Source organism: Noviherbaspirillum sp., from assembly GCF_036563305.1.
In the GTDB taxonomy this organism is placed as follows: Bacteria; Pseudomonadota; Gammaproteobacteria; order Burkholderiales; family Burkholderiaceae_D; genus Noviherbaspirillum.
Genome location: NZ_DATCMQ010000008.1, coordinates 279786 through 330410, shown reverse-complemented (window position 1 = coordinate 330410; position 50625 = coordinate 279786). Strand labels below are relative to the sequence as shown.

At 62.0% G+C, this 50625-nt stretch carries 48 protein-coding genes, 2 tRNA genes and 1 pseudogene; 6 read left to right on the top strand and 45 right to left on the bottom strand.

Annotated features, from left to right (window positions below; all coding sequences use genetic code 11):
- The 15 genes and pseudogenes from VIM12_RS07230 to VIM12_RS07160 form a co-directional block, all read right to left on the bottom strand.
- A pseudogene (locus VIM12_RS07230) lies at positions 1-159 on the bottom strand (branched-chain amino acid ABC transporter permease); the annotation flags it as partial.
- A 103-nt stretch (positions 160-262) separates the two neighbouring features.
- Complete coding sequence (locus tag VIM12_RS07225) at positions 263-1474, bottom strand: ABC transporter substrate-binding protein (RefSeq protein ID WP_331940935.1); 1212 nt, start codon at positions 1472-1474, stop codon at positions 263-265.
- A 44-nt stretch (positions 1475-1518) separates the two neighbouring features.
- Positions 1519-2229: an ABC transporter ATP-binding protein gene (locus VIM12_RS07220; protein WP_331940934.1), complete on the bottom strand. Its 711-nt coding sequence runs from the start codon at positions 2227-2229 to the stop codon at positions 1519-1521.
- Positions 2229-3002 (bottom strand): ABC transporter ATP-binding protein, encoded by a 774-nt coding sequence (locus tag VIM12_RS07215; protein WP_331940933.1) that lies wholly within the window; start codon positions 3000-3002, stop codon positions 2229-2231. Before VIM12_RS07215 ends, VIM12_RS07220 begins: the two co-directional genes overlap by 1 nt.
- Positions 3003-3070: 68 nt before the next feature.
- Positions 3071-3808: a 3-oxoacyl-ACP reductase FabG gene (gene fabG, locus VIM12_RS07210; RefSeq protein ID WP_331940932.1), complete on the bottom strand. Its 738-nt coding sequence runs from the start codon at positions 3806-3808 to the stop codon at positions 3071-3073.
- A 266-nt stretch (positions 3809-4074) separates the two neighbouring features.
- The gene (locus tag VIM12_RS07205; protein WP_331940931.1) at positions 4075-5514 is read right to left on the bottom strand and encodes a sigma-54 interaction domain-containing protein; all 1440 of its coding nucleotides are present in this window, start codon (positions 5512-5514) and stop codon (positions 4075-4077) included.
- A gap of 127 nt (positions 5515-5641) precedes the next feature.
- On the bottom strand, positions 5642-6034 hold the full coding sequence (locus VIM12_RS07200; RefSeq protein WP_331940930.1) for a MerR family transcriptional regulator: 393 nt from the start codon (positions 6032-6034) through the stop codon (positions 5642-5644).
- Between the two features lie 14 nt (positions 6035-6048).
- Entirely contained in the window at positions 6049-6462 is a 414-nt protein-coding gene (locus VIM12_RS07195; RefSeq protein WP_331940929.1) for an integration host factor subunit alpha, read from the bottom strand.
- A 36-nt stretch (positions 6463-6498) separates the two neighbouring features.
- Entirely contained in the window at positions 6499-8925 is a 2427-nt protein-coding gene (pheT, locus tag VIM12_RS07190) for a phenylalanine--tRNA ligase subunit beta (protein ID WP_331940928.1), read from the bottom strand.
- Positions 8926-9033: 108 nt separating this feature from the next.
- Positions 9034-10050: a phenylalanine--tRNA ligase subunit alpha gene (gene pheS, locus VIM12_RS07185; RefSeq protein ID WP_331940927.1), complete on the bottom strand. Its 1017-nt coding sequence runs from the start codon at positions 10048-10050 to the stop codon at positions 9034-9036.
- Between the two features lie 146 nt (positions 10051-10196).
- Positions 10197-10556, bottom strand: a complete 360-nt coding sequence (rplT, locus tag VIM12_RS07180; protein ID WP_331940926.1) for a 50S ribosomal protein L20 — start codon at positions 10554-10556, stop codon at positions 10197-10199.
- A gap of 16 nt (positions 10557-10572) precedes the next feature.
- Positions 10573-10770, bottom strand: a complete 198-nt coding sequence (gene rpmI, locus VIM12_RS07175; protein ID WP_220808947.1) for a 50S ribosomal protein L35 — start codon at positions 10768-10770, stop codon at positions 10573-10575.
- Between the two features lie 163 nt (positions 10771-10933).
- Positions 10934-11455, bottom strand: coding sequence for a translation initiation factor IF-3 (infC, locus tag VIM12_RS07170; RefSeq protein ID WP_331940944.1), 522 nt, complete (start codon positions 11453-11455; stop codon positions 10934-10936).
- A 60-nt stretch (positions 11456-11515) separates the two neighbouring features.
- Positions 11516-13423 carry a threonine--tRNA ligase gene (gene thrS, locus VIM12_RS07165; RefSeq protein ID WP_331940925.1) on the bottom strand — a complete coding sequence of 636 codons (1908 nt, stop codon included), beginning with the start codon at positions 13421-13423 and terminating at the stop codon, positions 11516-11518.
- A gap of 212 nt (positions 13424-13635) precedes the next feature.
- A tRNA-Val gene (locus tag VIM12_RS07160) sits at positions 13636-13712 on the bottom strand.
- Between the two features lie 189 nt (positions 13713-13901).
- On the opposite strand from VIM12_RS07160, the gene VIM12_RS07155 reads away from it, so the two are divergent.
- Positions 13902-14828, top strand: a complete 927-nt coding sequence (locus tag VIM12_RS07155; protein WP_331940924.1) for a cation diffusion facilitator family transporter — start codon at positions 13902-13904, stop codon at positions 14826-14828.
- An 8-nt stretch (positions 14829-14836) separates the two neighbouring features.
- Here the strand turns inward: VIM12_RS07155 and VIM12_RS07150 are convergent, their stop codons facing one another.
- From VIM12_RS07150 to VIM12_RS07140, 3 genes are read right to left on the bottom strand one after another with little or no spacing between them, the layout of a single operon-like run.
- Positions 14837-17101: a bifunctional (p)ppGpp synthetase/guanosine-3',5'-bis(diphosphate) 3'-pyrophosphohydrolase gene (locus VIM12_RS07150; RefSeq protein ID WP_331940923.1), complete on the bottom strand. Its 2265-nt coding sequence runs from the start codon at positions 17099-17101 to the stop codon at positions 14837-14839.
- Between the two features lie 7 nt (positions 17102-17108).
- On the bottom strand, positions 17109-17459 hold the full coding sequence (locus tag VIM12_RS07145; protein WP_331940922.1) for a RidA family protein: 351 nt from the start codon (positions 17457-17459) through the stop codon (positions 17109-17111).
- A 22-nt stretch (positions 17460-17481) separates the two neighbouring features.
- Entirely contained in the window at positions 17482-18348 is an 867-nt protein-coding gene (locus tag VIM12_RS07140) for an alpha/beta hydrolase (RefSeq protein ID WP_331940921.1), read from the bottom strand.
- Positions 18349-18463: 115 nt separating this feature from the next.
- On the opposite strand from VIM12_RS07140, the gene VIM12_RS07135 reads away from it, so the two are divergent.
- Positions 18464-19258, top strand: a complete 795-nt coding sequence (locus VIM12_RS07135; RefSeq protein ID WP_331940920.1) for a 3-hydroxybutyrate dehydrogenase — start codon at positions 18464-18466, stop codon at positions 19256-19258.
- 88 nt (positions 19259-19346) lie between these two features.
- On the opposite strand, the gene VIM12_RS07130 is transcribed toward VIM12_RS07135, so the two are convergent.
- Together VIM12_RS07130 and VIM12_RS07125 are read right to left on the bottom strand one after the other, a co-directional pair.
- On the bottom strand, positions 19347-20003 hold the full coding sequence (locus VIM12_RS07130) for a 3-oxoacid CoA-transferase subunit B (protein WP_331940919.1): 657 nt from the start codon (positions 20001-20003) through the stop codon (positions 19347-19349).
- 14 nt (positions 20004-20017) lie between these two features.
- On the bottom strand, positions 20018-20716 hold the full coding sequence (locus VIM12_RS07125) for a CoA transferase subunit A (protein WP_331940918.1): 699 nt from the start codon (positions 20714-20716) through the stop codon (positions 20018-20020).
- 162 nt (positions 20717-20878) lie between these two features.
- On the opposite strand from VIM12_RS07125, the gene VIM12_RS07120 reads away from it, so the two are divergent.
- Positions 20879-21436 carry a LuxR C-terminal-related transcriptional regulator gene (locus VIM12_RS07120; RefSeq protein WP_331940917.1) on the top strand — a complete coding sequence of 186 codons (558 nt, stop codon included), beginning with the start codon at positions 20879-20881 and terminating at the stop codon, positions 21434-21436.
- Position 21437: 1 nt separating this feature from the next.
- Here VIM12_RS07120 and VIM12_RS07115 read toward each other — a convergent pair whose 3' ends face one another.
- Entirely contained in the window at positions 21438-21854 is a 417-nt protein-coding gene (locus VIM12_RS07115) for an acyl-CoA thioesterase (protein ID WP_331940916.1), read from the bottom strand.
- A gap of 4 nt (positions 21855-21858) precedes the next feature.
- A complete protein-coding gene (locus VIM12_RS07110; protein WP_331940915.1) occupies positions 21859-22635 on the bottom strand; it encodes an SDR family oxidoreductase in 777 nt (258 codons plus the stop codon).
- Positions 22636-22789: 154 nt separating this feature from the next.
- On the opposite strand from VIM12_RS07110, the gene VIM12_RS07105 reads away from it, so the two are divergent.
- Entirely contained in the window at positions 22790-24466 is a 1677-nt protein-coding gene (locus VIM12_RS07105) for an electron transfer flavoprotein-ubiquinone oxidoreductase (protein ID WP_331940914.1), read from the top strand.
- A 347-nt stretch (positions 24467-24813) separates the two neighbouring features.
- Here the strand turns inward: VIM12_RS07105 and VIM12_RS07100 are convergent, their stop codons facing one another.
- The 20 genes from VIM12_RS07100 to VIM12_RS07005 all read right to left on the bottom strand — a co-directional run bounded on the left by VIM12_RS07100 (position 24814) and on the right by VIM12_RS07005 (position 42851).
- Entirely contained in the window at positions 24814-25368 is a 555-nt protein-coding gene (locus tag VIM12_RS07100) for an NUDIX hydrolase (RefSeq protein WP_331940913.1), read from the bottom strand.
- A gap of 67 nt (positions 25369-25435) precedes the next feature.
- On the bottom strand, positions 25436-25741 hold the full coding sequence (locus VIM12_RS07095) for a DUF2818 family protein (protein ID WP_331940912.1): 306 nt from the start codon (positions 25739-25741) through the stop codon (positions 25436-25438).
- A gap of 8 nt (positions 25742-25749) precedes the next feature.
- Positions 25750-27231 (bottom strand): NADH-quinone oxidoreductase subunit NuoN, encoded by a 1482-nt coding sequence (gene nuoN, locus VIM12_RS07090; protein ID WP_331940911.1) that lies wholly within the window; start codon positions 27229-27231, stop codon positions 25750-25752.
- Positions 27232-27274: 43 nt separating this feature from the next.
- Complete coding sequence (locus tag VIM12_RS07085; protein WP_331940910.1) at positions 27275-28765, bottom strand: NADH-quinone oxidoreductase subunit M; 1491 nt, start codon at positions 28763-28765, stop codon at positions 27275-27277.
- Between the two features lie 26 nt (positions 28766-28791).
- A complete protein-coding gene (gene nuoL / locus VIM12_RS07080; protein WP_331940909.1) occupies positions 28792-30852 on the bottom strand; it encodes an NADH-quinone oxidoreductase subunit L in 2061 nt (686 codons plus the stop codon).
- 27 nt (positions 30853-30879) lie between these two features.
- Entirely contained in the window at positions 30880-31188 is a 309-nt protein-coding gene (gene nuoK, locus VIM12_RS07075) for an NADH-quinone oxidoreductase subunit NuoK (RefSeq protein WP_331940908.1), read from the bottom strand.
- A gap of 12 nt (positions 31189-31200) precedes the next feature.
- On the bottom strand, positions 31201-31845 hold the full coding sequence (locus VIM12_RS07070) for an NADH-quinone oxidoreductase subunit J (protein ID WP_331940907.1): 645 nt from the start codon (positions 31843-31845) through the stop codon (positions 31201-31203).
- A 43-nt stretch (positions 31846-31888) separates the two neighbouring features.
- Positions 31889-32377, bottom strand: coding sequence for an NADH-quinone oxidoreductase subunit NuoI (nuoI, locus tag VIM12_RS07065; protein ID WP_331940906.1), 489 nt, complete (start codon positions 32375-32377; stop codon positions 31889-31891).
- Positions 32378-32383: 6 nt separating this feature from the next.
- Complete coding sequence (gene nuoH, locus VIM12_RS07060) at positions 32384-33448, bottom strand: NADH-quinone oxidoreductase subunit NuoH (RefSeq protein ID WP_331940905.1); 1065 nt, start codon at positions 33446-33448, stop codon at positions 32384-32386.
- Positions 33448-35781: an NADH-quinone oxidoreductase subunit NuoG gene (gene nuoG, locus VIM12_RS07055; RefSeq protein ID WP_331940904.1), complete on the bottom strand. Its 2334-nt coding sequence runs from the start codon at positions 35779-35781 to the stop codon at positions 33448-33450. The genes nuoH and nuoG overlap by 1 nt, the downstream gene beginning before the upstream one ends.
- A 42-nt stretch (positions 35782-35823) precedes the next feature.
- Entirely contained in the window at positions 35824-37119 is a 1296-nt protein-coding gene (gene nuoF, locus VIM12_RS07050) for an NADH-quinone oxidoreductase subunit NuoF (RefSeq protein WP_331940903.1), read from the bottom strand.
- Positions 37116-37595, bottom strand: a complete 480-nt coding sequence (nuoE, locus tag VIM12_RS07045; RefSeq protein ID WP_331940943.1) for an NADH-quinone oxidoreductase subunit NuoE — start codon at positions 37593-37595, stop codon at positions 37116-37118. Before nuoE ends, nuoF begins: the two co-directional genes overlap by 4 nt.
- A 36-nt stretch (positions 37596-37631) precedes the next feature.
- Positions 37632-38885 (bottom strand): NADH-quinone oxidoreductase subunit D, encoded by a 1254-nt coding sequence (locus VIM12_RS07040; protein WP_331940902.1) that lies wholly within the window; start codon positions 38883-38885, stop codon positions 37632-37634.
- The gene (locus VIM12_RS07035; protein ID WP_331940901.1) at positions 38885-39481 is read right to left on the bottom strand and encodes an NADH-quinone oxidoreductase subunit C; all 597 of its coding nucleotides are present in this window, start codon (positions 39479-39481) and stop codon (positions 38885-38887) included. Before VIM12_RS07035 ends, VIM12_RS07040 begins: the two co-directional genes overlap by 1 nt.
- Positions 39482-39495: 14 nt before the next feature.
- Positions 39496-39972 (bottom strand): NuoB/complex I 20 kDa subunit family protein, encoded by a 477-nt coding sequence (locus VIM12_RS07030; RefSeq protein ID WP_151634107.1) that lies wholly within the window; start codon positions 39970-39972, stop codon positions 39496-39498.
- A 3-nt stretch (positions 39973-39975) separates the two neighbouring features.
- Entirely contained in the window at positions 39976-40335 is a 360-nt protein-coding gene (locus VIM12_RS07025; RefSeq protein ID WP_331940900.1) for an NADH-quinone oxidoreductase subunit A, read from the bottom strand.
- A gap of 96 nt (positions 40336-40431) precedes the next feature.
- Positions 40432-40516 (bottom strand) — tRNA-Leu (locus VIM12_RS07020).
- A 72-nt stretch (positions 40517-40588) separates the two neighbouring features.
- On the bottom strand, positions 40589-40975 hold the full coding sequence (secG, locus tag VIM12_RS07015) for a preprotein translocase subunit SecG (protein ID WP_331940899.1): 387 nt from the start codon (positions 40973-40975) through the stop codon (positions 40589-40591).
- Positions 40976-41009: 34 nt separating this feature from the next.
- Positions 41010-41756, bottom strand: a complete 747-nt coding sequence (tpiA, locus tag VIM12_RS07010) for a triose-phosphate isomerase (RefSeq protein WP_331940942.1) — start codon at positions 41754-41756, stop codon at positions 41010-41012.
- A gap of 111 nt (positions 41757-41867) precedes the next feature.
- Positions 41868-42851, bottom strand: a complete 984-nt coding sequence (locus VIM12_RS07005; protein ID WP_331940941.1) for an NAD(P)H-quinone oxidoreductase — start codon at positions 42849-42851, stop codon at positions 41868-41870.
- 543 nt (positions 42852-43394) lie between these two features.
- Between VIM12_RS07005 and VIM12_RS07000 the strand changes: the two genes are divergently transcribed.
- Entirely contained in the window at positions 43395-45392 is a 1998-nt protein-coding gene (locus VIM12_RS07000; RefSeq protein ID WP_331940898.1) for a sensor domain-containing protein, read from the top strand.
- A 67-nt stretch (positions 45393-45459) separates the two neighbouring features.
- Here the strand turns inward: VIM12_RS07000 and pnp are convergent, their stop codons facing one another.
- Both pnp and rpsO read right to left on the bottom strand, forming a co-directional pair.
- Positions 45460-47586 (bottom strand): polyribonucleotide nucleotidyltransferase, encoded by a 2127-nt coding sequence (pnp, locus tag VIM12_RS06995; RefSeq protein ID WP_331940897.1) that lies wholly within the window; start codon positions 47584-47586, stop codon positions 45460-45462.
- Between the two features lie 197 nt (positions 47587-47783).
- Positions 47784-48053, bottom strand: a complete 270-nt coding sequence (gene rpsO / locus VIM12_RS06990; protein ID WP_331940896.1) for a 30S ribosomal protein S15 — start codon at positions 48051-48053, stop codon at positions 47784-47786.
- Positions 48054-48240: 187 nt separating this feature from the next.
- Between rpsO and VIM12_RS06985 the strand changes: the two genes are divergently transcribed.
- A complete protein-coding gene (locus tag VIM12_RS06985; RefSeq protein ID WP_331940895.1) occupies positions 48241-48747 on the top strand; it encodes a hypothetical protein in 507 nt (168 codons plus the stop codon).
- Positions 48748-48785: 38 nt separating this feature from the next.
- On the opposite strand, the gene VIM12_RS06980 is transcribed toward VIM12_RS06985, so the two are convergent.
- Positions 48786-50324: a 2-isopropylmalate synthase gene (locus VIM12_RS06980; RefSeq protein ID WP_331940894.1), complete on the bottom strand. Its 1539-nt coding sequence runs from the start codon at positions 50322-50324 to the stop codon at positions 48786-48788.
- Between the last annotated feature and the right edge of the window lie 301 nt (positions 50325-50625).

The following is a 50625-nucleotide window of genomic DNA, read 5'->3' as shown; positions in this document are numbered from 1 at the left end:
GCCCATCATGTACAGCGCGCCGTGCGCAAAGTTGATCACATTGAGCAGGCCGAAGATGACCGCCAGGCCGAGCGACAGCATCGCGTAGAACGAGCCGTTGACCAGGCCCAGCAGCAGCTGGCTCAGCAACGCTTGCAGGGGAATGCCAAAGATTTCCATAACGACTTTGCTTAAGGACGCCGCGATGCGCGCGGCATGGGTTTCGACGGAGCGCGGCGCGGCAGAGACTGGGCTGCCGCGCCGCGCTCCCGCTCAACTCAGCTTACTTCCAGAGCGAGCACTTCGACTCGGCCTTGGTGGCGTAGGCCTGGTCGCCCGGAATCGTCTGCACCACCTTGTAGTAGTCCCACGGGTACTTCGATTCGCCCGGCTTCTTCACTTCCATCAGGTACATGTCGTGCACCATGCGGCCATCCGGACGAATCACGCCGTTCTTGGCGAAGACGTCGTTGATCTTGGTCTTCTTCAGCTGCGCCATCACCTTGTCGGCGTCGTCGGAGTTGATTGCCTTGACCGCGTTCAGGTACTGCGTCGTGACCGAGTAGTCGGCGGCGTGCAGCATGGTCGGCATGCGCTTGATCTTCTCGAAGAACTTCTTCGACCAGGCGCGGGTTTCCGGATTCTGGTCCCAATACCAGCCGTCGGTCAGGAACATGCCCTGGGTCAGGTTCAGGCCGAGCGAATGGATGTCGGTAATGAACATCAGCAGGCCTGCCAGCTTCATCGACTTCTGGACGCCGAACTCGTTGGCCGCCTTGATTGCGTTGATGGTGTCGCCGCCGGCGTTGGCCAGGCCGAGGATCTGCGCCTTGGACGACTGCGCCTGCAGCAGGAAGGACGAGAAGTCCGACGCGGACAGCGGATGCTTCACTGCGCCCTTCACCGTGCCGCCGCTGGCCTTGACCACGTCTGCCGTGTCTTTTTCGAGCGAGGCGCCGAACGCATAGTCCGCGGTCAGAAAGTACCAGTCCTTGCCGCCCTGCTTGACGATCGCGCCGCCGGTGCCGCGTGCAAGAGCGATGGTGTCATAGGCATAGTGGACGGTGTAAGGGGTGCAGTCCTCGTTGGTGAGGCGGGCAGTGCCGGCGCCGACCGAGAAGAACACCTTCTTCTTCTCCGCGGCGACCTTGGCCATTGCCAGGTTGGCGCCGGAGTTGGTGCCGCCGATCAGCATGTCGACGCCTGCCTGGTCGATCCACTCGCGTGCCTTGGATGCGGCGATGTCAGCCTTGTTCTGGTGGTCGGCCACCATGAATTCCACCTTCTTGCCGTTGATGGCGCCGCCGAGGTCGGCAATCGCCATCTTGACGGCTTCGGCGCCGGCGGGACCGTCGACGTCGGCATACACGCCGGACATGTCGGTGATCAGGCCGATCTTGATCACATCTCCCGAGTATTGCGCGTGGGCGCTGCCTGCGATTCCCGCGAAGGCTGCGCTGACGGCGAGAGCGGTGACTTTTGCCTTGAGTTTCATATCTTCTCCTCTTTTGGTAGGTGTGGTGCTGCGCTTGTTTCGACTCAGACGCCGAGCAGTTCGTTAAGAACAGGCATCTTCGACTCCAACTCGGATGCGGCAAAGGACTCGACGATCTGTCCATGCTCCATCACGTAAAACCGGTCCGCCAGCGGCGCGGCGAAGCGGAAATTCTGTTCCACCATCACGATGGTGTAGCCCTTGGCCTTGAGGGCCGTGATCATGCGCGCCAGCGCCTGCACGATCACCGGCGCCAGGCCCTCGGAGATCTCGTCCAGCAGCAGCAGCCGCGCCCCGGTGCGCAGGATGCGCGCGACCGCCAGCATCTGCTGTTCGCCGCCGGAAAGGCGGGTGCCCTGGCTGGAGCGGCGTTCCTTCAGGTTGGGGAACATGTCGTAGATTTCCTCGATGGACATGCCCTTGTCATTCTTCGATACCAGCGGCGGCAGCATCAGGTTCTCTTCGGCCGACAGCGACGAAAAGATGCCGCGCTCCTCCGGGCAGTAGCCGATGCCGAGGTGCGCAACCTTGTGCGTCGACATGCCGATCGATTCCACGCCGTTCACCTTGATCGAGCCCTTGCGCGCTCCGGTCAATCCCATGATCGCGCGCAGCGTGGTGGTACGCCCCGCACCGTTGCGACCCAGGAGGGTCACCACTTCGCCCGGCTTCACCATCAGGTTCACGTCATGCAGGATGTGGGACTCGCCGTACCACGCCTTCAGGTTGCGGATTTCCAGTGCCGGTGTTGCCATCAATGCGCTCCTTCCAGTGCGCCCGAGGTGGTGCCCATGTAGGCTTCCATCACCTGGGGATTGTTCGATACTTCCTCGTAGCTTCCCTCGGCGAGCAGCGCGCCGCGCTGAAGCACCGAGATCTTGTCGCAGATGCCGGACACCACGCTCATGTTGTGCTCCACCATCAGGATCGTGCGGCCGGCCGACACCTTCTTGATCAGCTCGGTGACGCGGTGCACATCCTCGTGGCCCATGCCCTGCGTCGGCTCGTCGAGCAGCATCAGCTCCGGCTCCATCGCCAGGGTCGTCGCGATCTCGAGCGCGCGCTTGCGGCCGTACGGCAGGTCGACCGTGACCGTGTTCGCGAATCCTTCCAGGTCGACCTCTGCCAGCAGCTGCATGGCGCGATCGTTCAGGCGATTCAGCGTCTTCTCGCTCTTCCAGAAATGGAAGGACGTGCCGAGCGAACGCTGCAGGCCGATGCGGACGTTCTCCATGACGGTCAGGTGGGGGAAGACCGCCGAGATCTGGAAGGAGCGGATCACGCCGCGGTGGGCGATCTGCTCCGGCGCGAGCGAGGTGATGTCCTCGCCGTTGTAGAAAATGGCGCCCGAGGTCGGCGTCAGGAATTTCGTCAGCAGGTTGAAGAAGGTCGTCTTGCCCGCGCCGTTGGGGCCGATGAGCGCATGGATCGAACCGCGCTTGACCTTGAAATTGACGTCGTTTACTGCGATGAAACCCTTGAATCCCTTGGTCAGGTTTCGCGTTTCAAGTATGACTTCGCTTGCCATCCGTATTTCTCCACTCTTGCTGCTGCATTGTTTGCCGCATACCTGCGGAAATGATGTCGCCTGCTGTGCTACAGCGTCATGCCGCCGCACACTTCGATCACTGCACCGTTGATATAGCTGGCCTCGTCGGATGCCAGGAAGGCGAAGGTGCTGGCGATCTCCTCGGGTTTCCCCAGGCGACCGAGGGGAACACGGTCGACGAGGTTGCGGACCACCTTCTCGGGCATGTCCTTGAGGATGGCCGTCTCGATGAAGCCCGGGCAGACGGCGTTGACGCGGATGCCGTGGCGGCCGAGCTCGCGCGCCCAGGTCTTGGCCATGCCGATCACGCCGAATTTGCTGGCGGCATAGTTGGTCTGTCCGAAGTTGCCGTGGATGCCGACGATGGATGAGGCATTGAGGACCACCCCGGCCTTCCGCTCGATCATCGCGTCGACGACCGCCTTGGTGCAGTTGTAGGTACCCTTGAGATTGACGTCGATGACCCGGTCGAACTGTTCGTCCGTCATCTTGTGCAGTTGTGCGTCGGCGACGATGCCGGCGTTGTTCACCAGGATGTCGATGCGGCCGTAGGTGGTGAGCGCGCCGCCCACCATGGCCTCGATGCTTTCCGGCTTGGTGACGTCGACCTTGAAGCCGATCGCGCTGCCGCCCTGGAGGCGCACCTCGGCGACTGTTTCGGCCACCGCGTCATCGAGGTCGCAGACGACCAGCCTGGCCCCTTCGCGGGCGAATTTGATGGCGGTCGCCTTGCCGATGCCCCGGCTGGCGCCCGTCACCAGGGCTACCTTGTTCGTGAGTCGCACTGTGTCTCCTGTCAGCGGCGATCAATGGCCACCCGGGTCTGCGCCCGGTAGTGACCACAGTCATGCGGCCCATATGGCAATCGCCGTGCCAGCACACCTAAGTGCTTGAATTAACTGGAGAAGTTTGGATAGGAGTGAAAGCGGGATTCGAATGCGTGTGCTGCAATGACGGAAAAGTGTATCGAATTAATACATTTATTTCTTATATCTTGTTATCTCTTTGATTTATAACGAGAACAACAAGTGTATTAATTCCATACACACGTTCAGTTTTCAGACACAAGCCGGAACTCGGCGAGCTTCTGATACAAGGTGGCGCGTGAAATACCAAGCATGCGCGCGGTCAAGGCCTTGTTACCCCCGGTACTCGCCAGGGCGGAACGGATCATCTTCTGCTCCAGCTCCGCCACCGCCTCGCCCAGCGGACGAATCTGGTCGATGGCCGGTGCAATCGGCGCGGCAGGCTCGACACCTCCGGCGTCGGGCGGCAGGATGGTTGCAAAGTCTTCCGCGGTCAGGGCGATGCTGTCCGTCAGCATCCCGGCCTGCTCAAGCGCATTGCGCAGCTCGCGCACGTTTCCGGGCCAGCGATGCGCGGCGAGGCATGCCCTCGCGGACGGCGTCAGCTCGCGTTGCGGCATGCCGGTGCGCGCTGCGATCTGTTCCAGCAGGTGCTCGCAGAGCGCATCCAGGTCGCCGACGCGCTCACGCAACGGAGGCAGCACGATAGGCAGGACATTCAGCCGGTAGTAGAGGTCGGATCGGAACCGCCCCTCGGCCACCAGTTGCTTCAGATCGTGACTGGTCGCGGCGATCACCCTGACATCAACCTTGATGATGGTATTGGAGCCGAGGGGCTCGATCTCCTGTTCCTGCAGCACGCGCAGGAGCTTCGCCTGTACCTGCAGCGGCATGTCGCCGACTTCGTCGAGGAACAGGGTGCCGCCGTCCGCGATCTTGAATTTCCCGTCGCGCCCCTTGCGGTCCGCACCGGTGTAGGCGCCGGCGGCGACGCCGAAGAACTCGGCCTCCAGCAGGGTCTCCGGAACGGCGGCGATATTGATGCCGACGAAGGGCTTTCCTGCCCTGCCCGACGCAGCGTGGATGCCGTGCGCCAGCAGCTCCTTGCCGGTCCCGGTCTCCCCGAGCAGCAGCACCGTCGTGTCGAGCTGCGCCGCCCGTCGCGCGCGATGCTTGAGCTCGAGCGACACCGGGCTGACGCCCACGAAACTCGATATGGAATACTTGGTGTGGCGAAGCTGGGCAAGCTCCTTCTGCGTATTCGCGAGTGCCCAGTTCAGCTCGGCGAATTTCGACACCAGCGGTTTGAGCCGCTGCAGCCTGTCGTAGAGCGCGAAGCCGAGGGCGCCGATGACCTTGCCGGCGTCGTCCTTGAGCGGAATCCGCATCACCACCAGCGGCTGGTCGCGGATCATCATGATGTCCAGCAGGATCGGCTTGCCGTTCTGGATGACTTCGCGCATCCGGCTGTTGGGGATGACTTCCTCCACGGCCTTGCCCAGCGCCTCCTCAGGACTCTTGAGGCCGAGGAAGGCGGCGTACTTGTCATTGATCCAGGCGATCCGGCCGTGGTCATCGACCGCCAGCGTCCCTTCGCAGGAATCGTCGAACAGGTCGAGCAGCGACTGCATGCCGACGCGCAGGATACTGTCCACGTCCCACGACGCGGCGATCGGCGTTTTCATCTTATCTCCATCAACTGTCCGGATACTGGACAGGATTATAGATGGACATGCATGGGCGCTGCCAAGCGTCCCCCAGGAAAAGAAAATGCCGCGCAAGGCGGCATTCATCGGTTCATCGTTGCGCCGGTCAGGGCTTCAGCAGGTGCAGGATCTCGGTGAGTTCATGACGCAGGAACGCGGTGTCGACGTCCAGCGGCGGCAGGCCGGCAGCGCCGTCCGCTTCCGCCGCGGCCTGGGAAGCCGCACGGCTCTCCAGCTTGTTGCGGGCACCGCTGATGGTGAATCCCTGCTCGTACAGCAATTCACGAATGCGACGAATAAGCAGCACTTCATGGTGCTGGTAGTAGCGCCGGTTGCCGCGGCGCTTGACCGGCTTGAGCTGTGTGAATTCCTGCTCCCAGTAGCGCAGCACATGCGGCTTGACGCCGCACAGGTCGCTTACCTCGCCGATAGTGAAGTAGCGCTTGGCCGGTATCGGCGGCAATACGACTGCCTCGGGCTTGGTCGCGCGGTCGGTCATGGTTCAGGGTTCGGTCAGGCGACGCGCGCGAGCGGCTTGTTGCTCGCGACCTCGACCATGCTTTTCAGCTTCTGGCTCGCGTGGAAGGTGACGACCCGGCGGGCGGTAATCGGGATCTCTTCGCCGGTCTTGGGATTGCGGCCAGGACGCTGCGGCTTGTCGCGCAACTGGAAATTGCCGAAGCCGGACAGCTTCACCGACTCGCCCCGCTCCAGGGCATTGCGAATCTCGTCGAAGAAGGTTTCGACCATGTCCTTCGCCTCGCGCTTGTTCAGGCCGACCTGCTCGAAGAGCAGTTCGGCCAGTTCCGCCTTGGTGAGGGTCGGCAGGTCGCGTTCAGCCTGTGTACGCGCCTGCGCTTCTTGCATTGCGCGGGTGAGGTCGGCGGCCAAAACGGATTGAAATTCGGCGGAGTTCACGTCATTCATAGTAGTTGTATCCTGCCCTGCCCCGCTTTCAACCCATTACGCACGCAGCTTGGCGCCATGCTTTTCTTCTGCGGCGGCGATGAAAGCAGCCATCGCCGCATCGACTTTCTCGTCCTGCAGAGTAGTCTGAGTATCTTGCAAGGTGAATCGGAAAGCAAGACTTTTTTCGTCGGCATCCAAGCCTTTGCCGCGATATTCATCAAATAAAACAACGGCTTGCATGATAGCACAAGCGGGATTGGACTGACGCGCCGCGAGAAATGCGTCGACCAGTTCCTGCACCGGAACGGCCTGCCTGACGACCAGCGCAACGTCGCGTGTCACCGCCGGAAACCTGGAGATTTCCTGGTAAGCCGGCAGGCGCCGGGTTTGCAGTGCATCGGCGGCGACTTCGAATACCACGGGGGCGAGCGGCAGGTCGTACTTCTGCTGCAGGCGGGGATGCAATTCGCCGATCACGCCGATCTCCTGGCCGTCCAGCGAGACGCTGGCGGACCGGCCGGGATGCAGCGCCGGGTGCTTCGTCCTGGCGAAGCGCAGCTGCGCCGGCGCGAACAAGGATTCCAGGTCGGCCTTGAGATCGAAGAAGTCGACGTTGCGGCTGGGCTGGCCCCATTGTTCCTCCGCCGCTGTGCCATAGGCAATCGCGGCTACCCGTTTTGGCTGATGGTAGCCGGCGACGGTAAGCTCGCCGTCGGCCACGGTCCCGTCGCGCAGGTATACCGCTGCGGTTTCGAAGAGGCGCACCCGGTTCAGCTTGCGGTTCAGGTTGTACCGGACGTTGGCGACCAGGCTGCCGAGCAGCGTGGTGCGCATGACGCTCATCTGGCTCGCAATGGGATTGAGAAGCCGGATCGGATCGGTGTTGGCGGCAAAATCCGCCTCCCAGCCCTCTTCCACGAAGCTGAAGTTGACCACTTCCTGGTAGTCGGCGTGCGCAAGCTGTCGACGGATATCGTGCAGCGAGCGGCGCTGCTCCGGCGCGATGCGCATCATGTTCGGCGCCAGCGGCGGCAGCGCCGGAATGTTCTCGAAGCCGTAGACGCGTGCCACTTCCTCGATCAGATCTTCCTCGATCTCGATGTCGAAGCGATAGGACGGCGGCGTCACCGTAAAGACCCCGTCTTCGCGCACGAAGTCGAGGCCGAGGCGGGTAAAGATTCCGGCAATCTGGTCGTCGCTGACCGGCACGCCGATCACCTTGACCGCGCGCGCGCTGCGCATGCGCACCGGCTTGCGCTGCGGCAGGTTGACGACATGGTCGTCGACCGCGCCCACCAGCGTATCCCTGGTCCCGCAGATCTCGACGAGTAGCGCGGTAATGCGCTCGATGTGCTCGACGGTGGTGGCGTAATCGACGCCCCGCTCGAACCGGTGCGCGGCGTCGGTCGAGAAGTTATAACGGCGGGCGCGCCCCTGTATCGCCTGCGGCCACCAGAACGCGGCTTCCAGGTAGATGTGCTGCGTGTCGAGCGAAACCGCGGTCGCGTCGCCGCCCATGATGCCGGCCAGCGACTCGATTTCCTTGTCGTCGGCAATGACGCCGACCCAGCCGTCAACCGTGATCGTGTTCCCGTTCAGCAGCTTGAGGGACTCTCCGGGCTTGCCCCAGCGGACATCCAGCCCGCCGTGGATCCTGTCGAGGTCAAACACGTGCGACGGCCGCCCCAGCTCCAGCATGACGTAGTTCGAGATGTCGACCAGTGCTGAAATCGGCCGTTGTCCGCTGCGTTCCAGGCGGCGCTTCATCCAGTCGGGGGTCTGCGCGCGGGCGTTCAGGTTGCGGATGACGCGGCCGGAGAAACGGCCGCACAGGTCGGGCGCCGAAATCCTCACCGGCAGCTTCTCGTCGGTATTGACCGGAACCGGCTTGAACGACGGCGCCCTGAGCGGCGTATCCGTCAATGCCGACACTTCGCGCGCGACGCCCAGCACCGAGAGGCAATCCGCCTTGTTGGGCGTCAGCTTGATGGTGAACTTGAGGTCATTCAGCTGATAGAAGTCGCGGAAGTTCTGGCCGACGGGCGCGTCGTCCGCCAGCTCCAGCAAGCCGCCATGGTCGTCGGAAAGCTTCAGCTCGCGTGCCGAACAGAGCATGCCCTGCGATTCCACGCCGCGCAGCTGGCCAACCTTGATCTCGAAAGGCTTGCCATCCTCGCCGGGCGGCAGCTTGGCGCCGGCCAGCGCGCAGGGCACCTTCATGCCCGCGCGGACATTGGGCGCGCCGCAAACGATGTTGAGCAGGGTGCCCGTGCCGGCATCGACCTGGCACACGTTCAGGCGATCCGCATTGGGATGCCTGGCCACCTCGACGACCTTCGCCACCACCACGTTCGAGAACGGCGGCGCGACCGGTTCGACCTCTTCCACTTCCAGCCCCGACATGGTGAGCAGATGGGAGAGTTCGTCCGACGTCATCTTCGGATCGACCAGGGTGCGCAGCCAGCTTTCGGAGAATTGCATAGTTAAGCCTCTGATACTCTGCATGCGTGCCGCCGGCCAGTGCCCGGGGCTGCGACGCATGCGTTGATGTTCGGTTTCATGATGCCGGCCGCCAGGCCGGGAGTGCAATCAGTTGAACTGCTTCAGGAAGCGCAGGTCGCCTTCGTAGAACAGACGCAGGTCGTTGATGCCGTAGCGCAGCATGGTAAGACGTTCGATGCCGGAGCCGAATGCGAACCCGATGTACTGCTCCGGATCGAGGCCCATGTTGCGCACCACTGTCGGATGCACCTGTCCGGCGCCGGACACCTCCAGCCAGCGTCCCTTCAGCGGGCCGCTGCCGAAGGCGATGTCGATTTCCGCCGATGGTTCGGTAAACGGGAAGTAGGAGGGACGGAAGCGCACCTGCAGGTCGTCGGTCTCGAAGAACGCCCTGACGAAGTTGAGATAGACACCCTTCAGGTCGGCAAAGCTGATGTCGTCGGCAATCCACAGGCCTTCGACCTGGTGGAACATCGGCGAATGGGTCGCGTCGCTGTCGACGCGGTAGGTGCGTCCGGGCGCGATCACCTTGATCGGCGGCTTGTTCATGCGGGCATAGCGCACCTGCATCGGGCTGGTATGCGTACGCAGCAGCAGCGGCTTGCCCTGGGTGTCCTTGCCGTCGACGTAGAACGTATCCTGCATCGAGCGCGCAGGATGGTTTTCAGGGCTGTTGAGCGCGGTGAAGTTGGTCCAGTCGGTTTCGATCTCGGGGCCGTCAGCCACGTCGAAACCGATCGACCTGAAGATCTCCTCGATCCGCTCCCAGGTACGCATCACTGGATGGATGCCACCGGTGGAACGGCCGCGACCGGGAAGCGTGACGTCGATGGCCTCCGCATTCAGCCGTGCCTGCATTTGCGCATTGGCAAGCGCATCGCGTCGCGCCGTGAGGGCTGCCTCGATCTTTTCCTTGGCGGCGTTGATTACTGCGCCCTGCGTCTTGCGCTCGTCGGGCGCCAGTTTGCCCAGGCCCTTCATCTGCTCTGTGATCTGGCCCGTCTTGCCGAGATACCTGGCCTTTGCATTCTCGAGCGCGGCGGCGTCCTCGGCAGCTTCGAAATCGGCATGCGCCTGGACGACAAGTTGTTCTAGGGAGTTCATGCGGCGTTCCAGCCCTGGTAGATATCGGACGACGGCAATCGCCGGGTCCGAAAGCGGCGATTCAAAATAAAACGGGGCTCAGGTGTCGACCCTTGCCCCGCTTCCATTGCCGCGCCGTCCGGGGACGGCGCATGCGATCACAACGCTCAGGCAGCGATGTTGGCCTTCACCTGATTGACAATCGCGGCAAACGCCGGCTTGTCCATCACCGCCATATCGGCCAGCACCTTGCGGTCGAGACCGATATTGGCCTTCTTCAGGCCGTTCATGAATACGCTGTAGGTGACGCCGTGCTCGCGGGTGGCCGCGTTGATACGGGTGATCCACAGGGCGCGGAACACGCGCTTCTTGTTGCGACGATCGCGGTAGGCATACTGGCCTGCGCGCATGACCGCCTGCTTGGCGATGCGGTAGACATTGCCGCGGCGGCCGCGGTAGCCTTTGGCTTGATCAAGGACTTTCTTGTGACGGGCCCGTGCGGTAACCCCACGTTTTACTCGAGGCATATTAGCTCCTGTGAGGTTAAGCGAACGGCATCATTGCCTTGATGGAGTTCATGTTTGTCTCATGAACATCCACCGCGCCGCGAAGCTGGCGCTTGTTCTTGGTGGTTTTCTTGGTCAGGATGTGACGCTTGAAGGCTTGACCGCGCTTGACGGTGCCGCCCGGACGTACGCGGAAGCGCTTCTTGGCGCTGCTCTTCGTCTTCATTTTAGGCATGACAACTCTGTCCTCTCGGACAGCTCCATTTTTAACATGATTGCAGGTGGCAACACTTCGTTGCTCTTGGATGCCTGCTCTCACTTGTCGTGCAGCGGAGCGAATCCGCCGCGATTCCGCCACCGTCCGCAAGTACCGGCCGGCGGCATGAATTCTTGTCGTGTTACTTCTTCTTCTTCGGCGCCAGCACCATCACCATCTGGCGGCCTTCCATCTTCGGAAACTGCTCTACCTGACCGACCGGCTCGAGATCGCCGCGCAACCGCTCGAGCATGCGCATGCCGATATCCTGGTGTGCCATCTCGCGTCCACGGAACCGCAGCGTGATCTTGGTCTTGTCGCCCTCTTCGAGGAACTTGGTCAGATTGCGAAGCTTGATGTTGTAGTCACCCTCGTCGGTACCCGGCCGGAACTTGACCTCCTTGACCTGGATGACCTTCTGCTTCAGCTTGGCTTCGTGGGCCTTCTTCTGTTCCTGATACTTGAACTTGCCATAGTCCATCAGGCGACAAACCGGTGGCTGCGCAGTCGGCGCGATCTCCACCAGGTCCACGTCGGCCTCCTGCGCAAGGCGGAAGGCTTCGGCCAGGCTAACGATGCCGATCGGCTCGTTGTTGACCCCAGATAAACGCACTTCCGGCGCGGTGACCTCACCGTTTATGCGATGCGACTTGTCAGTAGCTATTGCCGTGTCCTTTTAAAGTCAAATAATTAAGCCGTGCTCTCGCGCTTCGGGCTCCTGCCCTTAGGCTTTGGTGTCCACCTCGTTCCTGAGGCGCTCCACCAGTGCATCGACCGGCATGACACCCAGATCGACGTTGCCCCGCGCACGCACGGCCACTGTGTTTGCATCCCGCTCCTTGTCGCCGATGACGACGATATAGGGGAGCTTTTGAACCGAATGCTCGCGTATTTTATAGGTTATTTTCTCGTTACGCAAATCGACGTGGACCCTAAACCCTTGTTTTTTCAGGTTTTGTGCCACCGTTTGCGCATAATCAGCCTGCGCATCCGAGATGTTCAGGATCGCAATCTGTACAGGTGCGAGCCATAGCGGCAAGGCGCCCGCGTGATTTTCGATCAGGATGCCGACAAAGCGTTCAAGCGAACCGACAATCGCCCGGTGCAACATGACCGGGACCTTGCGGGTGTTGTCATCCGCAACATATTCGGCACCGAGGCGCCCCGGCATGGAGAAGTCGACCTGCATTGTGCCGACCTGCCATGGACGGCCGAGCGAATCCTTCAGGTGGTATTCGATCTTCGGCCCGTAAAACGCACCCTCGCCCGGCAGTTCCTCCCAGTTCACGCCACACGCCCGCAGCGCCGCGCGCAAGGTCTCTTCGGCACGATCCCAGGTCTCGTCGGAACCGATCCGGCTGTCCGGCCTGAGCGCAATCTTGATGGCAATATCGGAAAAACCGAAATCCTTGTACACCTGCATGGCCTGCTGATGGAAGGCGGTACACTCCGCCTGGATCTGTTCTTCCGTGCAGAAAATGTGTCCATCGTCCTGGGTGAAGCCGCGCACGCGCATCAGGCCATGCAGTGCGCCCGACGGCTCATTGCGATGGCACTGCCCGAACTCGCCGAAACGCAGGGGCAAATCGCGGTAGCTGCGCAGCCCGGCGTTATAGATCTGCACATGGCCCGGACAATTCATCGGCTTGAGTGCGTAGTTCCGGTTCTCGGACTCCGTGACGAACATGTTGTCGCGGTAGTTGTCCCAGTGGCCGGTTTTTTCCCACAGCGTGCGGTCGAGGATCTGCGGCGCCTTGACTTCCTGATAACCGTTCTCCTGGTACACCCGGCGCATGTATTGCTCGACCTGCTGCCAGACCGTCCAGCCCTTCGGATGCCAGAAGATCAGGCCGGGTGCTTCGTCCTGGAAGTGGAACAGGTCGAGCGCCTTGCCGAGCTTGCGGTGATCGCGTTTCTCGGCCTCCTCCAGCATGTGCAGGTAAGCATCCTGGTCTTCCTTCCTTGCCCAGGCGGTGCCGTACACCCGCTGCAGCATCTCGTTCTTCGAGTCGCCGCGCCAGTATGCTCCCGCCAGCTTCATCAGCTTGAAGACCTTGAGCTTGCCGGTGGACGGCACGTGAGGTCCGCGGCAAAGGTCGGTGAACTTGCCCTCGCTGTAGAGCGAGACGTCCTCGCCCGCCGGAATGGAGGCGATGATTTCCGCCTTATAGTGTTCGCCGATCGACTTGAAGTAGGCCACGGCCTCGTCGCGCGGCAGCACTTGGCGCGCCACCGGCTCATCCTTCTTGGCCAGTTCGGCCATCTTCTTCTCTATCGCCTGCAGATCCTCCGGCGTGAACGGCCGCTTGTAGGAGAAATCGTAGTAGAAGCCGTTATCGATCACCGGACCGATGGTTACCTGGGCATCCGGGAACAGCTCCTTGACGGCGTAGGCCAGCAGGTGGGCGGTCGAATGGCGGATTACGTCGAGCCCGTCAGGGTCCTTGTCGGTGACGATGGCCAGGTCCGCGTCGCGGTCGATCAGATGGGACGTATCGACCAGCTTGCCGTCGACACGACCGGCAAGCGCTGCCTTGGCAAGGCCACTGCCGATGCTCGCGGCAACTTGCGCAACGGTGACGGGCGCGTCGAACTGGCGTTGCGATCCATCGGGAAGTCTGACTGAAACCATTGTGTTCTCCATGTCAGGATGACGGTGGGAGCGGCGCCAGGAAGGCGCCAAAAATGAGGACGAAAAAAAACGCGGACTAGCCGCGTTTTTTTCAAATTTGAAAGACGAAAAAAGAACCCGACTAGCGTCGCACCATAAGCTGATCGCTTGTAGTTCGCGGTGTCATAACCGGGACTGCCTTTCTCGCTCTTACAAAATGTACTGCAATTCGTTGGTAGGCTCGATTGGACTCGAACCAACGACCCCTACCATGTCAAGGTAGTGCTCTAACCAGCTGAGCTACGAGCCTAAAGAAGCAAGATTATAGCGGCAATTTTTCGAGTTTGCTAGTGCTTTTCTTCAGGAGCAATCAAAACAGGCGGAAGCGCCGCTGCCGCATGCATCTTCCACGGGCATCCTATCCTGTACACTCGGTTCCTCCGCATGCCATGCCCTCCGGCACACCGGACACGGGCGACCATCAGGACGAGTTTCCGACATGCCTCATGACCACCACTCCATTGGCTCCCTGCATGCGCATCGGCACGGCGACGCCACGCATCGGCACGTGATCGAAGGGCGCAACCCCAGGGTGCTGCTGTTCTCCGTGCTGCTCACGCTCGCATTTGCGGCGGTGGAAGCGATCGCCGGATACTGGTCGAACTCGCTCGCGCTGATCTCCGATGCCGGTCACATGCTCACCGACAGTACCGCGCTTGGATTGGCATTGCTTGCCCAGCACATCGCCCGGCGCCCGCCTTCTCCGCGCCATTCCTTCGGATTCGGCCGGGCGGAAGCCCTCGCTGCATTCATCAATGCGCTGGCGATGCTCGCACTGGTCGCGTGGATCGCGTACGAGGCCCTGCACCGGTTCAGCGCGCCGCAGGTTGTTGCGGGAGAAGCGGTCTTCATCGTGGCGCTGATCGGCATGACGGTCAACCTGCTGGTGGCGTGGCTGCTGTCCCACGACAAAGGCAACGTCAACACGCGCGCGGCCCTCGTGCATGTGCTCGGCGACCTGCTGGGATCGATTGCGGCACTATGCGCCGGCGCTATCATCTACTTCACCGGCTGGTATCCGGTCGACCCCCTGCTTTCGATCGGCGTTTCGCTGCTTATCCTGCGCTCGACCCTGGCCGTGCTGAAGGATGCGTATCACTTCCTGATGGAAGGCGTTCCGCGGAACGTCGACTACCTGCAGGTCGGCGCCGACCTCGCGGCAATCGACGGCGTCAACTCGGTACACGACCTGCATGTCTGGGAAATGACGCCGGGGCAGCCGGCCCTGATCGGGCACGTGGAAATCCGCAGCCTGGAGGAATGGCCGTGGGTGTTGGCCAGGATAAAGGCGATGCTGCTGGAAAAGCACCGGATAGACCACATTACGCTGCAGCCGGAACTGCCGAGCATGGCGCAGGAACCCTGACCGTCCCGTTACTGCCTCAGGACCTCGAGCACGCCGGCAACGTCGCGGATGATCATCAGTGCCTTCTGCAGCTGCGCGGTGGACGCCACCTCGGCGGTGAATGACATCCGCGCATGGCCCTTCGCACTCTGCGTGCTGACGCCGACGACGTTGATCTTCTCGCGCGAGAAAATCTCGGTGATATCCCGCAGCAACCCCTGGCGATCGCTGGCGAAGATGAAGATGTCGACCGGATAGACGGTTTCCTTGCCGTGCTCGCCCCAGTCGGTCTCGATCACGCGCTCCATCGCATTCATCCGCATCTGCGCGAGATTCTTGCAGTTCGCCCGGTGAATCGACACGCCCTTCCCGCGCGTGACGAAACCGACGATCGCATCCGGCGGGGCCGGCTTGCAGCAGCGCGCAAGTTGCGTCATCAGTCCATCGGTGCCGACCACCAGAACCCCGGATCGGGCGCCCTGCGCCACGCTCGAGGCACGGCTCTTGTTCGGGATGACGGCATCCGGTGCATGCGCGTGGCGTCCCCCTTGCTTGTGCGCGTCGTCGGCATGGAGCGCAAGTTCGATATTGCGCAGCTTGAACTCGTCCTTGCCGACGGCGAGAAACAAGTCGTCGACCTTGGGAAAGCCGAGCTTGTGCGCGAGCTCCTCTAGGTTGATCGCGGTCTTGCCCTCGCGCTGGAGGGTTTTCTCTACCAGCGCCCTTCCCTGTGAAAGGGTCTCCTGCTGCTCGATACCGTTGAACCACGCCCGCACCTTGGCCCGGGTGCGCGGGCTCGCCACATACCCTGCCCCCAGCCAGTCGCGAGACGGTCCGGCCGATGCCGCCGCGCTGCCCCGTGCGGTGATGATTTCGACCGTCTGCCCATTCTTGAGCGGCGAATTCAGCGGCACCATGGCGCCGTCGACGCGCGCGCCGCGACAACGGTGGCCGATGTTGGTGTGCAGGTGGTAGGCAAAGTCGATCGGCGTGGCGCCGGCCGGCAGCTCGATCACACGCGCCTGCGGCGTCAGCACGTAGATACGGTCATCGAGCGAGGCGGACTTGAGCTTCTCCACCCATTCGCGCTGAACATCGCCGTGTTCCACCACTGCGTCGGCGACTTCGCTCTTCCAAGCCAGCAGCTGGCGCAGCCAGGCAATCTTCTCGTCGTACTTCTGCGCCGAGAAACTGGAACCGCCGGCTTCCTTGTAACGCCAGTGGGCGGCCACGCCGTACTCGGCAAAGCGATGCATTTCCTGCGTGCGGATCTGGATCTCGATTGCCCGGCCGTCCTCGGCAACCACCACCGTGTGCAGCGACTGATAGCCGTTCGGCTTGGGGCGGGAGATGTAATCGTCAAATTCCTCGGGGATCGGCGTCCAGATGTCGTGGACAAGGCCAAGCACCACGTAGCAGGTCTTGACGTCGTCGACGATGACACGGAATGCCCGGACATCGTAGAGCTCGGAAAAATCGAGCGCCTTGCCGCGCATCTTGTTCCAGATGCTGAAGATATGCTTGGGCCGGCCGCTGACGTCGGCCTTGATGCCAGCGTTTGCCATGACCGATTTCAGGCGGGCAATCGCGGCATCGACGAAGCCTTCGCGTTCGATGCGCTTTTCTTCCAGCATCCGGGCAATGCGCTTGTACACCTCGGGCTCGAGAAAACGGAACGCCAGGTCTTCCAGCTCCCATTTCAGCTGCCATACGCCGAGCCGGTTCGCCAGCGGCGCGTACAGGTCCAGCGTTTCGCGGGCGTACTCGCGCGTCTTCTGGTTCTCCAGCTTGAGCTCCGCGAAGTGACGCAAGGTGGTGACGCGCGACGCAAGACGCACCAGCACCACCCGCATGTCGGTCGCCATCGCGAGCAGCATCTTGCGCAAGGTTTCGAGCTGTTCGGTCGCCTGCTGGGATGCATTCTTGCCGCGCGGCGCATCGTGCTGGCCGAAGGTCTGCTCATGCAGCCGCATCAACTGGCGGATGTTGCCGACCAGCTCGGCGATGTCCGGGCCGAACCTGGCCTCGATGGTCTCTCCTGCCTCCGCATCGAATACCGGCACCTCGAACAGCAGCCCGGCGATACGGGTATCGGTGTCGGTGTTCAGGGCGGCAAGCGTCGCCGCCACGCCCTGGGCAAACGCGAAAGCGTCCTGACCCGTGACCACATCTCTACCATGGTAGATCGGCTCGATAAAGGCGAGCGCGTCCAGAAGCCGGGCGGCGTCCTCGGCGGAGAGGCCGGCGCTCAGCCCTTCCTGTGCTTCGAGCCGGGTGGCGGCATTGGAAACCATCGTGGACCTATTTCTGGGCGGCCGTCACGACCATCTCCACCAGCCACTCGGGCTTCGCGAGCTTCGCCTGCACCGTGGCGCGCGGCGGCGCGTGGCCGTCGGCGACCCAGGCGTTCCAGACAGCATTCATGCCGGCGAAATCCTTGATGTCCGCGATGAAGATCTGGCACATGAGTATGCGCGTCTTGTCGCTGCCCGCCTCCGCCAACAGGCGGTCGATGTGGCCGAGCACTTCCCGTGTCTGACCTTCGATATTCTGTGTCAGGTCTTCGGCGACCTGTCCCGCGAGATAAACCACGCCGTTGTGGACGGCTGCCTCGGAGAGGGTCTTCCCGACATGCAAACGCTTGATATCCATTCTGTCCAATCGATCCTAGTAGTTACCCAAGCAGGAAATCCGTGACGACTGCGACCTGATCGTCGTGCATCAGCGTCGGCGCATGGCCGATGCCGGCAAACTCGACCAACCGGGCCTTCGGGCCGCGCAATGTCATTGCGTGAGCGGTCTCCGGCGCCAGAAGGTCGGAATCCGCGCCGCGCAGCAGGAGCGTCGGACACCGGATGGCGTCGTAGGCGCGCCAGAGCATGGTCTCGGCCTGTCGCGCCCCCTCCTCCGTCAAGGTGCGGAATGCGTCGGCGATCCGAAGGTCGTAATGCTTCATCCATCTGCCGTCCTTGCCCTGCCGCAGCGCGTCCGCCGCAAGCTTGCGCCACTCGCCGTCGCCATGCGGCCCGAAGGAAGTGGAAATCTCGCGGATATAGCGGACGCCGTCGTCAAGACTGTCAAAACGGATGTCTTCGCCGATGTATGTGCCGATGCGCGCCAGCGCCTGCGGGTTCAGTGCCGGACCGACGTCGTTCAGCACCAGCCTGGCGACGGGGCTGTCCGGCAGCGATGCCAGCACCATGCCGATCAAGCCGCCCATCGAAGTGCCTACCCAATGAACATGCTCGGCGTCGGCGCGCGCCAGCAGCGTGACCATGTCGCCCACGTACTGCGGAAGATGGTAAAGCTGGGGCATCGCAAGCTGGTCCGATCGCCCCCGGCCGGCGACGTCCGGGCAGATCACGCGGTAGGCGTCCGACAGCGCGGCGGCGAGACGGTCGAAATCGTCGCTGACGCGCGTAACGCCGTGCACGCAGACCAGCAGGTTGCGGTTGCGCGGGTCTCCCCATTCCTTGTATGCCATCTTGTGCAGGCCCGCGGGCGACATGCATTGGACGGACTTGATCTGGGCCTCAATCATTTTTGCCGGAAATCGCTCTATCGCCTTCTATTCTCACATTTTAGGAGCGGTTACGCTTAAAATTCTATCCAAATAAATCACGCAATAAATTCAATTCCATTTCGGAGAGGACACCATGCAAGGCACACTGCTTCAAGGGAAAACCGCACTCGTCACCGGATCCACATCCGGCATCGGGCTGGGCATTGCCCGGAGCCTGGCGGCCCAGGGGGCGAATATCGTTTTCAACGGTTTTGGCGACCAGGCGGAAATCGAAGCAGTGCAGGCCAGGGTGAAAGCAGATTTTGGCGTGGACGCCGCCTATCATGGCGCGGACATGTCGAAGCCCGCCGAGATCGAGGCGATGATGCAGTACGCGGCCGGGCGGTTCGGCGCCGTGGACATCCTCGTCAACAATGCAGGCATCCAGTACGTCGCCAGTGTCGAGGAGTTTCCCGTCGAAAAATGGGATGCGATCATCGCGATCAATCTCAGCTCGGCCTTCCACACGACGCGGCTTGCCCTGCCGGCGATGAAGGCCCGCAACTGGGGCAGGATCATCAATGTCGCCTCGGTGCACGGGCTGGTCGGCTCGGCCCAAAAATCCGCCTACGTCGCGGCCAAGCATGGCATCGTCGGCTTCACCAAGGTGACCGCCCTCGAGAATGCGCATAGCGGCGTGACCTGCAATGCGATCTGCCCGGGTTGGGTCCTGACGCCGCTGGTGCAGAAACAGGTTGATGCGCGTGCCAGCCAGCAGGGACTGTCGAATGAGGAAGCAAAGCGCAGCCTGCTCTCGGAGAAGCAGCCATCCGGTGAATTCGTGACGCCGGAACAGCTCGGCGAACTCGCCGTTTTCCTGTGCAGCGAGGCCGGCAGCCAGGTGCGCGGCGTGGCATGGAACATGGACGGCGGCTGGGCAGCGCAATAGGTGCGGCCAGCCAGGGGCAGGAAGCTGCCCCCGAAACGCAAAACGGCGCCCGGGAAAACCGGGCGCCGTTTTTTCATGGGCCTTGCATTCAGGCCGGTACGCCGCTCACATCCAGTTGAGCGCCTGTCTTCTCGAGAATCTCTTCCCGGGTGACGCCAGGAGCGAGTTCAACCAGCTTGAGGCCGGAGGGCGTCACATCGATGACACCCAGGTCGGAAATGATGCGGTTGACGACGCCGACGCCGGTCAACGGCAGGTCGCATTTCTTCAGGATCTTGTGCGACGTCGTGCCGTCCTTGGCCTTGGCCACGTGCTCCATCAGGACGACGACCCGGCCGACGCCGGCCACGAGATCCATGGCGCCGCCCATGCCCTTGACCATCTTCCCCGGGATCATCCAGTTCGCCAGGTCGCCCTTCTCGCTGACCTGCATCGCGCCGAGAATGGCGATATTGATCTTGCCACCCCGGATCATTGCAAACGAATCCGCCGAACTGAAGAAGGAAGAACCGCGCAGCGCGGTGACGGTCTGCTTGCCGGCGTTGATCAGGTCGGCGTCGACCGCATCCTCGGTCGGGAAGGGACCGATGCCGAGCAGGCCGTTCTCCGATTGCAGCCACACCTCGATATCCTCCGGCACGTAATTGGCAACCAGCGTCGGCAGGCCGATGCCGAGGTTCACATAGAAGCCGTCCTGCAGTTCCTTCGCTGCGCGGGCAGCCATTTCATCACGAGTCCATGCCATGTTCGTTCTCCCCCTTACTTTGCACGCGTGGTGCGTTGTTCGATGCGCTTCTCCGGCGTCGCATTGACGACGATGCGATGCACGAAGATGCCCGGGGTATGAACCTGGTCCGGGTCGATCTCGCCGGTCTCCACCAGCTTCTCGACCTCGACCACGGTAATCTTGCCGGCCATGGCCACGTTCGGATTGAAGTTGCGCGCAGTCTTGCGGAATACCAGATTGCCGACCTTGTCGGCCATGTAGGCCTTGACCAGGGAGACGTCCGCCACCAGGGAGCGCTCCATCACGTAGCGCTCGCCGTCGAACTCGCGTACCTCCTTGCCCTCGGCAACGATGGTGCCGACACCGGTCTTGGTGAAGAATGCCGGGATCCCGGCGCCGCCGGCGCGCAGCTTTTCCGCCAGCGTGCCCTGGGGCGTGAACTCCAGCTCCAGTTCGCCGGCCAGGTACTGCCGTTCGAATTCCTTGTTCTCACCCACGTAGGAGGAAATCATCTTGCGGATCTGCCGGGTGGCGAGCAACTGGCCGAGCCCGAATCCGTCCACCCCGGCGTTGTTGGAGATCGCCGTGAGGTCCTTGACCCCGGAATCGCGCAGCGCCGCGATCAGCGCCTCGGGAATGCCGCACAGGCCGAATCCGCCGACGGCGATCGTCTGTCCGTCCTTGACGATGCCGGCCAGGGCGCTGGCGGCGTCCGGATAAACTTTGTTCATACCGCTCCTCTTCTTGAGTTGATGTCCATTCCTCGGCACTTGCTCTGTTTGGAAAATGCACGGGAATGCTCTTTTGACGTGCCTGCCAGCATAAGATGGTGGACTACACAGGCGCAATACCGTAAAAATACGAACTTTCGGGACAAAGGCGCCGCGGAAATTATGAGCGCACTGACAATAAACTACGAGACCATCTTCCAGAACGCGCCAGTCGGCATGTGCGTGTCCCAGCATCGCGTCATCCATGCGTGCAACGCCGCGCTGGGGACCATGTTCGGTTACCGGCCACAGGACCTCGTGGGCCAGTCGCTCAGCGTGCTCTATCCGAGTGTCGACGAATTCGAGCGCACCGGCGCCCGGATCGTCCCGATCATGAGCGCCAAGGGCCACTACTCGGATGAACGCATCATGAAACGCATGAACCAGGACTTATTCTGGTGCCATGTCAGTGGCCGTTCCTTGATCCATGATGACCCTCATGCTGCGGGTATCTGGACCTTCGAGGACCTGAGCGCCAAGCGACCGGTCACCGCCGAGCTGACGCCCCGCGAGCGCGAGATTGCCGCCCTGCTGGTGGAAGGCAAGACGAGCAAGCTGATTGCGCGCCAGGTCGGCCTCAGCCCGCGGACGGTGGAGATGCACCGGGCCAAGCTGATGCGCAAGTTCTCGGCGGCGACCTCCAGCGAGCTCGTCCACCGGCTGGTCGGCGTGGCGAACTGACTCAGGCCCCCGCCGGAGGAAGCAGCGCGCGCACATGATCGGGCAGCGGTGCCGACTTTTCCTTCGGAAAATCGACCCACACCACCTTTGCCCCACCCTCTGCAGCAAGCACCCCGGGTGTGTCGACCCGCCGGATCTCCTGCCAGGTTTCGAAGCTGGACCTTCCGGCTTCGCCCGCATAGGTCCGGACCTCGATCTCGCCGGGATATTTCAGCTGGCGTATGAATGTGCAGCGCGCGTTGATGATGACCGGGCCCTCGCCCAGCGGATCGGGCTCAATGCCGGCCGCGGTGAACCACTCGATGCGCGCCTGCTCGAGATACCGAAAATAGACGGTGTTGTTGACGTGGCCCATGGCGTCCATGTCGCCCCAGCGGATCATCATCCGCGTCGCGTGTACCAGTTTCCGTTCGGCCATGGCGTCAGTAGGCGGCCATGCCGTCGTCGGCGGTGATGATCGCGCCGTTCATGAAGCGCGACTCGTCCGCCGCCAACAGCAGCAGCAGGCCGTCCAGGTCTTCCGGCTGGCCGAGGCGCTTGCGCGGCAACATCGAGATCAGTTGCTGGCCTTGCTCGGTCTGGAAATGCGCTTCATTGATCTCGGTCGTGATGTAGCCCGGGCAGATCGCGTTGACGTTGATGCCGTAGCGCCCCCATTCCACTGCCATCGATTTCGTCATATGGACGACGGCCGCCTTGCTCATGCAGTAGATGCCGATCTGCGGCAGTACCCGCAGGCCTGCGACCGAGGCGATGTTGATGATGCGATGCTGCTTCCTGGGGTCCCCCTTGGAGCGGGCGATCATCCGCTTGGCCGTCTCCTGGGCGACGAAAAAGGCGCCGCGCTGGTTGGTGTCCATCACGTAGGCATAGTCCTCCGGCGTGACGTCGACCAGGCGCTGGGTGGTCGAGACTCCGGAATTGTTCACCAGGATGTCGATCGGGCCGGCTTCCGTCTCGGCATGGGCGATGGCCGCCTTGATGCTGGCGTAGTCGGTGACGTCGAGCGCGACCACGTGGGCCGCTCCGCCACCCGCCTCGATCTCCGCCCGCAGCTCCTTCAGGCGCTCCACTCGCCGGGATGCCAGCACCACCTGGGCGCCGGCCTGGGACAGGATGCGTGCAAAGCGGGCGCCGAGTCCGCTGGAAGCGCCGGTGACCAGCGCGATCTTGCCTTCGAGATTCAGTTCGATTCCCACCACTCCTCCTTCTCGTTATCTGTCAAAAGTGCCTTTGGCCCGCCCGGAAAGGTATGATTGCACCATTTAGAGCAAGGCATCTACTAGCATTCTCGCCTAAAATCCACGACAATTAGCACGTTCGTTCGAAAATTTTTCTAACCTTGGTGAGAGCATGACGCAGACCCAGAATCTCGTAGAGCAATACGGCCCGCGCGAAGCAATGGAATACGACGTGGTGATTGTCGGGGGCGGTCCCGGCGGCCTGTCGGCGGCGATCCGTCTGAAGCAGCTGGCTGCCGAGCAGGGCCGTGAAGTCTCGGTCTGCGTACTCGAGAAAGGCAGCGAGGTCGGCGCGCATATCCTGTCCGGCGCTGTCATGGATCCCATCGCCATCAACGAGCTGTTCCCGAACTGGAAAGAGCTCGGCGCGCCGCTTAATACCGAGGTCACCGAAGACCGTTTCCTGTTCCTTTCCGAGACCAAGGCCTACAAGACGCCCGGATGGATGCTGCCCGCCTGCTTCCAGAACCACGGCAACTATGTGATCTCGCTCGCTAACGTGGTACGCTGGCTCGGGCAGCAGGCCGAGAACCTCGGCGTGGAGATTTTCCCCGGCTTCCCCGCCGCGGAGGTGCTGTACAACGAAGACGGCAGTGTGAAGGGCGTCGCCACCGGAAACATGGGTGTGGATCGCCACGGAAATCCGACCGATGCCTTTCAGCTCGGGATGGAACTGCATGCGAAGTACACGCTGTTCGCCGAAGGTTCGCGTGGCCATCTCGGCCGCCACCTGATGGAAAAATTCGACCTCAACAACGGCAAGGATCCGCAGACCTACGCGATCGGCATCAAGGAGCTGTGGGAGATCGATCCGAAGATGCACCAGCCGGGCCTGGTCATCCATACGGCGGGCTGGCCGCTCGATGCCGATACCTACGGCGGTTCCTTCCTCTATCACCTCGAGAATAACCAGGTTGCGGTGGGCTACGTGGTTGGCCTGTCATACCAGAATCCGTACCTGTCGCCCTACGAGGAATTCCAGCGCTACAAGACGCATCCGGAAATCCGCAAGTTCTTCGAGGGCGGCAAGCGCATCTCCTACGGCGCGCGGGCGATTACCGCCGGCGGCCTGCAGTCGCTGCCGAAGCTCACTTTTCCGGGCGGTGTTCTGCTCGGCTGCGACGCCGGCTTTCTGAACGCGTCCCGCATCAAGGGCAGCCACGCTGCAATGAAGACCGGCATGCTGGCGGCCGAAGCGGCCTTTGCCGCCCTGGGCGAGAGCCGACAGCACGACGAGCTGATCGCGTATCCGGAGGCATTCAAGAAGTCCTGGCTGCACGAGGAGCTTTACAAGGCGCGCAACTTCAAGCCGTTCATGGCCAGGGGGCTGTACAGCGGCACGCTGATGGTCGGCATCGACCAGGTCGTTTTCGGCGGCAAGGCGCCGTGGACCCTGAAGCACAAGCACGCGGACCATGAATGCCTGCGCCCGGCGTCCGAATTCAAGCCCATCGTCTATCCGAAGCCGGACGGCAAGCTGACCTTCGACCGGCTGTCGTCGGTGTTCATCTCGAACACCAATCACGCCGAGGAACAGCCCGCCCACCTGACGCTGAAGGATCCGTCGGTGCCGGTCAACATCAACCTGCACAAGTATGCGGGTCCGGAACAGCGCTACTGCCCCGCCGGCGTGTATGAATACGTGAAGAACGATGCCGGCGACGACCGCCTGCAGATCAATGCGCAGAACTGCGTGCATTGCAAGACCTGCGATATCAAGGACCCGACCCAGAACATCGTATGGGTGACGCCGGAAGGCGGCGGCGGTCCGAACTATCCGAACATGTAAGAAGCCTGCCATGGCGCGAACGCCCCCGACCGGGGGCGTTTTTCATTGGATGGCAGGTCCCCGTGTCCTCCGTGATCGCTGCATGGCTGGCGGGACCGCGCTCGCCATGCCACGGCGGCCGGACATGCCGGCACCGGGTAGCGCGCCGCTCGGCATACGCGGCGGCGGCAATAGCGTGGATGCGGCTGACGACAGTGCAGGTCGTTGCAGCGATCGCCGGACCGGCGGCACCGCGCGAACCACCGCTACAGCGCGCCTGTCCGTAGTGGCCGACCGGTCGATCTGTCGATGGCCGATCGCGCAGATATCGGTTCAGGGGGCGGCGCGCGGCGGCCGGTGGACCCGGCTTAAAGCTTCCATTCCCCGGCCAGCATCTTCTCGAGCCAGAAGGTGCCAATCACCGTCTTGACGTCGGTGATCTTCCCTTCCCGTATCCATTGCAGCATCTCAGGCACGGTCGCGGTAAAGGTCTCGAGGAACTCGCCTTCGTCGAGCTTGCATTCGCCGGCGGTCAGGCCGCGCGCCACGTACAGGTCGAGGTGCTCGTCGGAATAGGCGATCGCATTGTGGATGGTGCAGGCGAAGCGCCATTCCTGTGCGGTGTAGCCCGTCTCCTCCTGCAATTCCCGCTTCGCGCAGTCGAGCGGATCTTCGTCAGGATCGATCTTCCCGGCGGGGAATTCGATGAACACTGCCTGAAGCGGATACCGGAACTGCCGTTCCAGGAGAATCCTGCCGTCCTCGAACACCGGCAGGATCGCCACGGCGCCGGGGTGCTTGATGTATTCGCGCTTGGACCGCGTGCCGTCGGGCAGGCGCACGCCATCGCGCTGGACCTTCAGGAAATGGCCGTCGTAGGCGACCTCGCTGTCGAGTTGGGTTTCTTTCAGGTGCAAATCCACGTCAAGACTCCTGGCAGGAAAATTCGACGTATTGTAAGCCGCGGCGGACCGCCTGCCTTACAGCACGTCAAGCGTGCTTTTTGCGCAGGTAGCGATAGACGAAGCCGGGATAGGCGGCAACGATGAAGAGGCAGATGGTGATTGCGTAGAATTCCCAGCGCTGCGGGAAGACGTTGCCGATGCGCCCCTCAAGCAGCCACGCCACGCCGAGCACCAGCGCGTAAAGCAGCCCGAGCTCGAGCAGGCGCAGCCAGATTCCCTTGCTGTCGCCCGCGAGCGGCACGACCAGGAACAAGCGCTCGTTCATGAAGGGCATGTTGGCGGCGAGCGCCGCCAACATGATGACAAACCAGCTGGATAGAGAGACGTCCACCGGCCCGTTCAGGCTGCCAGGGTACGCACGATGGCGCTCGCGCACAGGGCCATCAGGGGACCAGGCAGCAGGCCGAGCACGAGCACGGCGATGCCGTTCGCGCCGAGTGTCAGGCGCATGTCGCCGGTCGCCACGATCCTGGTCTCGTCGACCGGATCATCGAAGTACATGACCTTCACCACGCGCAGGTAGTAGAACGCGCCGATCAGCGAAAGCAGCACGGATACCACTGCCAGCCAGACCTGACCAGTGCTCAGCAGCGCCTGCAGGACGGCCAGCTTCGCATAGAAGCCTACCGTCGGCGGAATGCCGGTCAGCGAGAACATCAGGATCAGCATCACGAACGCGAACCAGGGGCTGCGCTGGTTCAGGCCCTTCAGGTCGTCAATGTTCTCGGCCTCGAATCCGGCGCGCGACAGCAGCATCATCACGCCGAAGGTGCCGAGCGTGGTCAGGACGTAGGCAACGGCGTAGAACATCGCCGAGCTGTAGCCGTTGGCCGCCATCGATGTATTGCCTTCGGAGACGCTGGACAGCATGCCGAGCAACATGAAGCCCATCTGCGCGATGGTCGAGTAGGCCAGCATGCGCTTGAGGTTGGTCTGGACGATTGCCGTGATGTTACCGACCGCCATCGACAGGACGGCCAGCATCAGGATCATCTGCTGCCAGTCGACCGCGAGCGGGAACAGGCCTTCCACCAGCAGGCGGATGGTGATCGCGAACGAAGCCAGCTTCGGTGTGGCGGCGATCAGCAGCGTGACCGCGGTCGGAGCACCCGTATAGACATCGGGAACCCACATATGGAACGGTGCGGCGCTAAGCTTGAATGCGAGTCCGGCGACCAGGAATACCAGGCCGAACACCAGCACCGTGCGATTGGCAGTGCCCTTGGCCACTTCGACCGCGACTTCGTTGAGATCGAGCGTACCGGTAGCGCCGTAGAGCATGGAGATACCGTAGAGCAGGAAGCCCGACGCGAGGGCGCCCAGGACAAAGTATTTCATCGCCGCTTCGGTGGATACGGTATTACCGCGACGCAGTGCAACCAGCGCGTACAGGGCGAGCGTCATCAGTTCGAGGCCGAGGTAGATCACCAGGAAATTGTTCCCGGAGATCATGACCATCGAACCGAGCAGGGAGAACAGCGCGAGCACGTAGAATTCCCCGCCGATGGTATTGCCAAGCATGCCGCGGTCGGTCGCATACTGCCGCGAATAGATCATGGTGATCCCGACCGACAGGTAGCAAAAGACCTTCAACAGGCTGGACATCGGGTCCGACACGAACATGTTGTTGAACACGTAGGTGGTCGGCTCGTTGAACTGCGCTGCGCTCATGACACCACACACCAGCAGTGTTGCCAGCGACAGCAAATAGGTGATGTGCCGCTTTGCGTCCGTCAGGTGCATGTCGATCAGCAGGATCGCCGAGGTGGCGATCAGCAGGAAGATTTCCGGATACACCGGCGCCAGGTTCAGGTTGTCCATGTCGTTGTCGCTATTACGCGTTCTTCAGTATGTCGTTCGCCGCTCACGGCAGTTTCGAGACGGCGACGTGCTTGAGCAGGTCGTCGACCGAGACCTGGATCAGGTCGGTTACCGGCGCGGGGTACAGTCCCATGGCCAGCACCGCGATCGCGAGGATGCCGAGCATCAGGAATTCGCGGCCGTTCAGGTCCTGGAGTTCCGCGACGTGCTTGTTGCCGATCTCGCCGAACACCACACGCTTCACCAGCCACAGGGAATAGGCTGCACCGAAGATCAGCGCAGTTGCGGCCAGCATGCCGATCCAGAAGTTGTATTGCACGGAGCCGAGGATCACCATGAACTCGCCGATGAATCCCGAGGTTGCGGGCAGGCCGGCATTGGCAAGCGAGAACAGCACAAAGAATGCGGCAAAACGCGGCATGCGGTTGATCACACCGCCGTAATCGGCGATCTGACGCGAATGCATGCGGTCGTAGAGCACGCCGATGCAAAGGAACATCGCGCCGGAGACGAAACCGTGCGAAATCATCTGGACGATGCCGCCCTGCACCCCCATCGCATTGAACACGAAGAAGCCGAGGGTGACGAAACCCATGTGGGCGATCGACGAATACGCGACCAGTTTCTTCATGTCGGCCTGCACCAGGGCGACCAGACCGATATAGATCACGGCGATCAGCGACAGCGTGATGATGAAACCTGCCATTGCATGACTGGCATCGGGCGCGATCGGCAGGGAGAAGCGCAGGAAACCGTAGGCGCCGAGTTTCAGCATGATGGCCGCCAGCACCACCGACCCGCCGGTCGGCGCCTCGACGTGCGCATCCGGCAGCCAGGTGTGCACCGGCCACATCGGCACCTTGACGGCAAATGCCATGAAGAAGGCGAGGAAGATCAGGATCTGCGCATTCATCGGCAGCGGCAGCTTGTGCCAGGCGAGAATGTCGAAGCTGCCGCCCGCGCCGAAGTAGAGATACAGCAGCGCGACCAGGGTCAGCAGCGAACCAAGCAGCGTGTAGAGGAAAAACTTGATCGCAGCGTAGACGCGGTTCGGACCGCCCCAGACACCGATGATGATGAACATCGGAATCAGGGTCGCCTCGAAGAACACATAGAACAGCAGGCCATCGAGCGCGCAGAACACGCCGATCATCAGGCCCGACAGGATCAGGAAGGCACCCATGTACTGGGCGACGCGCTTCTCGATGACTTCCCAGCCGGCGATCACGACGATCACGGTGATGAAGGCGGTCAGCAACACGAACCAGACCGAGATGCCGTCGATGCCGAGGAAGTAATCGACGTTGAAACGCTCGATCCACGACGCCCTTTCGACGAACTGCATGCCGTGGGCGGCCTTGTCGAACTGCAGGAACAAGGGAATCGTCACCAGGAAGCTGGCGATGGAGCCTGCCAGCGATACGCCGCGGACCAGCCCGGGGTTGTTGTCGCGTCCGATTGCCAGGACGAGCAGGCCGAAGGCGATCGGGCACCAGATCGCGAGGCTGAGTAGAGGGAAAGTTGACTGCATCATGGTTTTATTTGCTTTACCTCGCCAACTTACTTGGCAAACGACGGGAACGGCATGAAGTAGAACAGGAAGAACAGCACGCCGATGATCATTACGAATGCGTAGTGATAGATATAACCGGTCTGCACATGGCGGATCAGCGCGGAGAACCAGCCGACCACGCGGGCACTGCCGTTCACAACCAGGCCATCGATCAGGGTACGGTCGCCGACGGTGGACAGGCCGCCGCCAAGCACGCGCGCGCCCTTGGCAAACACCACGTCGTTGATCTTGTCCATGTAGTACTTGTTGTCCAGCAGGGTATGCAGTGCATGCAGCTTGCTGTAGAACCAGGCCGGCACACGCGGATTGATCATGTAGCAGTACCAGGCGGCGACGACGCCACCCAATGCCAGCCAGAACGGTGCGGTCATGAAGCCGTGCATGCCCATTGCTGCCGCCCCATGGAAGGCCTCGTTGAGCGCCGCCATCGCGCCGTGATTCTCGCCGACGTAGATCACGTCCTTGAAGAAATCGCCGTGCAGCATGGGACCGATCGCCAGGTAGCCGATCAATACCGACGGAATGGCCAGCAGGATCAGCGGCAGCGTGACGACCAGCGGCGCCTCGTGCGGCTTCTCGCCCGGCGCAAGTCCGTGGTGATGGTGGTCGTCGTGCTCCTGTTCTTCTTCCTCGTGGTGGGTCTCATGGCCGTGATGCGCATGGGCCTTGCCGAAGCGCTCCTCGCCGTGGAATACCAGGAAGTACATGCGGAACGAGTAGAAGGCGGTGACGAAGACACCCGCGAGCACGGCGAAATTGGCGAAGCCGGCGCCGGCAATATGGGTATCGTGGACGGCCTCGATGATGCTGTCCTTCGAGTAGAAGCCCGAGAAGAACGGCGTGCCGATCAGCGCCAGCGAACCCAGAAGCGAGGTGATCCAGGTGATGGGCATGTACTTGCGCAGACCGCCCATGTTGCGGATGTCCTGGTCGTGGTGCATGCCGATGATGACCGCGCCCGCGCCGAGGAACAGCAGCGCCTTGAAGAACGCGTGGGTCATCAGGTGGAACACGGCAACCGAATAGGCGGACGCGCCCAGTGCCACGGTCATGTATCCGAGCTGGGACAACGTCGAGTACGCAACCACCCGCTTGATGTCGTTCTGGATGATGCCGAGGAAGCCCATGAACAGCGCGGTGATCGATCCGATGACCAGGATGAAGGACAGCGCGGTGTCCGACAGCTCGAACAGCGGCGACATGCGGGCGACCATGAAAATCCCCGCGGTCACCATCGTCGCTGCGTGGATCAGCGCGGAGATCGGGGTCGGGCCTTCCATCGAATCGGGAAGCCAGACGTGCAGCGGGAACTGTGCCGACTTGCCCATTGCGCCGATGAACAGGCAGATGCAGGCAACGGTCAGCAGCATCCAGTCAGTACCCGGCAGCGTCAGGCCGGCCAGTTCGTTGCGCTTGGCAAAGACTTCGCCGTAATTCAGCGAGCCGGCATAGGCCAGCAGCAGGCCGATGCCGAGGATGAAGCCGAAGTCGCCGACGCGGTTGACCAGGAAGGCCTTCATGTTGGCGTAGATCGCCGACGGCCGCTTGAACCAGAACCCGATCAGCAGATAGGACACCAGGCCGACCGCTTCCCAACCGAAGAACAGCTGCAGGAAGTTGTTGCTCATGACGAGCATCAGCATCGAGAAGGTGAACAGCGAGATGTACGAGAAAAAGCGGTTGTAGCCTTCGTCCTCGGCCATGTAGCCGATGGTGTAGATGTGCACCATCAGCGACACGAATGTCACGACGCACATCATCATCGCCGTCAGGCTGTCGACGAGGAAGCCGACTTCCAGCTTCAGCCCCATCACCGTCATCCAGGTGTAAACGGTGCCGTTGTACGTCGCCCCGTCCATCACCGCCAGCAGTGTCTGGAACGAGATGATGAACGCGACCAGCACCCCGAGGATGGTGACCGAGTGTGACGCCGTGCGCCCGATCTTGTTGCCGAAGAACCTGGTGCCGAGCAGGCCGGCAATTGCCGAGCCCGCCAGAGGTGCCAGCGGCACAGCAAGAAGAATCTGAGGGTTGAGTTGCCCCGCCATGATGGACCCTGTCGTTATTATTTGTGGTTAACCCTTGAGGCTATCGAGGTCCTCGACATTGATGGTGTCCAGGTTACGGAACAGCACCACCAGGATGGCGAGGCCGATCGCGGATTCCGCGGCAGCCACAGTCAGGATGAAGAAAACGAAAATCTGACCTGCCGCATCACCGAGATAATGCGAGAAGGCGATGAAATTCATGTTCACCGACAGCAGCATCAGTTCGATGGCCATCAGCAGGATGATGATGTTCTTGCGGTTCAGGAAGATCCCGACGATGGAAATCGCAAACAGGATCGCACCGAGAACCAGAAAGTGAGCGAGCGAGAGAGCCACGGCACATTCCCCTTATTGTTTTTCCGCGGCGGCAGCAGGCGCTGCGCCGTTGCCGTTGGCACGATCGGATTCGGCCTTCATCGACACCATGCGGATACGGTCGTTGCGCTTGACCTTCACCGCCTGGGCCGGATCGAAGTACTTGCTGTCCTTGCGGCGGCGCAGCGTCAGCGCAACCGCTGCGACGATCGCAAGCAGCAGGATCACCGCTGCGATTTCGAATGCGTAGATGTACTCGGTGTAGATCAGCATGCCCAGTTCCTTCGTACCGCCGATGTTGGCGGCGGCAGCCGGTGCCTGTGCAGCCGGATCCCAGAAACCATGCAGCAGGACGGCCGCCATTTGCAGGGCAATCAGCAGGCCGACCACGGCGGCGAGCGGGAAATAGCTCCAGAAGCCTTCGCGCAGCTTGCCGATGTCGATGTCCAGCATCATCACGACAAACAGGAACAGCACCATGACCGCGCCGACATAGACCAGCACCAGGACGATCGCAAGGAACTCGGCCCGCAGCAGCAGCCAAATGGCTGCCGCCGAGAAGAACGACAGCACCAGGAACAGCGCTGCGTGGACCGGGTTACGGGCCGTGATGACGCGGGCCGCTGCCAGCACCAGGATCAGCGAGAACGCGTAGAAAAGAGCAGTTGTAAATTCCATATTCGACCAGAAGAGTCAGCGGTACGGCCGGGTGTATCCCGGCTCAACGATAGGCAGCGTCAACCGAACGCGCGGCGGCGATGTCCTTCTCATAGCGATCGCCGACTGCCAGCAACATCTCCTTCGTGAAGTAGAGGTCGCCCCGCTTTTCGCCGTGATATTCAAGAATGCTGGTTTCGACGATCGAGTCGACCGGGCAGGACTCTTCGCAGAAGCCGCAAAAGATGCACTTGGTCAGGTCGATGTCGTAGCGCGAGGTGCGGCGGGTGCCGTCCTCACGCTCCGTCGATTCGATCGTGATGGCCATTGCCGGACAGACCGCTTCGCACAGCTTGCAGGCGATGCAGCGCTCTTCCCCGTTCGGGTAGCGTCGCAATGCATGCAGTCCGCGGAAACGCGGCGACAGCGGGGTCTTCTCTTCGGGGAACTGGACGGTGATCTTGCGGGCGAACATGTAGCGGCCGGTCAGGGCCAGTCCCTTGACCAGCTCCTTGAGCATCAGGCTGCCGAAAAAATCTTTGATGGCTTCCATGGTTTCTTACTTCCAAATATTCCAGGGTGACTGGATCCAGGCTGCCACGATCACCAGGTAGGCCAGCGTCAGCGGAATGAATACTTTCCAGCCGAGACGCATGATCTGGTCATAGCGGTAGCGCGGAAACGAGGCGCGCGCCCAGATGAACAGCGATACGACGAAGAAGGTCTTGATGCCGAGCCAGATCCATCCGGGGATGAAGTCGAGCAGCGCGATCGGTGCGGACCATCCGCCGAGGAACATGAGCGACGCGAGCATCGAGATCAGGATCATGTTCGCGTACTCGGCCAGGAAGAACATCGCGAACGACATGCCGGAGTACTCGACCATGTGGCCGGCAACGATTTCCGATTCGCCCTCGACGACGTCGAACGGATGCCGGTTGGTCTCGGCAATGCCCGAGATCACGTAGATCACGAAGATCGGCAGCAGAGGCAGCCAGTTCCAGGACAGGAAGTTCAAGCCCATGGCGGCGAAGCTGCCCTGGGTCTGCTGGTTCACGATGTCGACGAAGTTCAGGCTGCCGGACACCATCAGCACGATGACGAGGGCAAAACCCATTGAAATCTCGTACGACACCATCTGCGCGGAAGCGCGCATCGCACCAAGGAATGCATACTTGGAGTTGGATGCCCAGCCGGCGATGATCACGCCGTAGACTTCCATCGAGGTGATCGCCATGACGAACAGCAGGCCCGCATTGACATTGGCGAGGACGGTTTCCGGTCCGAAGGGAATGACCGCCCAGGCGGCCAGCGCCGGCATGATGGTCATGATCGGTGCGATCACGAACAACGCCTTGTTCGCCTTCGCCGGAACAACGATTTCCTTCAGCAGCAGCTTCAGCGCATCGGCGATAGGCTGCAGCAGGCCGGCCGGACCCACGCGGTTCGGGCCGAGACGGATGTGCATCCAGCCGATCATCTTGCGCTCCCACAGCGTCAGGTAGGCAACGCAACCCATCAGCGGCAGGACGATCGCCACGATCTTGATGACGTTCCAGACCAGGGGCCAGACGCCGCCGAATACGCTGGTCCCGGCGGAATTGAGGGTCGTCAGAAAATCCATTAGGCTTTCTCCACGCTGATCGGGCCAAACATCGGACCCAGGGCGGCGGTCGACGGATGCGAGGCGGATACCCGCACCACATTCGCCGGCAGCTTCGCGTCGATGGCGGCCACGAGCACGGCGCTGCCCTGCCCCTGGACCACCCGTACCTGCGTACCTTCGGCAACGCCGAGGGACTGTGCCAGGTCCGGCGACAGAGAGGCCTTCGGCGCCTGCGCGTCGGTCGTCAGTTGCAGGGACTCGGCGCGGCGGACGATGGCGTCGCTGAAGTAGATCGGCACGTCCGCAATCCGCTCCAGCCCGGCGGCAGCAGGCTTGGCAGCCTGCGGTTGCAGGTTCGCGACGTTGTTCAGGCGCGGCAGCAGGTCGGCCTCTTCGGAGACCTTGGTGCCCAGCACTTCGGCGCGGATCTCTTCGGAAGTCTCGTAGCCGAAGCCTTGCAGGTCGAGCATGTTGCCAAGCACGCGCAGCACCTTCCAGGCAGGACGGGTCTCGCCAAGCGGCTTGACGGTACCGTTGAAGCCTTGTGCGCGGCCCTCGCAGTTGACGAAAGTGCCGGCGGTTTCGGCAAACGGCGCGACCGGAAGGAGCACGTCCGCGTAGTCCATGCCGTGCTTGTACGGGCTCATTGCCACGACCATCTTTGCCTGCTGCAGGGCGGCGCGCGCCGCCTGCGGATCATGGCAGTCGAGTTCCGGCTCGGCGTGCAGCAGCACATAGGCCTGGCGCGGCTCGGTGAAGAATTGCCGGGCATTGCCGCCGTTCTGCGGGAATGCATTGGCGATGTAGCCACCGACGCTGTTCGCAGCCTCGGTCAGGTAGCCGAAGGCGGCGCCGGTGTTTTGCGCGATCCATTCGGCGGCGGCATGCAGTTGCGAGGCCTGCGGATGCTGCGCGGCGGCATTGCCGAGCACCACACCGCGGCGTTCGCCCGACAGCAGGCTGTCCGCGATGCCCTTCGCCACGTCGCCCGGGGTGATTCCCTCAAAGCCGGCCGGCGCTGCGATGCCCTTCATCTGGGCTACCGCCACGATAATCTCGCTCAGGGCGGACAACCACTCGGACGGTGCCTTGATCATGCGATGCGCAACCGGCAGCAGCAGGTCATCATCGGTCGCGTGCAGGACGCTGACCTTCGTGCCGCGCTTGGCCGCATGGCGCAGGCGGGCAGCCAGCAGCGGATGATCCTTGCGCAGGAAGGAGCCGATGACCAGCGCGCGGTTGAGCTGACCGAATGCATCGATGGACATCCCCAGCCACGGCACCACCTTGCCGTTCAATGCAAAGTCGGACTGGCGCAGGCGGAAATCAACGTTATCGGAACCGAGGCCGCGCACCAGCTTCTGCAGCAGCGTCAGTTCTTCCAGCGTCGAATATGGCGCGGCGAGTGCAGCAAGTGCATCGGCGCCATGGTTGCGGCGGATATCGCTCAGGCCGTGGGCAACGTATTCCAGCGCGGTCTGCCAGTCGGTCTCGATCCACTTGCCGTCCTGCTTGACCATCGGCACCGTCAGGCGCTCTGCGCTGTTCAGGCCTTCATAGGAGAAGCGGTCGCGATCGGACAGCCAGCATTCGTTGACGCCGTCGTTCTCGAGCGGCAGTACGCGCATCACCTTGCCGCCCTTGACCTGCACCATCAGATTGGCGCCGAGGCCATCGTGCGGACTGACCGAGCGGCGGCGCGACAGCTCCCAGGTGCGGGCGCTGTAGCGGAACGGCTTGGAGGTCAGTGCGCCGACCGGGCACAGGTCGATCATGTTGCCGGACAGCTCGGAGTCGACCGAGTTGCCGACGAACGTCGTGATCTCGGAGTGCTCGCCGCGGTTCAGCATGCCGAACTCCATCACGCCGGCCACTTCCTGGCCGAAACGCACGCAGCGGGTGCAATGGATGCAGCGGGCCATCTCGCGCATCGAGATCAGGGGGCCGGCATCCTTCGGCGGGACAATGCGCTTTTCTTCTTCGTAGCGGGAAGCGGACGGGCCGTAACCTACAGCCAGATCCTGCAACTGGCATTCACCGCCCTGATCGCAGATCGGGCAATCCAGCGGGTGATTGATCAGCAGGAATTCCATCACGCTCTTCTGCGCCTTGATCGCCTTGTCGCTGGCGGTGCGCACGATCATCCCGTTGGTCACGGGCGTGGCGCAGGCTGGCAGCGGCTTCGGGGCCTTCTCGACCTCGACCAGGCACATGCGGCAGTTGGCCGCGATGGACAGCTTCTTGTGATAGCAAAAATGGGGAATGTAAGTGCCGAGCTTGTTGGCAGCTTCCATCACCATGCTGCCCTCTTGCACCTCTACCTTCTTGCCGTCGATTTCTAGTTCAACCATGGCTCTTGCCTAGTATCCTGTATGGGGTTGCTGGCGTCCGGCTCAAACGTAGGCCGGGACCAGGCAATGCTTGTGTTCGATGTGGTATTCGAACTCGTCGCGGAAATTCTTCACGAACGCGCGGACCGGCATGGCCGCCGCGTCGCCGAGCGCACAGATGGTGCGGCCCTGGATGTTGTCCGCAATCGAATTCAGCATGTCGAGGTCGTCCGCCCTGCCCTGGCCGTGTTCGATACGGTGCACCATGCGGTACAGCCAGCCGGTGCCTTCGCGGCACGGCGTGCACTGGCCGCAGGACTCTTCGTAATAGAAGTAGGACAGGCGCAGCAGCGACTTCACCATGCAGCGGGTCTCATCCATCACGATCACCGCGCCGGAGCCGAGCATCGAGCCGGCCTTCGCGATCGAGTCGTAATCCATGTCGGTATTCATCATCACGTCGCCGGTCAGCACCGGCATCGACGAACCGCCCGGAATCACCGCCTTGATCTTCTTGCCGTCCCGCATGCCGCCGGCGAGTTCAAGCAGTTTCGCGAACGGCGTGCCGAGCGGCACCTCGTAGTTGCCGGGACGCGCGACGTCGCCGGACATCGAGAAGATCTTGGTGCCGCCGTTGTTCGGCTTGCCGAGGGCCGCATAGGCTTCGCCGCCCATGCGCATGATGAACGGCACCGCTGCGAACGTCTCGGTGTTGTTGATCGTGGTCGGCTTGCCGTAGAGGCCGAAGCTGGCGGGGAACGGCGGCTTGAAGCGCGGCTGCCCTTTCTTCCCCTCGAGCGACTCCAGCAACGCGGTTTCTTCGCCGCAGATGTATGCGCCGAAGCCATGGAAGGCATGCAGCTGGAAATTGAAGCTGCTGCCCATGATGCCGTCGCCGAGAAAGCCCGCGGCGCGCGCTTCTTCCAGCGCCTCTTCGAAACGCTCGTATTCGGCCCAGATCTCGCCATGGATGTAGTTGTATCCGGCCGAGATGCCCATCGCGTACGCACCGATCGCCATGCCTTCGATCAGCGCATGGGGGTTGTAGCGGATGATGTCGCGATCCTTGAATGTCCCCGGCTCACCCTCGTCGGTATTGCAGACCAGGTATTTCTGCCCTGGGAACTGCCGGGGCATGAAGCTCCACTTCAGGCCGGTCGGGAAACCCGCGCCGCCGCGTCCGCGCAGGGACGATGCCTTCAGTTCGGCAATGACCTGTTCGGGCGCGATATTCTCGGTGAGGATGCGCCTGAGCGCCTCGTAGCCGCCGCGCTTCACGTAGTCGGCAAGATGCCAGTTATTGCCGTCAAGGCCGGCAAGGATCAGCGGATTGATGTGGCGATTGTGCAGGCTGGTCATTTCTTCAGTTCCTCCACCAGCGCATCGATCTTCTCGGTCGACATGTGGCTGCACATGCGCTTGTTATTCACCAGCATCACCGGCGCGTCGCCGCAGGCACCCATGCACTCGCCCTCGATCAGGGTGAACAGGCCGTCGCCGGTCGTGTCCTTGTACTCGATGCCGAGTTTCTGCTTCAGGTATTCCGCCGCGCGTTCGCCGCCGGAGAGCGCGCAAGGCAGGTTGGTGCACACGGAGATCTTGTGCTTGCCGACCGGCTTGGTGTTGTACATGTTGTAGAAGGTGGCGACTTCCTGCACGGCGATCGGCGCCATGCCGATGTAATCGGCGACGTCCTTCAGCACCTCGGGCGACAGCCAGCCCTTCTCGTCCTGGGCGATGGCGAGTGCGGCCATGACCGCGGACTGGCGCTGGTCGGCCGGGAATTTCGCGAGTTCGCGATCAATCTTCTTGTACGCTACTTGACTTAACAGCATATCGTCAGCCATTCATGCGCGTGAGCCACGCGCGGGTTATCGGTCAATCTCACCGAACACGATGTCTTGCGTGCCGATGATGGTCACGGCGTCGGCGATCATATGGCCCTTGGCCATCTCGTCGAGTCCCTGCAGGTGCGCAAAGCCGGGCGCCCTGATCTTCAGGCGGTAGGGCTTGTTCGCCCCGTCCGAAACGAGGTAGATGCCGAACTCGCCCTTCGGATGTTCGATCCCGACATAGGCCTCGCCTTCCGGCACATGGAAGCCCTCGGTGAAGAGCTTGAAGTGGTGGATCAACTCTTCCATGTTGGACTTCATGCTCACGCGGTCAGGGGGGGCAACCTTGTGGTTGTCGGTCATGACCGGGCCGGGATTGTTGCGCAGCCATTCGATGCACTGCTTGATGATGCGATTCGACTGCCGCATTTCCTCTACGCGCACCAGGTAGCGGTCGTAGCAATCGCCGTTCACGCCTACCGGGATATCGAAATCCAGCAGGTCGTAGACTTCGTAGGGCTGCTTCTTGCGCAGGTCCCATTCGACACCCGAGCCACGCAGCATCGGCCCGGTGAAACCCATTGCCATCGCGCGTTCCGGCGACACGACGCCCACCCCGACCAGACGCTGTTTCCAGATCCGGTTGTCGGTCAGCAGCGTCTCGTACTCGTCCACATAGCCGGGGAAACGGTTGGTGAAATCCTCGATGAAGTCGAGCAGCGAGCCCTGCCGGTTCTCGTTCAGCTGCCTGATCGCCTTTTCGTTTCGCACTGCGGATGCCTTGTACTGCGGCATGCGGTCCGGCAGGTCCCGGTAGACGCCACCCGGGCGGTAGTACGCTGCGTGCATGCGGGCGCCCGAGACCGCCTCGTAGCAATCCATCAGGTCCTCGCGCTCGCGGAAGGCGTACAGGAAGACAGCCATCGCGCCGACGTCCAGACCGTGCGCCCCGATCCACAGGAGGTGGTTCAGGATCCGCGTGATCTCGTCGAACATCACCCGTATATATTGGGCGCGCAGCGGGACTTCAATACCGAGCAGCTTCTCGACCGCGAGCACGTAGCCGTGCTCATTGCACATCATCGACACGTAGTCGAGCCGGTCCATGTACGGAACGGACTGCAGGAAGGTCTTCTGCTCGGCCAGTTTTTCAGTGGCCCGGTGCAGCAGGCCGATATGCGGATCGGCGCGCTGGATCACTTCGCCGTCCAGCTCGAGTACGAGACGCAGAACGCCATGCGCAGCCGGGTGCTGCGGTCCGAAGTTCAGGGTGTAATTCTTAATCTCTGCCATTATTTCATCCCGTATTTCTCTTCGCGGATCACGCGCGGAATGATTTCACGCGGCTCGATCGTCACGGGTTGGTAAATCACGCGCTTCTGCTCGGGGTCGTAGCGCATCTCGACAAAGCCGGAGACCGGGAAGTCCTTGCGGAATGGATGTCCGATGAAGCCGTAATCGGTAAGGATGCGACGGAGGTCGTTATGACCTTCGAAGAGGATGCCGAACAGGTCGAACGCTTCACGTTCGTACCAGTTGGCCGAGGACCAGATGTCTGAGACGGACGGAATGACCGGAAGTTCGTCGTCGGGCGCAAAAACGCGTACGCGGAGGCGCCAGTTATGTGTGACGGACAGCAGGTGCGACACTGCCGCGAAACGCGGACCGTCCCATACGCCGTCGCCGTACGTCGAATAGTCCATGCCGCACAGGTCGAGCAACTCCTCGAAACGCAGGTCGGCGTGGTCGCGCAGCACGCGCATCACGGAGAGGTAATCGGATGCGCCGACAACCAGCGTCGCTTCGCCAATCGCCACCTTCAGGTCGCGCACCTGCTCGCCAAGCGCGTTGCGGAGCGACGCTTCGAGCACTTCAATTTTCGTGGTCATATGCGGGCACCTTCTCAGCGCGCGATGGTGTTGGTTCGCTTGATCTTGTTCTGCAGCTGCAGGATGCCGTACAACAGCGCCTCGGCGGTCGGCGGGCATCCCGGCACGTACACGTCCACCGGAACGATGCGATCGCAACCACGCACCACGGAATACGAGTAGTGGTAGTAGCCGCCGCCGTTGGCACAGGTACCCATCGAGATCACCCAGCGTGGCTCGGCCATCTGGTCATACACCTTGCGCAGCGCCGGGGCCATCTTGTTGCACAGCGTGCCGGCAACGATCATCACGTCCGATTGGCGTGGGGACGGACGAAACACAATGCCGAACCGGTCCAGGTCATAGCGGGACGCGCCCGCGTGCATCATCTCGACGGCGCAGCACGCCAGACCGAAGGTCATCGGCCAGAGGGAACCGGTACGGGTCCAGTTGATCAGCTTGTCCGCAGTCGTCGTGACAAAGCCTTCGTTAAGTACACCTTCAATAGCCATGACTTACTCCCAATCCAGGGCGCCCTTCTTCCAGATGTACCAGAAGCCAACCAGGAATTCGGCGATGAACACCATCATCGTGACGAAGCCCGGCCAACCGAGGTCGCGCATCGCTACGCCCCAGGGGAAGAAGAAAGCGGTTTCCAGATCGAACAAAATGAACAGGATGGCGACGAGGTAGTAGCGCACGTCGAACTTCATGCGCGCATCCTCGAATGCCTCGAAGCCGCATTCATACGGCGACAACTTCGCCACATCCGGCTTATGGGGAGCAAGCACGCGACCAAGAACCTGGGGCACGACGCCCACGCCGATGCCGACGAGGATGAAGAGAAGAATGGGGAAATAGTTTTCGAGGTTCACGGTGTGGGAGGTTGGTTAGTTGAATGATTTGCAAATCAAACCAAGATTCCTCGTTAAAAAGCCAGCTCGGGACACCCCTTGCTGGCTTTTTGATTTTGGTGCCGACGGCGAGACTCGAACTCGCACAGCTTTCGCCACTACCCCCTCAAGATAGCGTGTCTACCAATTTCACCACGTCGGCTGAGACTGCTATTTTACCCTGAAATACCCTCTTTGTTCAACGCACAATTACCGCGAACCAAGGGTCACAGAATTATTTCGGAATCTGGTTTGCCTGACCCGCGTCATTGCCCTGCGCAGCAGGCGCCGGTGCGGCCGGCGCCGGGGCGCCAGCGGCCGGTGCGGACTGCTGTGCCGGTACCTGCGGCAGGTTTTCCATCACGCCGCCACCCGCTGCGGGACGGTTGTTGCCAATGAAGGCAAGGCCGAGCGTCGCGGCAAAAAAAATGGCTGCGGCCACGGCAGTTGCCTTGGACAGGAAGTTTGACGAACCTGACGCGCCGAACAGGCTGCCGGAGGCGCCGGATCCGAATGCCGCCCCCATGTCCGCTCCCTTGCCATGCTGAAGCAGTACGAGACCAATGATTGCGAGGGCGGACAGCACCTGCACAACAACGACTACGGTGGACAACGCGTTCATGAGTTACCTTTTAATCTAAGATTTCTTGCGTGGATCAAGCCGCCGCGATAATGGACAGGAAATCGGACGCCTTCAGCGAAGCACCACCGATCAGCCCGCCGTCGATGTCCGCCATCGCCAGCAATTCCTTTGCATTGTCCGGCTTCATGCTGCCGCCGTACAGGATCTGCACCTTGGCTGCCGCTTCCGCATTTTTTTGCGCAATCCTTGCGCGCACCATCTTGTGCACGTCCTGCGCCATTTGCGGTGTTGCCGTCTTGCCGGTGCCAATTGCCCAGACGGGTTCGTAGGCGACCACGATCTTCTCAAGCTCGGAACCGTCAAGTGCATTCAGCACCGCGTCGATCTGTCGTCCCACCACGACGTCCGTCTTCCCCGCCTCGCGCTCCTCGAGGGACTCGCCGACGCAGACGATGGGAACCAGACCGGACCGCAGCGCGCGCGACGTTTTGCGCGCAACGATTTCGTCCGATTCGCCGTGGTAGGTCCGGCGCTCGGAGTGACCGACGATCACATAGCTGCAACCAAAGTCCGTCAGCATGGAGGCTGCAACCTCGCCGGTGTAGGCACCTGACTCGTGCAGGGAAAGGTCCTGGCCGCCCCACTTCACAGACGTGCCGCCTAGCGCAGACTGGCACTGAGCAAAGTACGGAGCTGGAACGCAAACGGCCACTGCGCCGCGGGCGTCACCGAGGCCGTCCCTGATCCCGTCCAGCAGCGCTGCGTTTGCGGCAGTGCTGCCGTTCATCTTCCAGTTACCTGCAATCAGTTTGCGGCGCATATCGGGCAAGGAATAAAGAAAACCCGTGATTTTAGCGCGTTGCGGCAAGTGCGGTCAAACCAGCGGCGGCTTGTTCGACCTTGCGCAAGCCGCACGCGGCTCCTGCGGCCATTATGTCCCGACCGAAAGGATGATCTTGCCTGTATGCGTACTGCTTTCCATCAGCCGATGTGCTTCAACGGCCTGCTCGAGAGGGAACACCTTGAAGATGACCGGCTTGATCTTGCCAGCCTCCAGCAGGGGCCATACGCGGGCGCGCAGATTCTCTGCGATGGCACGCTTGAACGCGACCGGACGCGGCCGTAATGTCGAACCGGTGACCGTCAGGCGGCGCCGAAGGACCTGCCCGAGATCGAGTTCGGCCTTGGCCCCGCCGAGCAGTGCGATCACCACCAGTCTGCCGTCGTCGGCAAGGCAGTCGAGTTCTCGCGCCGCGTACGGACCGGCCACCATGTCGAGGATAACGTCCACGCCGCGTCCGCCCGTTTCCTTCTTGACCACCTCCACGAAATCCTCGGTCTTGTAGTTGATGGCCCGAACGGCGCCGAGCGCCTCGCACGCGCGGCATTTCTCATCGGTGCCGGCCGTTGCAAACACGCGGTGGCCGAATGCGGTTGCCATCTGTATGGCGGTTACGCCGATACCGGACGAACCGCCCTGGACCAGCAGCGTTTCGCCTTCGCCCAGACGGGCGCGATCGAAGACATTGCTCCAGACGGTGAAGAAGGTCTCGGGCAAGGATGCCGCTTCCGCCGGACTCAAGCCCTTCGGCACGGGCAGGCATTGCGCCGCCGGCGCCGTACAGTACTCCGCATAGCCGCCACCCTGCACCAGCGCGCAGACCATGTCGCCCTTCTTCAGCGACGTCCCGGCAAAGTCGCCGTCGACCACCTCTCCGGCGACCTCGAGTCCCGGCAGGTCCGACGCGCCCGGCGGCACCGGGTAATGACCCATCCGCTGGATCACGTCAGGGCGATTGACGCCTGCCGCCAGCACGCGGATCAACACTTCACCCGCCTTGAATTCCGGTACCGGGCGCTCGCACAGGCGCAGAACCTCCGGCCCTCCCGGCTTTTCAATCTCGATCGCTCTCATCATTGTCCGTCCGTCCAGGGAAAAAGAGATTGTACGTGAGCCAGTGAAAACGCATCGAGACCGGAATTCCGGCTTGAGGATCTGCAATGCAGGGATCGTGACGACAGGGAGAATGCGATGACTGATTGCACCGAGGCAAAATTTGTAACCGGGAAACGTTTCCGAAGTTACAAAAATGCCGGGAACTAACCTTAGCAATGCACTTTCCAAGAGGAAATTGCATTACCAGAGGACAACCTAATGCACTCCACTCGCGATTCAACCCGGCTTGTTCGTCCAACTGAAGCATCTGCATGCGTTCTTGGCGCGGAGCACTCGTCGCATGGCGTTCGGAGCGAGGGTGCGCCGGTTGCGAACCAGAGCCGCGAGGCGCGGCTTGAACAGCTGTGTCGCATCGCGGTGGCCAGCGGGCATTTCAGCTGTGCGTCCGTTCTGCTCGTTTGCGACGACAAGCGCGTGTTGCACCTCGCCTGCAGCCGGGGTGACGCGGCAAGCGAAGAAAGCCCCCGGTCTGCCAGCTTCCCTTTTCCGCTGAACGGCGCCGTGAGCGGCGTACTTCAACTGCAGTCCCTGCAGGAGGATGCCTTCGACGCGCCGCAACTCGACTTCGCGGCGGAATTGGCCCGTGAGATGCATACCCTGATCGGCGGTTATCGAAGCGAGTGCGAACGCAACGCGCTGGAAGCGGAGCTGGTCGACAGCGAGAAGTTCAACAGTGCTGTTCTCACCGCGGCACCTGACTGCATCGTGTCGATCAACGACAAGGGGGAAATCATCAGCTTCAACCAGGCGGCGGAGGCGGCCTTCCATCGTGCTGCGCACGACGTGATCGGGAAACAGCTGGCCGACGTCCTGAGCCCTCCACAGTTGCGTGAACAGCACCGCGTCGGCGTGACCCGCTTCCTCGCCACCGGGTACAGTCCGGCCGCGAACGGCCGCATGGAACTGGTGGCGGCACGCGCCGACGGCTCCCTCTTCCCCGTGGACATCGCGGTCGTGCCGGTGAGTGTCGCGGGCAACAGGATCTTCACGGCGTTCATCCGCGACATCTCGGAGCAGAAGCGGTCGCAGGCAGTACTGCAGGACCACGCCGCCCGCTATCGACGGCTTATCGAAGGGTCGCCGGAAGCCATCATCGTGTGCTGCGACGGCCTGCTCGCGCTTGCCAATCCCGCGGCGTGCCGCCTGCTCGACGCGAGCACACCGAACGCGCTTCTGGGTCGCGACATCTTCGACTTCGTGCATCCCGATTTCCGGCATCACATGTGCAGTGCAATCGAAGCGCCCCTTCCTCCCGCAGTGCCGAAGTTTGTGGAACAGATTTGGGTCCGGGACGACCGCACTTGCTTCAATGCGGAAGTAGGGACGACCAGGCTCATCTTCAACGGCCGCGCCGCAGTGCAGGTGGTGGTGCGGGACATCACCGAGCGCAAGCGGGCGGAAGCGGTGCAGATCGGCCAGAACCGCATCCTCAACATGGTGGCGACTGGCGTGCCCCTTCCCGAGGTGCTGTCCGAGATTGCCCACTTCATGGAATCCCAGTCGAACCGCGGACGCTGCGCGATCCTGCAGCACGACGAGGAAGCGCGCAGACTGTCGTGGATTGCCGCTCCCAGCCTGCCTGAATCCTACGTCGAATCCATGGGCGACATCCCGGTGAGCTGCTCGCAGGCTTCCTGCGGCACGGCGGCGAAGCGACATGTGCCGGTGATGGTGACCAGCATCGCAAACGATCCGGCATGGGACGCGCACCGCGGCCATGCGCTGCGCCATGGACTGCGCGCGTGCACCTCCTGGCCGATCTTTGGCCGCAATCGCAAGCTTCTCGGCACCGTGGCTCTGTATTTCGAGGACGAAGCGGCGCCGACGCCTGCGGAACTGCAGCTTTTCGGGGTATGCACCAATCTCGCCGGTATCGCAATGGAACGTCGCGCCTCGGAGGAAAAGATCCGCTTCCTGGCACACTACGACGGCCTGACTTCACTCCCGAATCGCTTCCTCTTCCGGGAATACCTTGACCTGGCACTACGAAATGCGAAGCGGCACGGCAACAAGTTCGCGTTGTTCTTCCTCGACCTCGACAGGTTCAAGGAGATCAACGACAGCCTCGGCCACGATGCCGGCGACCAGGTCTTGCGGGAAGTCGCGCGCAGGCTTCGCGGCGCACTTCGCCACACGGACAAGATTGCGCGCATGGGGGGCGACGAATTCTACGTCCTGATCGAAGAGCTGAGCGATGGGCGCTACGCCAGCGACGTCGCGCGCAAGCTGCTGCACGAGGCTTCCCGTCCGGTCCGGGTGGGGACGCAGGAGTGCGTCCTCAGTGCCAGCATCGGCATCGGTGTCTTTCCCGACGACGGAGAGGATGCCGCCACGCTGCTGAAGAATGCGGACGCGGCAATGTACCGCGCCAAGGAGCTCGGCAAGAACGGTTTCCAGTTCTATTCGCGCGCGACCGAACCTCGCAAGAGCGGACTGGCCGCCCTGTCGGTCACTAGCAGGCGACGATACCAGCCGGCGCCCTCCCGGATGCGCCAATAAAAAACGCCCGTGCCGGAAAGCACGGGCGTTTTCATCTCGCCGTAAAGCGGAAGCTTCCGCTCGCGACCTACTGCTGTTGGGCAGCGCCGCCTTCTTCTGCAGTCACCGCCTTCATCGACAGCTTGAGGCGGCCGCGGTCATCCGTCTCGAGGACCTTGACCCGCACCTGCTGGCCTTCCTTCAGGTAGTCGGCAACGGCGTTGACGCGCTCGTTGGCGATCTGGCTGATATGCAGCAGGCCGTCCTTGCCCGGCAGGACCTGGACAATAGCGCCGAAATCGAGCAGTTTCAGCACGGTACCGTCGTAGGTCTTGCCGACCTCGACCGATGCCGTCAGCTCTTCGATGCGGCGCTTCGCTTCCTGGCCTGCAGCGGCATCGACCGAAGCAATCGTCACCACGCCTTCGTCGGTGATGTCGATCTGGGTACCGGTCTCTTCGGTCAGTGCGCGAATCACGGCACCGCCCTTGCCGATCACGTCCCGGATTTTTTCCGGGTTGATGCGGATCGTGATCAGGCGCGGCGCGAAGTCCGACAGCTCGGCTTTGCCATGAGGCATGGCTTCCTGCATCTTCGCCAGAATATGCATGCGGCCTTCCTTGGCCTGCGCCAGCGCGACCTGCATGATTTCCTTGGTAATGCCCTGAATTTTGATGTCCATCTGCAGCGCGGTGATGCCGTTCGCGGTGCCAGCAACCTTGAAGTCCATGTCACCAAGATGGTCCTCATCGCCGAGGATGTCAGTCAGGACCGCAAACTTGCTGCCTTCCTTGATCAGACCCATTGCGATACCGGCGACGTGCGCCTTCATCGGTACGCCGGCGTCCATGAGCGCCAGGCAGCCGCCACAGACCGAGGCCATCGACGAGGAACCGTTGGACTCGGTGATTTCCGACACCAGTCGCACCGAATAGCTGAACTCCTCCGGCGCCGGCAACGCGGCTTGCAGCGCGCGCTTGGCGAGACGGCCGTGGCCGATCTCGCGGCGCTTGGGCGTGCCGACACGGCCGGTTTCGCCGGTGGCGAACGGCGGCATGTTGTAGTGCAGCATGAAGCGATCGGAATACTCGCCCATCAGCGCATCGATCTTCTGCTCGTCCCGGGCGGTGCCGAGCGTCGCCACCACCAGTGCCTGGGTTTCGCCGCGGGTGAACAGGGCCGAGCCGTGGGTGCGCGGAAGCACGCTGTTGCGGATCGAGATCGGACGCACGGTGCGGGTGTCGCGACCATCGATGCGGGGCTCGCCTTCCAGAATCTGGGAGCGGACGATCTTCGCTTCGAGATCGAACAGGATGCTGCCGACTTCGGCGGCGTCCGGGCCGCTGGTACCCGCTGCAACCGCTTCCGCGGCAAGGGCGGCGTTCACTTCCGCGCTCACGGTGTTGAGCTTCGCGGTCCGCGCCTGCTTGTCCTTGGTCTGGTAAGCCTCGCGCAGCTTGCCTTCGGCGAGTTCGGTGATGCGGGCGATCAGGGTTTCATTCTTCGCAGCAGGCGCCCACTGAACCTCGGGCTTGCCGCCGTCACGTACCAGCTCGTGGATCGCGTCGATCACGGCCTTCATCTGCTCGTGGCCATACACCACCGCACCGAGCATGACTTCCTCGGACAGCTGGTTTGCTTCGGATTCGACCATCAGCACTGCCTGCTCGGTACCCGCGACCACCAGGTCCATCTGCGACTGCGCCATCTGCGATGCCGTCGGGTTCAGCACGTACTGGCCGTCGAGGTAGCCGACGCGCGCGGCGCCCAGCGGACCGTTGAAGGGGATGCCAGCGACACAGATCGCGGCCGACGCGCCGATCATCGATGCGATGTCAGGGTCGATTTCGGGATTGACCGACAAAACGTGAATGATCACCTGCACTTCGTTCAGGTAACCCTCGGGGAAAAGCGGGCGGATCGGGCGGTCGATCAGGCGCGACGTCAGGGTTTCCTTTTCCGACGGGCGGCCTTCACGCTTGAAGAAGCCGCCCGGGATACGACCGGCCGCATAGCTCTTCTCGATATAGTCGACGGTCAGCGGGAAAAAATCCTGGCCGGGCTTCGCATCCTTGCGCGCGACCACCGTCGCCAGAACCACGGTGTCTTCGATCGACACCACGACAGCGCCGGATGCCTGGCGGGCAATCTCGCCGGTCTCCAGGGTGACAGTGTGCTGACCGTACTGGAAGGTCTTCGTAACTTTGTTGAACACGGTGTTTCCTTTCTATTTTTGCCGACAGAATTTCAGGCGCTGTCGTTCACCTCACCACAGACGGCCAGTCACGCATGACGTGCCACCTTCACTGCTTGCAACGCCGGCAGACCACAAACCGCAAAATGACAAAATGCCTGCATCAGTGGGACTGACGCAGGCATTTCGTCTATGAGCCGGACAGCTGTCGCAAGGAATTACTTGCGCAGGCCGAGCTTTTCAATCAATGCGCGGTAGCGGTTCGCGTCCTTGCCCTTCAGGTACGAGAGCAGGCGCTTGCGGCGGTTGACCATCTTGATGAGGCCACGGCGGGAGTGGTGATCCTTTGCGTGTGCCTTGAAGTGGTTGTTGAGCTCGTTGATACGGGCGGTCAGCAGCGCGACCTGGACTTCCGGAGAACCGGTGTCATTGGTGCCGCGGCCATTTTCCGCAATAATCGCGGCCTTGTTGATGTTCTCTACAGACATTGCAAACCCTTTCACATGCGGTACCTGGAGTCGCAACCCCTTTGCACCGTGAACTATTGATAAAAAAACTTGGCCAAAGAAGCCAAGATGCGCAGTATATCGGAAATAAATCGTCGATTCAAATACTTAGCAACGGTCCTCGCGGCAATGCCGCCTGGCACCGATGCGCGTGATCACAAGGAAGACCATGCACACCATTGCCAGACTCGCCCTGCCCGCCGTCTTCGCGCTGCTGTCAGGCTGCGCGACCCTTTTCCCTGCCGCGGTCGACGTGGGTGATACCGAAGCCGATCTCCTGCAGAAGCGCGGGCAACCGACGAAACGTTACAAGGACGGCAATACCGAGCTGTTCGAGTACATGACCGGCCCCTGGGGCCAGAGGACGTACATGGCGCGCCTGGTCAATGGCAGGGTGACATCCTTCGAGCAGGTGCTGACGGTGGAAAAGTTCGCCACCATCGAGGTCGGCAGGGCGAACAAGGAGACCGTGCTGCGCACCATCGGCACGCCCAGCGACACCTCCTACTTGCCGCTGCGCGACCTGGAGGTGTGGTCCTACCCGTACAAGGAGAACGACGTCTGGAACTCGCTGATGCATGTCCACTTCGACAGCGCGGGCGTCGTCAGGCAGATGCTCAACGGGCCGGATCCGCGCTTCGATCCGGACAGGCGGTTCCCGTTCGGCTTCCGCTGATAACCGCGGGGGCCAGTCGGTACCGGCGCCCGTCGCGCTCACAGCTGCGGGTTCAGGCGCTCGGCTTTCGAGTGCAGCTTGTTCAACGCCGACAGGTACGCCTTGGCAGCCGCGACCACGATGTCCGGATCGGCCCCGACGCCATTGACGATACGGCCGTTCTTCGACAGCCGCATTGTCACTTCGCCCTGCGACTCGGTGCCGGTCGTGATGGCGTTCACGGAGAACAGCAGCAGTTCGGAGCCGCTCTTCACTTCCGATTCGATCGCATTGACCGTCGCATCCACGGGCCCGTTGCCCTGGCCCGCGCAGGCCAGCTCCTTGCCGCCCATCGTAAACACCACTTTTGCCGTCGGACGTTCGCCGGTTTCCGAGTGCTGCGCAAGGGAGACGTAGCCGAAGTGCTCGTTCTCGTGGGAATGCTGCTCATCCGCCACCAGGGCAATGATGTCCTCGTCGAAGATCTCGGACTTGCGGTCGGCCAGCTCCTTGAAACGCGCGAACGCCGCATTCACTTCCGCCTCGGAATCCAGGCCGATGCCGAGTTCCTCGAGGCGCTGCTTGAAGGCATTGCGTCCCGACAGCTTGCCGAGCACGATCTTGTTCGCGGTCCAGCCCACGTCTTCCGCCCGCATGATCTCGTAGGTGTCGCGCGCCTTCAGCACGCCGTCCTGATGGATACCGGACGCGTGCGCGAATGCGTTGGCGCCGACCACCGCCTTGTTGGGCTGCACGGCAAAACCGGTGATTTGCGAGACCAGCTTGGAGGCGGGCACGATCTGCGAGGTATCCACCGAGACGTCGAGGTTGAAGTAGTCCTTGCGCGTCTTCACGGCCATCACGACTTCTTCCAGCGACGTATTGCCTGCGCGCTCGCCGAGGCCGTTGATCGTACATTCGACCTGCCGCGCGCCGCCGATCATCACGCCTGCGAGCGAATTGGCGACCGCCATACCGAGATCGTTGTGGCAATGCACCGACCAGACGGCCTTGTCCGCATTGGGGATGCGCTCACGCAGGGTTTTGATCAGATTGCCGTACAGCTCGGGCACGCCATAGCCGACGGTATCCGCGAAGTTGATGGTGGTGGCGCCTTCCTTGATCACCGCTTCGATCACGCGGCACAGAAAATCGACGTCGGAGCGGCTGCCGTCCTCCGGGCTGAACTCCACGTCGTCGGTGAACTGACGCGCGAAGCGCACGGCGAGCCTGGCCTGTTCCAGCACCTGCTCGGGACTCATCCGCAGCTTCTTTTCCATGTGCAGCGGTGACGTCGCGATGAAGGTATGGATGCGTTTGCGCTCGGCGGGCTGCAGTGCCTCCGCAGCACGGGAGATGTCCCGGTCATTGGCGCGGGACAGCGAGCAGACGGTCGAATCCTTGATGATGCCGGCAATCGCCCTGATTGAATCGAAATCCCCGGGCGATGCCGCAGCAAAGCCGGCCTCGATCACATCGACCCGCAGTCGCTCGAGCTGCCTGGCGATGCGGATTTTTTCATCCTTGGTCATCGAGGCGCCAGGGGACTGCTCGCCATCGCGCAAGGTGGTATCGAAAATGATCAGTTTGTCGGCCATGCTGCACTCCTTAGTGGAAATTTCGGGTGATCGAAGCGTTGATTAAATGGTCTTCCGCCTGCCCTTGCCTGCATCGGCATGAGCGTGGTACTGCACGGATTGTGGGGGTATGGGAGTTAGCGCGCGTTAACGCACTAGTAGAAGCAGCGACAGCAGCAGGCCGGCCGGCGTGCTGCTGGAGAATGCGGATGCGGAAATGTGGATCTCGCGGGACATGCGAAAAACTATAAGCGGAATCGTGGAAAAGTGCAACGATTTGCTTCGATGGGTCTTTTCCCTTTTCGGGCAGGCCTGCTCCGTC

What these genes read in the sequence shown, in the direction of transcription:
- VIM12_RS07225 (WP_331940935.1), bottom strand. Translation starts at nt 1,474, where the DNA reads ATGAAACTCAAGGCAAAAGTCACCGCTCTCGCCGTCAGCGCAGCCTTC.
- VIM12_RS07220 (WP_331940934.1), bottom strand. Translation starts at nt 2,229, where the DNA reads ATGGCAACACCGGCACTGGAAATCCGCAACCTGAAGGCGTGGTACGGC.
- VIM12_RS07215 (WP_331940933.1), bottom strand. Translation starts at nt 3,002, where the DNA reads ATGGCAAGCGAAGTCATACTTGAAACGCGAAACCTGACCAAGGGATTC.
- VIM12_RS07205 (WP_331940931.1), bottom strand. Translation starts at nt 5,514, where the DNA reads ATGAAAACGCCGATCGCCGCGTCGTGGGACGTGGACAGTATCCTGCGC.
- VIM12_RS07200 (WP_331940930.1), bottom strand. Translation starts at nt 6,034, where the DNA reads ATGACCGACCGCGCGACCAAGCCCGAGGCAGTCGTATTGCCGCCGATA.
- VIM12_RS07195 (WP_331940929.1), bottom strand. Translation starts at nt 6,462, where the DNA reads ATGAATGACGTGAACTCCGCCGAATTTCAATCCGTTTTGGCCGCCGAC.
- pheT (WP_331940928.1), bottom strand. Translation starts at nt 8,925, where the DNA reads ATGCAATTCTCCGAAAGCTGGCTGCGCACCCTGGTCGATCCGAAGATG.
- pheS (WP_331940927.1), bottom strand. Translation starts at nt 10,050, where the DNA reads ATGAACTCCCTAGAACAACTTGTCGTCCAGGCGCATGCCGATTTCGAA.
- rplT (WP_331940926.1), bottom strand. Translation starts at nt 10,556, where the DNA reads ATGCCTCGAGTAAAACGTGGGGTTACCGCACGGGCCCGTCACAAGAAA.
- rpmI (WP_220808947.1), bottom strand. Translation starts at nt 10,770, where the DNA reads ATGCCTAAAATGAAGACGAAGAGCAGCGCCAAGAAGCGCTTCCGCGTA.
- thrS (WP_331940925.1), bottom strand. Translation starts at nt 13,423, where the DNA reads ATGGTTTCAGTCAGACTTCCCGATGGATCGCAACGCCAGTTCGACGCG.
- VIM12_RS07155 (WP_331940924.1), top strand. Translation starts at nt 13,902, where the DNA reads ATGCCTCATGACCACCACTCCATTGGCTCCCTGCATGCGCATCGGCAC.
- VIM12_RS07150 (WP_331940923.1), bottom strand. Translation starts at nt 17,101, where the DNA reads ATGGTTTCCAATGCCGCCACCCGGCTCGAAGCACAGGAAGGGCTGAGC.
- VIM12_RS07145 (WP_331940922.1), bottom strand. Translation starts at nt 17,459, where the DNA reads ATGGATATCAAGCGTTTGCATGTCGGGAAGACCCTCTCCGAGGCAGCC.
- VIM12_RS07140 (WP_331940921.1), bottom strand. Translation starts at nt 18,348, where the DNA reads ATGATTGAGGCCCAGATCAAGTCCGTCCAATGCATGTCGCCCGCGGGC.
- VIM12_RS07135 (WP_331940920.1), top strand. Translation starts at nt 18,464, where the DNA reads ATGCAAGGCACACTGCTTCAAGGGAAAACCGCACTCGTCACCGGATCC.
- VIM12_RS07130 (WP_331940919.1), bottom strand. Translation starts at nt 20,003, where the DNA reads ATGGCATGGACTCGTGATGAAATGGCTGCCCGCGCAGCGAAGGAACTG.
- VIM12_RS07125 (WP_331940918.1), bottom strand. Translation starts at nt 20,716, where the DNA reads ATGAACAAAGTTTATCCGGACGCCGCCAGCGCCCTGGCCGGCATCGTC.
- VIM12_RS07120 (WP_331940917.1), top strand. Translation starts at nt 20,879, where the DNA reads ATGAGCGCACTGACAATAAACTACGAGACCATCTTCCAGAACGCGCCA.
- VIM12_RS07115 (WP_331940916.1), bottom strand. Translation starts at nt 21,854, where the DNA reads ATGGCCGAACGGAAACTGGTACACGCGACGCGGATGATGATCCGCTGG.
- VIM12_RS07105 (WP_331940914.1), top strand. Translation starts at nt 22,790, where the DNA reads ATGACGCAGACCCAGAATCTCGTAGAGCAATACGGCCCGCGCGAAGCA.
- nuoN (WP_331940911.1), bottom strand. Translation starts at nt 27,231, where the DNA reads ATGGACAACCTGAACCTGGCGCCGGTGTATCCGGAAATCTTCCTGCTG.
- VIM12_RS07085 (WP_331940910.1), bottom strand. Translation starts at nt 28,765, where the DNA reads ATGATGCAGTCAACTTTCCCTCTACTCAGCCTCGCGATCTGGTGCCCG.
- nuoL (WP_331940909.1), bottom strand. Translation starts at nt 30,852, where the DNA reads ATGGCGGGGCAACTCAACCCTCAGATTCTTCTTGCTGTGCCGCTGGCA.
- VIM12_RS07070 (WP_331940907.1), bottom strand. Translation starts at nt 31,845, where the DNA reads ATGGAATTTACAACTGCTCTTTTCTACGCGTTCTCGCTGATCCTGGTG.
- nuoI (WP_331940906.1), bottom strand. Translation starts at nt 32,377, where the DNA reads ATGGAAGCCATCAAAGATTTTTTCGGCAGCCTGATGCTCAAGGAGCTG.
- nuoH (WP_331940905.1), bottom strand. Translation starts at nt 33,448, where the DNA reads ATGGATTTTCTGACGACCCTCAATTCCGCCGGGACCAGCGTATTCGGC.
- nuoG (WP_331940904.1), bottom strand. Translation starts at nt 35,781, where the DNA reads ATGGTTGAACTAGAAATCGACGGCAAGAAGGTAGAGGTGCAAGAGGGC.
- nuoF (WP_331940903.1), bottom strand. Translation starts at nt 37,119, where the DNA reads ATGACCAGCCTGCACAATCGCCACATCAATCCGCTGATCCTTGCCGGC.
- nuoE (WP_331940943.1), bottom strand. Translation starts at nt 37,595, where the DNA reads ATGCTGTTAAGTCAAGTAGCGTACAAGAAGATTGATCGCGAACTCGCG.
- VIM12_RS07040 (WP_331940902.1), bottom strand. Translation starts at nt 38,885, where the DNA reads ATGGCAGAGATTAAGAATTACACCCTGAACTTCGGACCGCAGCACCCG.
- VIM12_RS07035 (WP_331940901.1), bottom strand. Translation starts at nt 39,481, where the DNA reads ATGACCACGAAAATTGAAGTGCTCGAAGCGTCGCTCCGCAACGCGCTT.
- VIM12_RS07030 (WP_151634107.1), bottom strand. Translation starts at nt 39,972, where the DNA reads ATGGCTATTGAAGGTGTACTTAACGAAGGCTTTGTCACGACGACTGCG.
- secG (WP_331940899.1), bottom strand. Translation starts at nt 40,975, where the DNA reads ATGAACGCGTTGTCCACCGTAGTCGTTGTTGTGCAGGTGCTGTCCGCC.
- tpiA (WP_331940942.1), bottom strand. Translation starts at nt 41,756, where the DNA reads ATGCGCCGCAAACTGATTGCAGGTAACTGGAAGATGAACGGCAGCACT.
- VIM12_RS07005 (WP_331940941.1), bottom strand. Translation starts at nt 42,851, where the DNA reads ATGAGAGCGATCGAGATTGAAAAGCCGGGAGGGCCGGAGGTTCTGCGC.
- rpsO (WP_331940896.1), bottom strand. Translation starts at nt 48,053, where the DNA reads ATGTCTGTAGAGAACATCAACAAGGCCGCGATTATTGCGGAAAATGGC.
- VIM12_RS06985 (WP_331940895.1), top strand. Translation starts at nt 48,241, where the DNA reads ATGCACACCATTGCCAGACTCGCCCTGCCCGCCGTCTTCGCGCTGCTG.
- VIM12_RS06980 (WP_331940894.1), bottom strand. Translation starts at nt 50,324, where the DNA reads ATGGCCGACAAACTGATCATTTTCGATACCACCTTGCGCGATGGCGAG.